Here is a 57,671-nt window from a genome sequence, read left to right as displayed (position 1 = left end):
CTTTCGGTCCACCTGTCCCGTAATCGATTTGCTCTTTTGCATAGACTTCCGTCACAAACAGTCCACCGGTTTTCACGGCTTGACGAATCCCTTTCAATGTCTGCTTTCGCAACTCTGGATTGAAATGACCAAACACACAAATGATTGCATCATACTCTTCTGTTGGCCAGTCCGCTTCCTGCAAATCTTGAATCTTTGTCTTCAGCTGAACCCCCTTTTCTTTCGCAAGTGCATGAGCTTTGTCTAATCCGGATTGGGCAAAATCCCAAATCGTGACGTCACACCCTTGCTCCGCTAAAAAGACCGCATTCCTTCCTTCCCCTTCAGCAACCGCTAGAACGTTCTTTCCAATAATAAACTGCTCCACCGCCTCTTGGATGAACACATTTGCCTCTTTCCCAAATACATAATCCATCTGATTAAAACGCTCTTGCCATTTATTCATCATGATTCTTCCTTTCTGTCATTCCGTTTTTCCCTTCAATAAATAAAAACAACTTATCATAATATAGTTGCTTCCAACGGTTTCATAACTGCATCGTATACTCTTGGAAACCAGGCTCACATTGACTGCCCCTCTTCTTTAACGAACAGGTTTCACAGGTATCTCAATCCAATTCTACACTCTTATGGTACCAAGAACTCCCTTCCATGCCCATTACCATCGTTTCTTCATCTCTAACTTGGCAACGTCAAATTGTAAATGATAGACTATTAAATAGAGCGATTGGAGGAGAAGACATGAATACAAGTCAAACGATGTCCATTCACCGGGCATTAGCTGAACTCAAAACATTGAACGATCGAATAGCTAAATCGATTCAGGAAGCAGACTTCATCGCAACGGATCGAAAATCCGCACAAAAAATTAATGGTCTTTCCATTGAAGATTATGAGAAAACCATTCAAGCAGGTTTTGATAAATCCGTATCTCTTATCGAACGACGCAATCTAATTAAAGAGGCTGTAGTTCAGTCCAATGCTGTCACACACGTAACCGTAGCTGGAGAAACGATGACAGTCGCTAAAGCAATCGAGCGTAAAACTTCTATACAGCATGAAGAAAGTTTACTTGCTGCCATGGTGTCTGCACGTAGAAAAGCCATTAATCGACTTTCTGTGGAAAATGACACATTGACGCAAAGACTAGAAGCGTACTTAACCGAAATCTTAGGTAAGAAAGAGAACGCTAAAAAAGAAGAGGTCGAACTCCATACGAAATCTTTCATGGAGCGAAATGAGTTTGTTCTAATCGACCCGCTGCATCTCAATAAACGAATTGACGATTTGGAAGAAAGCATCTCCAATTTCAAAACAGAAGTAGATGCAGTCCTTTCTGAATCGAATGCCGTGACACAAATTTCAATTTAAATTTTTAGATTGCATGGGTAATTGAAAACGACATCCACAAGACCCTTCTTTTCCGCGTTTTCTTTGGGACAATAAGTAAAACCGGACAACCTACTTTAATTACTTTTATCGCAAAATAGTAGACGTAACGGAAAAGCTTAACGCTCAGCGCTCAAAGCTTAAAACTTACACATTAAAGTTCTTACCGGTTAAATCTCAAAGGTTAACAGTTAAGGCTCTTTCAAATCTTGGGAGTTCAGTTACGGGATTCTTGTGTTGGCCCTTCGTTATCTGCCAAGCTGATTATGCTGTGCAATTCAGAAAAAACCGTTGAGGGGATTCAGTTTCCCTCAACGGTTTTCTTTTTATCTATAAGTTGAATGTGTTCTCCATAACTCTTAGCATAGTGCATGCCTTCAATCGAAAGTGTATCTGGCAAGTCATCGGTATTAAACAACAGGACTCGCTCGCTGTATGTTTCTCCATTTTCGCCATCTAAAAGATCCGCCCGTAGTGTAGTGTGAAGAGGTGTAGATTTCCCTTTTGTCTGGATGGAGACACCTTCTAGTAGGACATCTTGTTCAGTCGCAATCGTTACTTGAATACCTTCCATTGTTTTTTCGATTTTACGAATGATTAGCTCCTTACCATGGATTTCTTCAGATTGGTCATCGTCTCCGGATACCGCAATCGCTTCGTTTAGTGTTTGATAGCCCACAAATTTGTCCACAACGATCTCTAATGTGTCGATTTTCGCTGGTAAACGGTCAAAGTAAATTTCAATGTCTTGCCCGAAAATTGCTGATTTGGAGCTAGACCCGGTCAATTCAACCGGTTCTCCATTCGCAAGTAGTTGAACTCCTCCTCCCCCTAACTGTATACGGTCAAAGTTATTTACATTCACTTTTGCTTGAATGGTGGTGCGGCTAGGTGTCGCAGTGATCGAGTCAAAACGGATCGTTCCTTGGTCAACATGGACTTTTTTGCGAATCGACTGTTTCAGTTCAGTTTGCATGGCTAGCTTAGGGTTATAAGGGAAAGTAATTTCTTCCTGCTCAGTTCCTTCGTTGTATCTATACTCTAATGTTAGTTCTTTGGCAAACGGACTCACTGCTTCGAACGCTTGAATCCCTTTAATTTCTGTTCCCTCCTCATTCTTAGAAGATGTACCATAAGTCGCAAATGCCTTTGTCCATGAACCACGAAGCCTGTCAAAATAAGATTCTTCCACGACCCCTTTTGAATTTTTCACTGTGTAATAGAGAATGGATTGGTTTTCATCTGTCAGCAACGCGTCCAAGTACAGTTCAGTTCCATCAGAGAGAATTACTTTTTTCTCAATCGACTGCCCACCGCCTTCTTCATTCAATTGAGCGAGCGTTTCCGTCATTAATTCATCATAACCAAGCAATTTCTTGCCAAAATAAGCAAATGCATTGTAGTTGTAGCTTACAAAGGAAAGCAACATTATGGCTGCGGCGACAGCTATCCATTTTGGAGCTTTGTTTTTACGTCGCGGAGGCGTTTGTTCTAGTGCCACCCGTAAACGTTCGTTTAATTCTTCAGGAGCTTTATTATTCTTTAAACGCTCACTTTCTTTTTCTAAATACTTTTCCAACTCATTCATTCCATTCACCTCCGAATTGCTCACGCATTTTTTTCAGTCCTTGAAAAATACGGGATTTCACGGTTCCGATTGACACGTTCGTCATGTCGGCAATTGTTTGAAGGTCTAAATCATGTAAATACTTTAACTCAATCGCTTCTTGCTGGTTCGCATTAAGCGTACTCAACATATCTTTCAGATCCATACGTTGCTCGGTCTGTGTAAAAGAGTTAGTGGCATCGGTAGTTATGATTGGTTTTTCGAAACTTTCATTCGTGTTCTCCATTGGGACAATCTTATTTTTCTTCTGTAACAGCTTTTTACATCGATTCACTAGTATCGTTTTACTCCAACTATAAAATGCATCTTCTTTTTTCAGCTGAGGAATTGAATGATACAAACTCACAATCATATCTTCCATCGCATCCATCGCATCATGAGAATTCCCCATATACGTTAACGCCAATCGATAGTAAGCGTCTTGCTGCTCGCTAATTAGTTGCAGTAACGCTCCCTTATTCCCCTTTTTCGCCTTCTTGACCAACCTGACGACCCTCATTTCCTCACCTCTCCCTTATAAGAGTTTCCAGACAGGTAAAAAGTTCATTTCATACTTATGTATTTGCACGTTAGACTAAAATTACTTTGCTCACATGCTAATCGTTTACTTTTTTGGTTGTCAGACGTCTTACCCTTGCCACCGTCTAATTTTCATGATAAATTGATGAGAAGGAAAAATTTCATACTAAAAATCAATCTGTATAACCTCGATAATATGGTTCGAGGGTCTCTACCAGGATCCGTTAAGTCCTGACTACAAAAGAAATTTTGTAGTCGGGACTTTTTTATATTTTCAAATTCGATAAAGAATAATAGCAGGAGGAGATTAGTTGGACATTCGTGTATTTTTATTAGCCATATCGGCAATTACAGTAGGCTTGGTCGAACTGGTTGTAGGTGGGATTCTGCCTGTGATCGCTGAAGATTTACAAGTTTCAATTGCGACCGCTGGGCAACTCATTACCATATTTGCATTGGTCTATGCCCTCGCTGGACCTGTGTTGCTGTCACTAACAGCTAAAATCGAACGGAAAAAGTTATATTTACTAACATTATCGGTATTTTTCTTAGGAAACGTATTCACATATTTCAGCACAACCTTTGCAATGATGATGACTGCTAGGGTTTTAACTGCAGCAAGTGCAGCGTTAGTCATCGTCCTATCCTTAACCATCACCGCCCGCATTTCAAAACCAAATGTACGTGCGAAAGCATTAGGTTATATCTATATGGGAATCAGTTCTTCCCTTGTACTCGGAGTACCGATTGGAATCGTCATAACGAACGCATTCGGATGGCGAACAGTTTTCCTTGGAATCGCACTCCTAACAATCGGAAGTATCCTTTTGATCCGTAAGTTTTTCGATGAAATTCCAACTGGAGACGTGCAACCACTTCGTGAACAACTGAAAGCCTTATCCAACAAAAAGATCGTATTTGCACATTTAGCAACGATGTTTATGCTCGCAGGTCATTATACTGTGTATGCGTATTTCACACCGTTTCTTGAAACAACGATGAACCTCAGCGCTTCATCAATCAGTATCTTTTACTTTTTGTTCGGTATCGCAGCCGTTCTAGGTGGCGGTTTTGGCGGAGGGCTTGCTACACGCATTGGCTCTCAAAAGAGTATTTTAATCATTTTAGGGACATTCTCTATCAGTCTGTTCATCCTACCTTATTCAACATTTTCAATGCCTGTTTTCATCATTGTCATGATGATATGGGGTGCTCTTAGCTGGGCACTCGCTCCAGCTCAGCAAGAATATATCATTCAAACAGATCCTGTATCATCTGATATTCACCAGAGCTTTAACAATTCCGCACTTCAAGTCGGAATTGCCCTTGGTTCAGGTGTTGGTGGTATTGCCTTCAGTCATACAGGTAGCGTAACCAGTATGCCTGCCGTAGGTGGTTCTATCGTCATTATTGCGTTTGTTTGTGCAGCGATATCACTGTCGATGGCTGTCCAGAAGAAAAAATCGCACAGCAAAACGACTCCGCAAGTTTCTGAAAGAACACATTAAGCCATAGAAAAGTAACTGTCCTCAAGAAAATGGACAGTTACTTTTTTATATTCATAGGAACGTCTCAGTTTCCAATTCTGATCGAATAATCCTTATTTTTTAACGCGTCTAAAATACTCAGAGCAGCAAGGTGACTTGTCTTTGGATTATTTGGCATCGGATTGTTTTCGATTTGCAACTTCATATTCCCAAAATCACCATCTGCCTCTATTACATGGGTATTCCGCTTGACTGCAGGATCTACTACTACCTGTACTCTCGTCTTCTCAATACCAATTCCAGCGAGGGCTAGCACCAAAGCAACGTTCATATTTCTAGGAAACTTTGGAATTGCTTCCCTTGCAGAACCATCAAAAAGCAGTTCTTCTCCATGATTCGCTTGAAGTCCAAGGGAAGCAGGAGATTTCCTAGTGGTGATTTGCACATGTTTCAATCCGTTAACAGCATTCGCAGATTTTAACAAATCCAATCCACCAATCGCACCTGAAGGAAGTGAAACTTGTACCCCATTCGATTCCGCGAGTTCTTTCAGTTCATCGAGCAACTGGATATCGTTAAACACGCCAATACTACTCACAATCAAATCTTTCTTGCTAGTCACAACGGCTTTTATATAGTGATTCGCTGCTTCTATCGTTGCGGCTTCCACTACCATAGTAATAGGTGCGTCTAAAAAATCTTGAAACTCCGTATGGAAATCGATTCCATAGCGCGTCGCAAGGTTCTCCCCTACTTCGCGATTTCGACCGAATAGCGCTATGACCTCACCGTTTAACCACTTTTCGTCATTAATTTTCTCCAATAGATAGGTTGCGATATTGCCTGTCCCTATGATTCCTATTTTCATGCAATTCCTCCTGATTATATTGTTTTACTAGTAGAATTAGATACTCTCATCATACCTACTTTCACCAGCAATCCCAATACTTTTCATTTCTAAATTGAATTTTTACAAATAATCTATATAATAGAGGTCAAAAAGATATTGAGGTTTTAACTATGAAAAACTACTTGTCGTTAACAGATCATGTCTATAATTATATCGTCGAGCAAATCAATAACGGGACACTCACAGCTAACAAAAAAGTGAATGAGAACGCGATTTGCGATGCGTTGAAAGTAAGTCGGACGCCTGTACGAGAAGCACTTATTCAACTTTCGTCAGAAGGATTATTGGAAAATATCCCTCGAAAAGGATTCATCATCAAGAGCTTGACTACTGAAGAAGCAAAAGAAACGTATTTGATCATTGGCGCATTAGATGGTTTAGCCGCTTCCTTGACCACACATTTGCTGACAGACAAACACCTGAAGGAAATGGAGTTCTATATCGAAAGCATCGATTTGGCCATCAATACCGGAAATTTCTCCATGTATCACAAAATGCAAGAATCGTTTCATAATGTCTATTTATCCATCTGTCCGAATAAGAGTCTTGTCACTTTGTTATTACAGTTAGAAAAGAAGTTTTTAAAGACATTCGATTGGATGGAAGATCCGATATGGACAGCCAACAAGTTAAGAGAAACCAATCATGAACATCGCAAAATGCTTGAATTATTCAGAGAAGGCAAAACGACTGAATTAGAAAGTTACTTGAAGGAAGTCCATTGGAATGCTGAAAAAGCTGAGCTTATCCCCCTATAACTAAAAAGCAACTTGTTAAAAAATTCTGCATCTCTATGCGGAATTTTTTTATTGTAAAAAATAAAATATAATGTACAATATACAATATAATTAATTGACTAACAGTTCAGACTCATAAATCGATTGTTAGGAAGTTGAAAACTGCTAGGAGGTAGACACAGCATGAATAGTCATAATTTTAAGTTAGCAAAACAACTGCGTCATGATTTACACCAACATCCTGAGCTCTCAAACGAAGAAGTATGGACCAAACAATATTTAATGGACTTTTTGAAAACGCATACAACTCATTTTGAGATTGTAGATAAAGGAACTTGGTTCTATGCGATTTATCGAGCTGGAGAGGGAAAACCATCCATTGCCTTCCGAGCCGATTTTGATGCCCTTCCTATGGACGAATTCATCGACCTCCCCTGGGCCTCTCGATATCCTGGAAAAGCACATAAGTGCGGACATGATGGGCATTCAGCAACACTTGCAGCTTTTGCGCTGGAAGTTGATCAAAACGGGGCGGACCAAAATATTTTCTGCCTCTTCCAGCCTGCTGAGGAAACGGGAGACGGTGCGATTCAATGTGTTGAGTTCATCGAAGAACATCAAATCGATGAGATTTACGCCTATCATAATATGAGTGGTCTTCCCTTTAAAACGGTTGCTGTTAAAGATGGCACGATGTTGTGTGCATCTAAGGGGATGACTATTCAATTAACGGGTTCTCCCGCTCACGCAAGTCAACCTGAAAATGGTAAGAACCCCTCTCTAGCAATCGCATATATCGTACAAGAGATTCCGAAATTCATTTCACCAGAACTTAATGAGGGACTAGTTCTTTGCACGGTTGTCCAAATCGATTTAGGCGAGAAAGCATTTGGATTGTCTGCATCAAAAGGAACGATTCGCTTGACCATTCGTGCCCTACATGAAAAAGAGATGGACCGACTCCAAGAAAAGCTAGAAAACTTTTCAACAGCACAAGCAAAAGAACATGGTTTGCAAGTTGCATTCGAGTACCAAGATGAGTTCCCTGAAACAGCGAACGATAAAGAGTGTTCCGATAAAATCCGTCGTAGCGCAAAAGATAACAAGATGGAAATTATCGAATTAGAAGATGCATTCCGCGGTTCTGAAGACTTCGGATACTTTACAAAGTTAACCAAAGGAGCCTATTGCTTCGTTGGAAATGGCGAAAATTATCCGAACGTTCATACGAGCGAGTATGACTTTATAGATGAATTGATCGAAACTGGAGTTGCACTTTTTAAAGGAATCGCAAAAATCTAAAGTTAATCGATATGGGGAATTGGGGGAAATTGTATGTCAAAGAAGGATAAGCGTAAAGGGTTTAACTTTCCACACGTATACATCATGTTTTTACTCGTTATGCTACTAGTAGTGGTTTTGTCATGGATTGTGCCTAGTGGGCAATATGAACGTGTGGTCGACCCTAAAACAGGAATTGAAAAACTAAACACGGATGTTTTCAATTATGTCGATCAAGAAAATGCAATTGGATTTATGGATTTCTTCTCGGCTCTCCACAATGGGGTTGTGCAATCTGCTGACATCATTGTCATGTTGCTTTTTGCCAGTGGTGCGCTTTATCTTCTTGAAAAGTCTGGTGCGATTGCTGCAGGGATTCACAAACTCCTGCGTGTTGCTGCTGGAAAAGAAAAACTTATTATCTTTGTTTTACTCACTGTATTCGCGATTATGGGAACAATCGGATTCGGTGAAGGTGGAATTCCGTTCATCCCACTGGCAATGGCAGTTGTGATGGGTATGGGGTATGACCGAATGACCGCATTTGCGACATCTACAATGGGTTTAGCGATTGGATTCACAGCAGGTGCCGTGAACTTCTATACAACAGGTGTCAGTCAATCGATCGTGGGCTTGCCCATCTATTCTGGCCTTATGTTCCGGATTATCTCCCTAGTCATCTTCATTGCGATAACCATAGTGTACATTCTTCGTTATGCCAACAAAACAAAAGCAGATCCAACGAAAAGTATTGTAGCAGACGAATATTTAGCACACTTGGAAAATGCAAAATCAGCTACATATGAAGAAGAACCCTTCACATGGCCACGAAAATTTGCACTACTTGGATTAGTTGCAGTGTTAGTTGGTAGTGCGTATGGTGCGATTCAACTCGGTTGGGGAATGCCTCAATTGTCTGCAGTCTATGCAATCTATGCCGTATTCTTAGTCATCATCTTACGTTTGTCACCGAGTGAAGCAGCCGCTGATTTTGGGATTGGTGCTTCAAGACTTTTGCCAACAGCTCTGGCTATCGGGTTTGCTCGTTCTGTTATGATTTTGATGACGCAAGCTGAAATTATAGATTCAGCCGTACACGCATTGGCTGGCCTTTTAAACGACACTGGATCTGTTGTAACGTTATTCGTATTGTTTTTAGTTGTGATATTCTTCAACTTCTTTGTTGTTTCTGGAAGTGGAAAGGCATTGATTTTGATGCCAATCATGGGACCATTAGGAAAAATACTTGGCATTAACCAGCAAGTAATGGTTGTTGTGTATCAATTCGGCGATGGTTTCACGAATTACTTGTGGCCCACTTCCGGTGGATTAATGGCCGCACTCGGGATGTCGAATGTGAATTATGCGGACTGGGTAAAGTTCTCGTGGAAGTTATTCATGATTCTCCATTTCGTAGCATTCATTTTAATCGTTATTGCTCAATATATCGGACTTGGACCAAGCTAACATTGGAATCATTAGTACATAAACAAGGGAGATGTTTTCATGACGAGTACGGTAGAAAATATGAAGAGGTATGAAGAACAGATAATCCATGATAGACGATATTTGCATCAAAATCCGGAACTTGGATTTGACTTACCTAATACGCAACGCTTCATTCAACAACGGTTGGACGAAATCGGGATTGACCACAAGCCATGTGGAAAAGTTCCCGATGAAGTCCGAAAGAAGTATGCACGTGCTGGTTTTGCAGAGCAAGCGAATTGTACAGGAGTGATTGCAACAATTGGTTCAGGATCTCCTTGTATTCTACTACGTGCAGATATGGATGCATTACCTATTGAGGAAGAGGTCGAATCAGAGTTCAAGTCAACAAAACCAGGCCTTATGCATGCTTGTGGACACGATTCCCACGTTGCGATGCTGCTTGGTGCTGCTCAGATTTTGAAAGACCAGGAAGCTGAACTTCAAGGGACAGTGAAATTATTTTTCCAGCCTGGTGAAGAATGGGGATACGGTTCAAAGCTAATGATTGACGACGGCGCTCTTGAAAATCCGAAAGTGGATGCAGCGTTCGGAATTCACATCATGCCCGATCAGGAAGCCGGCACCCTATCTGTTACGAAGGGTACAATCACTCAAGCAATGGATTCGTACATTGTTGATATTAAAGGCTATGGCGGTCATAGTTCTCAGCCGCATAAGACAATTGACGCCAATATGATTATGAACCAGCTGTATACAAGCTTGAATCTGCTCATGACTCGCGAATCGGATCCGAAACAGAATGTGACGTTTTCCGTTGGTTCGATGAGTGGCGGTACTGTAACCAATGTCATTCCTGAAAGAGCTGTATTAAGTGGAAACATGCGTAGTTTCGACCAAGCCACACGTGATCATTTGTGCGAAAGGATCCCAGAAATGATTGACCACGTCGTGAAAGCATGGCGTGGAGAGTATACAATTACTGAATTCCATACACCTACAACATATAACGATCCTACCTTTGTCGATCAAATCAGTGATTCATTGGAAACCGTAATGGGATCAGAAAACATGGTGGACTTAGGAGCCATCAATGGTTCTGAAGACTTTTCATATATTTCTCAAAATGTTCCGTCTGCATTTGTTATTTTAGGGACGGGTAAAGAAGGAGAAGCACCCGTTCACAATCCAAAAATGATTCAAGATGAAGATATCTTTAAATATGGTGCTGCATTACATGCACAGGTTGCAATGGATTGGTTGAAAGGTCAGAGTTAATTAAAAATGGAACGACAATTGCTCGTGCACGAGCAATTGTCGTTCCTTTTTATATGTTAGATGATGCAAGAAGCAAATGGTTACTTAACGACAAATTGAATCGATATGATAGATGATTGTTTTTCGAATACGCTCCGAATCTAGTCGTTCCGGATTTAAGACGGCGTGGATGGCGATTCCGTCAATTAGCCCATATAACCGCTCGATTTCCATCTCCATCTGACACGTAGATTTCAGCAACTGCTGGTCCTGCAGAAATCCGAGCAATCGTTCCGTCATTTCTAAAATTTGATCATCCGGAACGTCAATCGTATCACTTCGATGTTTGACATAGGCGATGAATGCAAACCATACTTCCATCTCAATACGAGTATCCGTATTAACAGGTACAATCTCCAAAATCATTGCAATAACCAACTCTTTGGGAGAAAGTGATTGCAGTAAAATCTTTTCAATTCGTTTTTTTGCTCGTTCTCGAACTAAATCCATCGCATATACTAGCAAGTCATCCTGGGTTTTAAAGTAATAACGAAGCGCTCCTAATGATAGTCCCGCTTCTTCCGCTATATTTCTTACTGTCGCTCCTTCCATCCCTTTATCCAAAATCACTCGCCACATAGCTTCTGCAATTGTATTTTTTCGTTCATCATGATTCACAATTTTAGGCATATCTTAGTTTAGCATAGTTAAATAAAACAGTTGTACTACAAAGAATTCTCCTGTATACTTCGTTTTAATACAGCTGTGCTAATTAGGAGGTTCTTCATGAATTTTGTTGCATATCTAATCATAGCTTGTGAAATTAGCTTTTGGGCCGTCATCGCCCTCGGCCTCACTATCCGATATGTGTTCAAACAAAAACAGCTTGGTCTTTTTATTCTTGCTCTAGTTCCTTTGATCGATGTGATTTTGTTATTGGTCACAGCAATCGACCTTTACCAGGGAGCGACAGCCACAGTTGCACACTCCATCGCACCGCTTTACATCGGTATTTCCCTGGCATTCGGAAAAAGTATGATCCAATGGGCAGACGAACGATTTCAATATTACGTAACAAAAAAAGGGCCCAAACCAATTCGAAGAACAGGATATCCACATGCCATCCATTCTATGAAAGGTTCGCTTCGCCACGTCTTCGCTTTCGCCATTGGGGCTCCCATGATCTTGTTTGTAAAATGGTATATCGATGCACCTGAGCGAACACATGAGTTCGATAACACGCTACGTCTTTGGACGATTATTTTAGTTATTGACCTTCTCATATCAGTCAGCTATTTCATCTGGCCACGCCCTAACCGTACAACTAGTAAATCTTAAAAGAATAAGCTCGTGCTTCCTTTCAAACCAGAAAGACTGTTCCTTTCACCCCATTCAATCGTCACTCTAAATATCCCTATAATCATGACCTTGTTCTATAGAAGCCATTATATTTCTATTAAAGCAAAACTCCACAGAAAATATTTTCCAACTTTTCACACAATTAAAAGGAAATAAGATATACTAGCTATAGGAGGTGCATTTACTATGAAGAAATTCATCCTTTCGTTAGTTAGTGGGAGTGCAATAGGAATCATCCTTTCTTTTCTATTCATGGATTATCAAAAAACAGGTTATGAAATTCTTGATCAGGCAGGCGTTGCCAAAAGAACGGTAAAAGATATGGATTTTGAGTTCGTTTTTAATGCCTCCCTGCTCATACTCGGATGCACACTAATTATCTACCTTATTTGGACGTATATAGAAAAGAAAAAAGACGATACATTTTACAATGAATTCAATAAAAAATAAGGAGTGGTCCTAAAAGTCAAAAATGACTTGTAGGATCACTCCTTTTCTAGTAACAGACTTCGTTATACATAGGTTGCAATTGCATCCAACACAACTGATTGATTGATTTGGTAACGGGTTGCCTGCCAGATGGCTTTTTTGCCTTTGATAATGAGCAGTTGTGGTGTTTCGTGTTTAACACTTGTATCTAATTCCACCGCATTCGATACTTTCTTATCAAGCTGTGAAATGACCACATATCTCGGAATATCCGTCACGAGAGACTCCATTTCCTTTTTGGCGGTCACACTGCTTAAACTCGTCATGCTCAATTTAAATAGAAGAAACGGTTGTTCATCAGATTTCTCTAGTAGCATCCGCCACTCTTCTATTGTTTTTAGTCGCTTCATTTTGAGGACTCCTCACTTTCAATTTAACTACTCAAATTTCGGTAGTTTGAGTTGGCTAAACAGACTTTTGATGGCAGAACTAGCTTGTAGTAAAAATAGAAATTATTTCAGGCATCATTCTACGCCAACTCCCCTATTTCCATTGGTCATGAATCCACCCCGCATTATATCTATAAAGCTTCGAAGGTCGGTAAGCACCTGTTTTGATTTCTTTTCCTGTATCTAACACCATATCTTCCACATGGCGGCGGAACTGCACTTTGTTTAAAGGTCTTCCCAAAATCACTTCATAAACCTGCTGTAAGTCGGGCAAAGTAAACTCTTCGCTCACTAGATTGAATGCGATATTGGTGTAATTTACTTTCCCCCGTAAACGATCGAGCGAATATAAAATAATTTCCGCATGGTCAAAAGCAATTCCATCCTGCTTCTTAATTTTCACTGTCGTTTTAGTATTTGTCCCTTCTGTCACTGTAATTTTTTCAATCGTTGCCGAAACGGAAATTTCTCCAGATGTTAGCTCTAGCTCAATTTCTTCGGTCCGCTGGATTGTACTACCAATCTCTTCATCACGTGATTCTACTACGTTATCTTTTACGGTGAACCATCTTACATCGTCCGCATCGTCCCCTGCCCGTAGCGCCGGTAGCTTTCCTTGGTCGACCAATGCCAAGTAACTGACACTCACAATCCTCATTCGAGGATCCCGGTCCACTGCACTCCACGTATACAATTGTTCCGCGTAAATTCCATTGACTCCAGTTTCTTCTTTCAATTCTCTCTGGACAGCGGTATCGACGTCTTCGTCAATCCCCATGAAACCACCCGCTAACGCCCAGTCTCCTTTATACGGATGTCCTCCACGCTGGATCAGTAATAACTGAAGTTCTTTCCCTGCTTTTTTTCTCTTGTCCAAAACCTGTTCTGTATCTACTGTAAAAATAACCATATCTGTCGTGATGGATGGTTTTTCATATTTATCCTTTTCCGTCTTTTGATACTGCTCGATAAATTCCTTTTCACTGAGGTTCTGCAAGTACTGCTCTTCCATTGCCTTCTTCCCCTTTCAAATACATGACTTAGTCGCATTTTAATACTATCCGTTTCATATGACAAGTCCAGGCGCTCAGTATTCGAGTCTTCTTCATACACACAAAAAAGAAGGGTCACACAGCACCCTTCTTTTGTTAGTTCGTCATGAGTTTGGTGATCTGTTCGATGGATTTGTCAAGCCGCTCCTCATAGTTACCGCTAATCGATGCGTATTGGATTTCCCGCTCATCAAACATTTCCTTCAAAACTCTATTTGTCTTTTCCCGTACTTCGGGATCATTGAACGTTCGGAATCCGTCAGCCACCCACTTTACATCGGGTTCAAGGAATAGGTACAAATCATAATCCTGAGACTGGATGACCCCTTCTATAAAGTCCAGCTCCTGACCAAGATACATTTTAGCGTAATACTGGGACACTACCGCCTCGCTATCTATGAACAATAACTTGTTTGCTTTCTTGATCTTTTGAAACTCCATATGCTTATGACCAAACACGATTTCCTTGTAGTGCTCTTCAGTCAGCAACGAACTTCCGTCCCCGATTTCCTCGCTGACCGTACGCCCGTATTCTTCTACATATTCAGTGCCAAATAGTTGAGCTAAGTTACGTGTTAATGTGGATTTTCCGCATGATTCAACTCCGACTATCGCAATTTTTTTAGTGTAGTATGGCTTCGCTACATCGGGAATCATATCCCAATTTGCAAATACTCCTTCGTTTCGTATTTTCGTTGCACTGATTGGGAATATTCTGCGTGCTTCATCAATGACGACATGTTGAATATCTTCTCCATAGATAAGTCTAAACCAATGATCGTATGCGCTTTCTGAACTGAAGATATGAGTGATTTGCTCCGGGATTGCTTCAATCATTCTCCGTCCACCTTCCAGCCACATATGCTCTTCGCTCTCCCATGGTGGGTCTTCCACCGCCAATACTTTCACGTTCGGCATTCCTTTAGTTGAAGTCATAATCCACTGTTGCCGCTGTTTGAAGTCAATGTAATCCAATCTCGCATCCTTACACAATTTCCTGTCCCGATCCTCGTCATAACTAACCACTACAAACAGCTGATCCACTTGAGCCGCCGCTTTCGTAATCGCATACAAATGACCTTTATGAAAAGGAATGAATTTCCCACCGTAGTGTCCAACTGTCAACTCTTCCATTCTAGGTTCTCCCATTTTAATCTGCTCCCTTCATAAACAAAACGCTCAGTCTTCTGCTTTTTGTACCTTCGATAATTTGACCCAGTTCACATAACCGTATATAGAATTCACTAGGAACGCCGTCCACATGATGACCATGTTCCAATCGTTCCCTCCTGTCTGTACTAACGTGATAACCCATAGCGTGATGGTCAAGATATTCACTAAAATCCAGATCACCCATTGTTCTGCATATCTCTGCACCATTAAAATTTGTGCGATTACTGAAAGAACGACCGCCATACTATCGATTCGAACTTGCTGTGCAGATAACACCGTCAATAGTTCTGCATATACCAATGCCCCTACCACGAAGGACCCGGCAACGAGTATCCAACCTTTTCGTGTCAGTCGCTTCACATATACGTTTTCCCCTTGCTCAGAATCTTCTTTTTTCTTGAAGTGATTCATCCACATCCAAATCCCGATAAATTGCGTTGGGAGGTAAAATAACCAGTTCAACATGGCTTCACCATATAAGCCATATCCGAAAGCGATATAACCATAAGTGACTGTCTGCACGATACCGAATAGATAATTTGAAACCTTTCCTTTCGCAACCAATACTACGCACAACATACCAGCTATCGAACTGATCAACCCTAGAAGCGTGTCTTGAAATGCAAAATAGAGGTACACCGTAATTGCTGTGAATAACGAAATCCACACCTTTTCAAAAACCGACCACTCTGCCAAATATCCTTTTAACTTTTCAATCATCTTCTTCACTCCTCTTCACTTAGTTTGTTTTTGTTACTAACTATTACACTTAGTATAACTATGTATCTATGTGTTGTCAACAACTCTTTTCCACACAAAAATGCCCCCACCGTTACGGTTTATCACCGCACTGTGAGGGCAACAGTAGATAAGGTTTCATTCTACTCAAGTAACTTTGAATAAATTACAAATATTTTTGCTGTTTGAACACAAGTTGTTCCATCTTAAGGACAGCTTAGACCATTTAGTACATCAAATACTTCTTCCGTACTTTCTCGAATTCTTTCAAATCTTTTTTCCAACGCGATTCCATTTCTTTTACCGTCATTCCATCTTCAATGGCCGGTCGTATCCATCCGTTTCCGATTAGATTGTCAAAGAAAGGCGTGAGTTGAACTTGTTCAGGATAAAGATCTTTTAACGTTTTCACAATATGAAGACCCGTTTCAACCGGCTCATACTCATTTCGATCTGTAATATGAATTTGAACCCCATGAGAAAGCTTACCGCTATGCTTTGAAAACGTAGGGGTAAACGAAGCAGCTCGGAATGTCACTCCTGGAAGATCCAGTTGGTTTAACCGAGTGACCAGTTCTGGACTGCTGATGAACGGAGCACCAATTAGCTCAAATGGCTTTGTCGTTCCGCGTCCTTCTGAAACATTCGTCCCTTCGATAAGCGCTGCACCTGGATAAGCGAGTGCAGTTTCCAGTGTTGGCATGTTAGGAGAAGGCATGACAAACTGAAGTCCTGTTTCATCGAAATAATCGTTTCGCTTCCAGCCTTTCATTTTCACTACTGTTAAATCGGCTCCTATGTCAAACTCCTTGTTAAACAGCCTCGCTAGTTCTCCTACGGTCATTCCGTGGCGTAGTGGAATCGCATACTGTCCAACAAATGACGCAAACTTTGGATCTAGGACTGGTCCTTCCACTTTTTTACCGCCTAAAGGATTCGGACGATCCAATACAATGAACGGAATTCCTTTTTCTTGCGCTGCTTCCATTGCTAGAGCCATCGTGTAGATATACGTATAGAAGCGAGTTCCGACATCTTGAATATCAAACACGAGAACATCGATATTTTCAAGCATTTCAGGAGTCGGTTTTCTAGTTTTTCCATACAAACTATAAACCGGCAAACCAGTGACTTCATCGATATAATAATCCACATATTGCCCAGCTTGTGCATCCCCGCGTACACCATGCTCTGGACCGTAGAGTGCTTCTAACTGAATATCCGGATCATTGTTCAAGAGATCGACCACACTGTTCAGATTTTGATCAACCCCCGTTGGATTGGTGATCAACCCAACCCGCTTACCTTTCAGCAATTTCTTCTCATCTTTCATAAGCATCTCTGCACCTAGTGCAAATTTTTGGTTTCCTTTATCATATCCCTTGGATTTCTTATTTCCGTTGGTATAGGTGTTATCGGCAAATGCCGCAGTAAATGTCGTCATGACTAGCAAAGCTGTGACTACTACCATTAACCACTTTTTCATCATCTACCCGCTCCCTTATTTGTTGTAAGTTAAACCGTGTCCAAATGGATACAACGTTCCTCCCGTAGGATTTGGAATTGTCACAGGAAGTTTACCTGTAGGTTGGATGTCTCCAAACAGTAAGGAAGCAGTTGCTTTAAAGCTTGCTGTTCTAAATCCATACTGCGCCAAATAACCATCCACATTCGGATAGGCCATGATGTCATATGGATTTCTGACTCCTACTGCGATAACAGGGACATCAGTTTGATCCATTAAATCATTTACCATCGCCATTTGAGGATTAGACGGAGATCTACCAGCCACAGTGGAGGTAGTCGTACCGACAATGATGGCTGATACATCAGACACTTGAGATAGCTGATCAGTAGTGAGTGGCTCTCCTGTTTTGACCAAGACTGTGTTTTCGTGTTTACTTTTCACAGCTTGGTACAGTTCATCGATATATGAACTCCCAATGACTGCGATTTTCTCTGTAGTATTTACCTTCAACGGTAATACATCATTGTTTTTCACTACAGTCACCGACTTCTCGGCAACCTCACGCTCAATTTGTTTATGTGTCTCAGAGCCTACAGTTTCCTTTGCAGTTGCAATCACTTCATCGATTGACTTTGGATTCTCTTCTTTCAAAACACCTCTTTTAAGCTTTAAGGACAATATTCTTTCAACTGAACTTTCGATACGTGATTCCGAAATTTCTCCAGTACGTACCGCATCCACAAGACCCGTAGCGACACTTTCCAATCCAACTGGCATGAGGACAAGATCAGTCCCTGCCTGCACAGCTCGGATTACAGAATCTACTGGTCCGAAATGATCCGCAATGGCTTTCATGTTCAATGCATCTGTTGTGATTAATCCGTCGTATCCCATTTCTTCACGCATTAGCTCTGTAAGCACTTTATAGGACAACGTAGCAGGTACATTGATTTCAGTGCCATCTTTTTTAGAAATCACAGTTGTTCCATCGATTTTCGGGAATGTAACGTGGGCTGTCATGACCGCATCTACTCCCGCTTCCATCGCTTTCTGGAACGGATACAACTCCACTTGCTTTAACCGTTCCTTATCATAAGGAACTTCTGGGAGACCCAAATGCGAATCCACTGCTGTGTCGCCGTGACCAGGGAAGTGTTTTGCTGCTCCTGACGTTCCTGTTCCTTGAAGACCATTCATATAAGCGACACCTAATTGAGCTGTTAGTTCCGGATCTTCACTAAATGACCGCACACCGATTACAGGATTATCCGGATTATTGTTAATGTCAAAGGAAGGTGCGAAGTTCATATTGATTCCCAAAGAATGCAGTTCCTCGCCAATCGCTTTCCCAACTTTGCCCGCAAGTTCTTCTGATCGTGTAGCACCTAATGCCATATTTCCTGGCATATCTGTTCCAGATTGAAGTCTTGTTACGATTCCACCCTCTTGGTCAATTGACATGAGAAGACCATATTTTTCAGACGCTTTTTGATAATCTGATACTAAACGTGCCGTTTGTTCTGTAGTGACTACGTTTTCTCTAAACAGAATCACTCCACCTAAATGATACTTTTGTACAAGTTGCTCAATTTCAGGAGTTAGTTCCGTGACATTTTTGCCATTCATATTCCTGAAATCCGGCATGAGCATTTGTCCCACTTTTTCTTCCAGCGTCATGTGACTGATTGCGTTCTCAATGAGGTTGTATCGTTTCCCTTTCATCTTCTTCACCTCATAAGTAACTGGAGGTTTCCCATGCCATTTCCCTGATGATCGATTGGGTTTGCCTAATAGTGCAACACGGTCGACTAGTTTCCCTTCGCTCACTTGAATGATTGCCATTCCGGGTTTACCAGTTGTAGTAACCAAACCGTTATTATCGACCGTAGCCACTCTTTTATTGGTCGATTTCCATTTCAAATTATTAGATGTCTTCATAAAATGTCCCTCTTTAAATACGTGAAGGGGGGTAAGTTTGATAGTTCCATTTTCAAATTGACTATCCGATTCAGGTACATTTTGTAATAGGATTAAATCTTGAATCGGTGATTTGTGTGATGTAGCCATGGCTGTCTGACTAGACATTCCAGTTGTTAGCACTAACAAGCTAATCAGTAGTGGGACAAGAAAATAGGTACGAAGTTTCTTCATCGACAGATCTCTCCTTTAATAATTTCGATTTTCCCAATCCGTTGAATCTGAAATCGGATTGACAAGTTTCCCGTTCAGTTTAATATCTCCTACGTACCATCCCCGTCCGTTGACAGACGTATCAGTCTCATAACGGAAACGGATATGCTTTGTTCCATCTGGTAGGGCTACCGTTAAATTACTCCATTTGCCGTTCGTTCCTGTTAGTCGAACTCCTACTTCATTCCATTCAATCCCATCATGAGATACTTCAATCACTCCAAAGTCAGAGTCCTTTTCTAGTTCATACCAAGTGTTAAATGATAATTCGTTGACTTCTTTTTTGGCATCCACAAGTAAGTTCCGATTCAGCTTGTCCCCGTATCCAGAAAACCAAGCGTCTGTTCGATTAGGAATAGGTGCTGGGATTGCATCTGCCACACGTCGAACGAAATCTCTTCGAACAGAGTTTAACGAGATAGTATTTCTTGTAGGATGTACGCGGTTGGTTAGTAGAATTGCAATTGTTTTATTTTTTGGATTGATAACAATACTGGTTCCTGTAAACCCGGTATGCCCTGATGATGAAGGATCCGAGAGAGCATCCATATACCACCCTTGGTTCAATTCCCAGCCAAGCCCGTGATCATTACCGGCAAACTCCGGTATCTGATTTTCACTTAACAGTTGCACCGTTTTAGGCTTAAGAATTCGTTTCCCTCCATATCGTCCTTCATTTAAAATCATATGTGCAAAAATCCCCAAGTCGTTGGCTGTGGAAAATACACCAGCGTGACCTGCAATACCGTCAAGTGACCAGGCGTTTTCGTCATGAACTTCTCCCCAAACAAGTCCTCTGCCTATTTCAGGTTGGAATTCTGTCGCAGCAATTCGTTTCTTAAGCGAAGCAGGTGGATTATACATCGTATCTTTCATACCAAGTGGTCCTGTAATTTCATCTTTTACAAACTGATCCAATCGTTTCCCGGACAGCTTTTCAACGACCGCTCCTAACGTGATCATATTCAAGTCGCTATAGGTATAGCTGCTTCCTGGTTGAGCTTTCAATGGTTGGGCATATACAAGCTGTAACCGGTCTTCCCGAGTTTCCCCCTGGGAATGGAGTGGAATCCATGCGGTAAATCCTGATGTATGTGTCATTAACTGGCGTATCGTTACACTTTCTTTTCCGTTTGCAGCGAATTCAGGAATGTATGTTGCTACAGGAGCATCCAATTGAATGGCTCCTTTTTCATACAATTTCATAGCGGCTACTGTCGTAAAGATTTTACTAATTGAAGCGACGTCAAAAATTGTATTCTTTTGCATAGCAACAGGATTTTCCATTTCAGTATAAGAGTCGTCCACATAGCGAGCAGCATCACCGTAAGCTTGCTGTTTCACAATATGTCCACTACGAGCGACAAAAACAACAGCACCTGGAGTCGTGTTCTCTTCAATCGCATCGTTAAGGACTTTGTCGATTTCCTGTAAAGGCTCCTGTCTCATTCCCGCTCCTCTCACTGAACCTGGATGTAGAATTGGCGATCCATGACCTGGATGATTCCATGACTTATTAGGAATCGAATGTGCTTGAGCCCCAGCTGTTTCAGCAAAAACTAGTCCACTTGCTAACGTACAAACGAGAAACGCAGTTAAGAACTTCTTTTTCGTTTTCACCATCTACTTCATCCTCTCCTTATTCTTGTAAGCCCTTTCACTTTATCGAAATTATTAATAAATTGCTATACTTCCTAAGGGCTTTCCTTTATAGCAAAACTGGTAATATAGTGCATAAATGAGCTGGTATTATTGACTGACTAATAAGAAATGTTGGACGTGTTTATTTGCTATATGTTGCTATAAAACGACAAAAACACACTTTCCTTAAAGTTAGAAAGTGCGTTTCTGATGCTTGTGTACTATAAATAATCTTCTTACAGATGGCCTAGCCCATTCCTGCTATACAGGAATATAAAGGAAGGGTTTTACGAGCCTATTGTTACTGTCAGTAGGTGTCTTTTAAAAAGACTTCCTGAATCCATAGAACGAGCGATATCCTTCTTTTTCGTAAAATGAACTAGATGCTTCAGTTGCTAACATTTCAATCCGTGTACTTGGATACAGAGCGTGTACATAATTCAGTAATCCTTTACCTATTCCGTGTCCTCGAAATTTCTTCTCAACTAGCATTTCACAAATAAAAGTGGTCACAAGAGTATCCGTAAAACCTCTCATACACGCAACCACTTCCTCATCATTCGTAATTGCTAGGAATGCAATGGATGAATTTTTCCACGCTACCTGAGTTTGCGTATAATTTTCAGCAAGATTCATCCAGCCTTCTTCAAGGTACATCTCATGGATCGCGGTGTAATAAGTATCGTTATAGGGGATTATTCTGATTTCACTAGTTGCTTCGTTCCTAATTGCCATGCAGCACACCGCCATTCGCTTCTATTTTTAGTGCCTCTGCGAGTTATAACATAATTCTATACGATTAAAATTGACCCACCATCATCTATCTTGTAAACAGACCTTCAAAAAAGCAATTTCATTCCTTCATGACTTGCGGTAAATCCAAGCCTTTCATAAAAACGATGAGCATCTGCGCGCTGCTTGTCTGTCGTTAATTGGACAAGGCCAGCCCCCTCATCCTTTGCAATGGAAATCGCGTGTTCAAATAAGGCTTGACCGACTCCTTGACTGCGATAACGGCGATCGACTCGCACCCCTTCGATTTGTGCACGTTTCATCCCTCTTCTAGCTAGACCGGGAATGAGCGTTAACTGGAGACAGCCAACCACTGATTGATCGTCAATCGCTAATATGAGCTGGTTTCCAGATTGCGCTTCCATTTCTGCGAATGCTTCAACATAATCGTTCACCACGCAATCTTCTATACTTTCACGTGTAGATCCTAATTCATCATCCGCTAGCAAGGTGACAATACTTGGAATATCATTTTCTGTCGCTTTTCTGAAATGCATTTACCTCAACTCCTATTATTAAAACATATAGCTAAGATGCTTCATGCAACACAATTAATCATAAAATCTATTGTCATGACTTCATCCCCTCTGCTAAGTAGTATACGTGGCGATTCTCAGGAAGTATAATCTGAAATGTCTATCATTTAAGATAAGTAAATGATATATGGAGTTTGTTGCTGCAGGAAGTGGATGATGGTGAGTAAGACCATTCAGAAACAAATTTGAACGATTCGGTTTTCCAAATCTTATGCGGAAAACAAAAAAGTCCCTTTGGGTTTGCAAATAATACACTCCCAAGGGACATTTATGCTCTTATGCTCTTTTCGTATATCTTAAAATTGGCAAGCCTTCATTAACGGAGTATTCCTCTAGTTGTAATGGAATCATACGGTCATTTTCTTCAAACAGACGAATCCCGGTTCCAAGGATCATGGGAACGATTCCGATGATGAATTCATCTACAATTCCGGCTTTCAAAAAGGCGTTTGTCAACTGGCTTCCACCGAAGAGCCATATGTCTTTTCCTTCTTCCTGCTGAAGAGCTTGAACATGTGATACAATGTCTCCTTGGACAAATTGCACATTTCCTTCGTCTTCTTTATCTAAAGAAGTCACCACGAGAATCTTGTGCTGTGCCACCATATCAAGCGTAGAATCCTCGAACGATTTCCGTCCCATGACAACCGTATCGACCTGTTCTAAAAAATCTGAGAAACTGAACTGATCCGATGTATCCAGCTCACTATGGCCGTCCCCACCAATCCAGTCGAATCCCCCGTTATCATCCGCAATATATCCATCTAGGCTCATCGCCAAATTCATAATAATTTTTCTCGTCATCCTTGCCCACTCCGTTCCGAAGACATATTTAACGTTCAGCAGTATACCACGAAATCGGTCTTATACTACTGATTGTAGACTTCAAAAAAGAAGGAAAGTAGTTCAAGAGTATTCACCGATAAAACAGCCATTACCTTGAATATATAACATTCAGAAGTTCTACCTGTAATCGCTTCATACGAAAACTCTAGTTTCAAATAAGTTTTCATTGCGTATTTTAATATTTCGATGAAAAAACCAATTACTATAAAGTAATTGGCCAGAATGTAGACAAAAGGGATAGAAATGAAAGATAACAGGCCGTTGATCTCCGTTCCGGACGGGCGCTTTCCGGGGGCTTGCCCTCAGCCTCCTCGTCGCTTCGCTCCTGTGGGGTCTTCGTGCTGCGCTGATCCCCAGGAGTCGCCGTCCTGCACTTCAATCAACTGAATTTCTCATGAATCATTCACATCATTCAAGCAAAGAATGCAATCGGGGTGCTCCATGTTCAGCTAGCAAGAATAACTAGATGTAATGGTATGCAGTGGACAACCTTATGAGGGCTTGGTGTATTGAATGAATGACATTTTATTGAGTACAACTGGATCTATGCAAGGTCTCCAAATTGGGATTATAAATTTCCAACCTCTGGAGAAATGCAGGGGAAATAAATTGCTGCCTCTGATTTACGGACCAGATGGTCTTGTGGAACTAACAAGTAGATTGTAAGCAGCTCCATCTGTTTCCGTTCTTTGATTTGATTCTTCATCATCATTTCCTTTATCTCATTTGATAGTTGGTAGATCCTGTTGATTGTAGCGGAGAGCGGCGACTCCTGAGGGATCAGCGAAAGCTGTGACGAAGAACAGCTTTTGCGAGTAAAAGCGAAGCGTTAGGAGCACGTTTTTTCGAAGACCCTGGACTGAGCAAAGCGAAGGAGATGAGTGCTGCCTTAATTTCAGCCAAGTTCGCTAAAATACTGCAAATCGAACTCTCCGTCGTTCGATTCGCTGAGAGCAAGCCCCTCGGAAAGCGTCCGCTCACAGCGAAAATCAACTTTTCATAGATAATCCTATTGTAAAAGAATAAAGACTGTAGGCACCCCCCATGATTTCTGGAGTTTATCTACAGTCTGAACCAATTACTATAAAGTAATTGGCTAAATGTTCATTTTCACTTTTAACGTTAACTTTCCGGATCTGAAAACACAGCGTCTATCTGATCACGATCCTCTTCTCTAATCCAATCATTGTAACTCTCATACAAAAATTGAATCTCTTCTTTCTTTAACGCTAAAACGTCACAGCCTGGACCATCATATAAATGATAAATAATCCCGCGCGTTAAATTTATAAAATAAAACTCTATACCACTTTGAGGCTTCTGATCTAACTGTCTCATGACTTCCCCAAAGTCTTTATAACAGATCTCGCGCAAAATGAGTTCATATCGAATATCCATTTTTCTGCAACCTAGTGTAAAGCGATGGACCACCATCTGTTCGCCTTCTTCATTGCAACCGTCCGGAATCAGTTCATGCCTCAATTTGGTTAAAACATCCTCTTGTTTAATATAACTTCGGTATACTCTTAGCGGTTCTTCAAGAAACAAATGATCCTCAGTTGTACGAACATCCGCTATAACCAATAGTTCATCCTCATCCCGAAATACCTCATCATACAATGTAATCGAACGTTGAAAAGCATGTTCCAGAGCATCGTTATGATTGATAGGAGATGAAGGAGTTAAGAGGTCGAATCGAATGGCACTATCCCATGAATTGAATAACGGGGGTTGCAACGTTACCCCGTTAAACTTCTGGTCAAAAAAAGATTCTAGATTTTGCATTGTCCTTTCCTCCCTAGACAATTAGCAACTGATTTTTTCATTTTGTCTGTACAACAAACTATACCGATTGGTTCAGCTAAAAAGAGAGTTTCCCAAACAGGCACAATTCAGAGGCTATATTTCGATTTAATTACCCGGTAGTATTCCAGGAGCAAGGACCTTACAATTTGGATCTGCACGAAGAACCATTTCGGGACCATGCGGGCTATATATCGCCATTAGTTTTAGGGGTTCCCAACCTGTATTAATTGTCGAATGGAACGCTCCCGTTGGAATGTGTACGCACATTCCTGCAGTTATTTTTGTCGGCGCACCGTCGTTTACAGTTTGCTCACCTTCACCAGAGATTACATAAAGAACTTCTTCCTCATCTGGGTGATTATGACGATCATGCCCTTTCCCCGGATGCAAAATAACAATCCCCATACTAAATTTCTCTGCATTCGTCACACGCGGTTCACTCATCCATTTAAGTGTTCCCCACTCAAATTCTTGAGTTTCCACATCCTCTGGATTTATGTACCTTAGTCCTGCATGTTCTTTTACTTCAGTCATTTTTATTCCCCCATATATTTATTTTAAAGTTATAAAACAAATTGAAATAACTTGCTGAAGGAGCACACTCAAAAACCAATTAAATTCTTTTAAATCGATAAATCCTTAAACTTACGGGCTTGTTTTTCAATGGCAACTTCAGTTGGCAGTCTCTCAATACTACTTGCTCCGAAGAACCCTGCAATGCCTTCTGTATGCTCAAAAATGTACTGTGCGTCTTCTGGTTCTGCAATTGGTCCGCCATGACACAACACGATAATATCCGGGTTAATGGCAACAGCAGCATCGCGCATTTCTTGAACTTTTTTCGCTGACTCCTCAAGAGTCAGATTACTTTGCGCACCGATACTTCCCTTAGTTGTAAGACCCATGTGCGGAACTAGAACATCTGCACCAGCTTTCGTCATCGCAACAGCTTGTTCAGGTGTAAATACATAAGGGCACGTTAGCATTCCTAATTCATGAGCTTCACGAATCATTTCAACTTCTAAATCATAGCCCATTCCAGTTTCTTCGAGATTCGTCCGGAACGTCCCATCTATCAAACCAACAGTTGGGAAGTTTTGGACTCCATGGAATCCCATATCTTTTAACTGGCGGAGGAAATTAGGCATAATTCTAAATGGATCTGTTCCACAAACACCCGCAAGTACTGGCGTATCTTTTACGATTGGAAGTACTTCAGAGCCCATGTCCATCACAATCGCATTGGCATCTCCATAAGGCATTAGACCCGCTAAACTACCACGGCCAGCCATACGGTATCTACCTGAGTTGTAGATGATGATTAAATCCGTACCACCTTTTTCTGCGAACTTTGCAGTGATTCCTGTACCCGCTCCTGAACCGATAATTGGATTCCCTTGTGCAATTTGTTTGTGAAGTTTTTCTAATGCTATTTCCCGTATTGTTTGTGTCATTTGCAAGCCCTCATTTCTCAATGTTATTTATTCAATTTGCTTAATAAATGTGAAGCCATAGCTGCTGCAAATTCTGGATCATTAATGTGTCGATCCAGCTCAATGAGTTCTACAACATTTTGATTTAGATGTTTTCTAATCGATGCGAACAAGGCCTCCGTGGCTTCAGGAGAATCGAATAATTGACCTTCTCCATCTATCGCACTGACACCTTTTAATGGTAAGAACAATGTAGTCGGTCCAGTCGTTTCGTTTAACTTTTCACTTAGAATTCTTCCTAGTTCAGCACACTCTTCAGGGGTGGTTCTCATAAGTGTAACGTTCGCGTTATGCTCATATAAAGTACGGTCAGCAAATTGGGAAGGTACGGTATTCATTGCTCCAAAGTTCACCATATCTAGCGCGCCACAAGAAACCACTTGAGGAATTCCTTCACGAGCAGCTGCTTCAAGCCGATGAGGACCTGCCGATAGTACACCACCTACTAACTCATCACATAGTTCAGTGGTTGTCACATCCGCTACAGCTTTAATGAACCCATCACTAATCAGAGACTCCATTGCTTGTCCACCACTACCAGTAGCGTGGAATACCAATAGCTCATATCCGTTTTCTTCAATATGTTTCTTGAGATGTTCTACACATGTTGTCGTAACTCCAAACATACTCGCAGCAATGATTGGCTTGTCTTCAACCTCTGGAATCTCTTGTTCAATCATACCAATGAGTGCTCCAGCAGCATTTCCTAAAATTCGTCGCGAAATTTTGTTCAAGCCAGCAACGTCTACAACGGAATACATCATTGTAATGTCTTTCGTTCCAACGTAAGGATGAACGTCACCTGAAGCAACTGTTGAAACCACTAATTTCGGCATCCCAATCGGTAGTTCTCTCATAGTATGTGTTATCAAGGCTGTACCACCAGAACCACCCATTCCCATGACACCAACCACATCACGCTCCATACATAACCGATCCACTAATATGGAAATGCCTTTTGACATTACTTTCATAGCCAAACCACGATCATGTTGATCCCGTAAAGCCGTTAAACTACTCCCACCTAACTCTGCAATCTCTTCTGCACTAAATGTAGGCGTAACCGTAGGTGAACCTACTACACCTCCATCAATTAACACTACTTCAAATCCTTTTAAAGCTATCAAATCGCGTACATACTCATATTCATCCCCTTTAGTGTCAAGGGTTCCTATCAACAAAACAGTTTTCTTCAAAACAATCTCCCCCGTAAAAAAAGTAATTGTTCAATCTGAAAAACCAAATACGAGTCGCAGTGAAAAATCCATTATTCAGAATTCAAAGAGTACACGCTCTCCAATATGCTTAAAAAACAACTTGTAATCAGCACATATACTTATGAATAAGGGTTTGAAGGACAAATTTGTCCTCGACAATAAAATAATCTGAATATTATACATCCTACTGTTAGAATACACCCGATTTTAACAACCGTATATGTTAAATGGTACTCATTTCATGTGTTATTGTAATCCTTCTACATATTCTCGGGGAGATTGTCCTGCGTACTTCTTAAAAGCCTTACTATAATGTGCGTAATCATTAAACCCTGTCATATTTGCAATTTCAGCAAGCTGAAAACAGTTTTGGCTCATAAATTCAATGGATTTATGCATTCTATACTCAGTCAAATAATTACTATATGAACAACCTACTTCTTGTTTAAATACTTTACTTAAATAGGGCCTTGAAATATGTAAGAGCTGTGCCAAATCCTCTAATGAGATTTTCGACATATAGTTTACTGCGATATATTCCTTTACAAATTCTGCATACTCATAGTGTTTTTCAGCTCCCTCTAACATCTTCACTAAAAATTCATCCGCTTCTTTTTGTCCTATGTTCTTAAACTTTCTAATAGTCGAGGACAGAGCTTGTTCTGTTGGAATTCTTTCAAAAGAAGATCCCCCGATATATCCCATTGTTTCCGTGTTGTCTTGCATATATTTCACATCTGTCGGGGTAGAAACTGGACCTCCATAAATCATTTTAATGACCTGATGTTCATTGTGATCGCAAACGCTGAAGATTTCATTGACCACTTTTGCTCCTTCTACTAAGCTAAGTGCTTTCTTTGCGCCTAGCATACCGCCTTTTGTAAAGCCTAGATGAGCACAAATAACATCCGCCCCAGCATCCAACATCAGCCTCGCTTGCTCTTTATCAAATACAAATGCAATTGTAAAAAGCTCTTTCTCATGGGCGATTTTTATCGCTTTCACTTCCGTTTCATACGAAACCCCTTGCTCCTCCAATGCCTCTCTAAAAACCCCATCTATCATTCCTACAGAAGGATAGTTATTAATACCTGTAAACCCCTTTGTTTTAATTTCTTGAATGTATTGATCTAAATTGATCAACGGGTCAGTTGCACACAGTCCAAAAACAACAGGAAACCCATTTGCGATAGGGAGTATTTCCCTTGAACCAAATTCCATAACGAGTTTGTTGCAATTTAAGTAAGGGAGATAGCCTGCTAGTGAACTAACTCCCATTTGTCTAAAGCGTCCGGAGTTTAACGCTAAAATCATATCTCCTCCACCAGCCACAGTAGATTTTGCTGATTTACCTGAACCTGAAGCCAATCCAATGATAAATTCTTTCTGATTAACCTTATTCAATAATCTTTGCTTAAGCTGTATAGTCATAAACCTGTTTCCACCTCAGCTTTTTTTCTATTTCCCGCTCTTGCAAAAAACGGGACTTTTCACCTCATGCTATTACAGTCTAGTTAACCACATTGTAGCCAATGAAGGAATTGCTTTCTACAGTGAAAAATTCTAATCAGAAAATTATTCAAAACAAAAAGAACTCAGCATATGCCGAGCCCCCCTTGGCGTTTTTTCATTTATTGGTAACCAATACCTTTATATTTGGGTTACGAGCTAGAAGTTCTTGTATGAATGCATCTTTGTTTTGCGGTGAAACTTTCACACTTCCGAGTAACGCATGTGCGTAAAACAATTCAAGAGCATCCACTGACGAAAGCAATCGGTAACCTGTATAGATGTCCCGTGTAGTATTTACAGTCGTAATGGTTTTATAAGAAATTTTACTGCGGAATGGTCCACCTTTTATCAACAAATAATCGGGATGAAAAACATAACGAATAGCAAAACTGCACCATGCAATTACACCAACACTGACCAGAAACACAACAGTAAGTGTCAAAATAACTGTCCAATCGGTTCCGCCTTCTAGAAACAGTGGCCACCATGTAGCTATGCCGATTACCAACATACAACTACCAATGAACAAAAGAAACTGTTTATCGATTTTTGGTTTAAACTCCATTAGCTTTGTCCCCCTTTTTGAGTACTCATAATCCGAAGACTTCTTACTCTTTTCTACGTTTCGTATCCTTTAAAGTTTCAACTTTCATGTGATCAACCAGTTTCTTCAATTCATCTACATCTTTTATAGAAACCATAAACCTCTCAGATTATTTCTCTATCCTGAATCAGGATGGAACGGGACAAAGTTTGTGTATAGGTTATGAAAACAGTCTTGTGCGATGACTGTTTTCATAACCTGTTGATGGAGATTGACAAGTAGTACGAAAATCTCTGTTGAATGACTTTTATTTCCTATCACCAGCTTGAATGTGCTCGAGCAATTGATAGTTTAATTATATATTAGAAAAGTGTTGATTAACTTTTCAAAATACATTGACATCACAATAGATTCAGCATATATTCTATATAACAAATTTCCTTTCAGCGGAAATACTTTCCAATGAACGGAAAAAGGAGTTGAAGTTCATTCTAGTTTTCAATGTATGTGTCGTAAATTTGTACTTGTATCTAGCAACTGACTGAGAGCTTTAAAATCCAACGTCTTTCAACACAATAAGAGGACGTCCTAGACAATCCAAGTTCCAAAAGAAGAATAGGTTTTGCTTGTCTGTATTACGCGGTGGCATCTGTAGAGCCACAGATTTGTAGAATTTCACTTGGAAGCGCTTCCACTAAAACCAACAGGAGAACAAAGGAAATACGTTCTTGTTGGGGTTCATACCTACAACTAAATTGCTCGTTATCTTGGGGTGGGATAGTCGACAACAGGTTAGTTTCACTGCATTTACATATTCGTTATCCTGGGGGGATATTATGACAAAGCCAACGAAAGACTACTTGAACCATCAAGAACAGGAAACACCGGCGAAAGGGATTAATGCATTTGCACTCATGTTCATTGTCATTGTCATTATGACCGTGCTCACGTATATCGTGCCTGCTGGGCAGTATGATCGCATTGAACAAGATGGACGAACAATTGTGGATGCGAACTCATTTGAATTTGTCGATAGAACACCAGTTGGACTCCTTCAAATGTTTAATAGTGTGCATTTAGGTTTAATGGAAGGCGCGCATATTATTTTGTTTGTGTTCCTCTTTGGTGGTGCACTTGGAATTATGCAAGCAACAGGGGCGATTGATTCATTCATCAAGGTGGTTGCAGCACGATTTGGAAAACGTGAAATCGTCCTCATACCATTATTGGTTCTGATTTTCGCGTTACTTGGTACGTTAATCGGCTCGGCTGAAGATACACTCGTCTATATTGCCATTATCGTTCCGATGACGATGGCACTAAGGATGGATGCACTAACCGGCTTCGCCATTGTCATGCTCGGTACGATGGCTACCGGATTTGTGACAGGTATCACCAATCCATTTAACGTAGCTGTTGCACAAAGCATTGCTGAACTCCCGATTTATTCGGGAATGGGATTACGCATTGCGATTTTCATTGTGTTCTATCTACTAACAGTTGTCTTCATTTATAGACATGCCATGAAAGTTAAGAAGAATCCAGCAGCAGGCATCTATGGCAAGTTCGATCCGAAAGATCAAGTTGCTATCGATATGGAGTTCAAAATGAGTAAAAGACATTTACTTGCCTTACTTGTCCTACTTGCGAACTTCATCGCCTTAGTTGTCGGAGTCATTAAATTCGGATGGTACATTAGTGAAATCGGCGGTATCTTCCTTTTCAGTGCGATTATTATGGGGATTATCGGAAAGTTATCTATGAATAAGATGGCAGATGGTTTCGTATCAGGAGCACGAGAAATGGTCGCTGGGGCTTTAATTATTGGGATCGCCCAAACGATTCTCGTCGTTACGAAAGACGGTGGCTTACTGGATACGATTTTGTATTTTTCAGCTGGATTAGTTGGTCAATTGCCCGCATCTATCAATGCGATCGGAATGTTCTTTATGCAGTTAGTCATTAACTTCATCGTCCCTTCTGGAAGCGGTCAAGCTGCTCTAACGATGCCTCTGATGACACCACTCGCTGACTTGATTGGTGTTACAAGACAAACTGCGGTGTTTGCTTTCCAGATGGGAGATGGAATCTCAAATACCGTTATTCCAACGAGCGGAGTTTTGTTAGCAGGACTCGCTATTGCTGGAATTCCGTTCACTCAATGGGTTAAATGGGTATTCCCTTATGTACTGATACAAGTCGGAATTACAATTATTTTCCTTATCATTGCACAAGCCATTAACTACGGACCATTTTAAATTAATTAGGGGGTTTTACAATTGGTTTTGAATCTAGACTCATTGCAAAAAGAAGTCATTTCATGGAGACGTCATCTACATGAAAATGCGGAACTATCCCATCACGAATATAAAACATCGGACTATATTTATAAAACTGTTTCTGAGTTTCCAGGACTCACTGTTACGAGACCGACAAAAACGAGTGTCTATGCCGTATTGAAAGGCGGAAAACCTTCTGCTGCAACATCTCGCACAATTGCTTTTCGTGCAGACATCGACGCGTTACCTATCCATGAAGAGGCAGATATCGACTTCCAATCCAAAACACCAGGAGTGATGCACGCTTGTGGTCATGATGCACATGCTTCAATGCTAATGGGTGCTGCGAAAGCGTTGTCCGAAAGACGGGATGAATTCAGCGGAGAGATCCGTTTCATCTTCCAGCATGCAGAAGAAGTGACACCAGGCGGAGCGCAAGAACTTGTTGAACACGGCGTCATGGAAGGCGTCGATTACGTCTTTGCATTGCATGTCTATCCCTATGAGAACGCAGGTAAGTTCTCGATGCGTGCTGGTAAGATGAATGCAGCAGGAGATGACTTTGAAGTGAAAATTATCGGACGAGGTGGCCATGCCTCTACTCCTGAACTCGCAATCGACCCACTCATTATCGGAGCAGAGATTGTCACGAATATTCAGCTGATCGTCTCTCGTAAATTGCCGATTTTGCAGGCTCCGGTCATCACTGTGACAAAGTTCAATTGTGGAAACTCGTTGAATGTCATTGAAGAAAGTGCATCATTCGGTGGAACCATCCGCTCGCATGATCCGGTCGTTCGCATACAAGCTAGAGAGTACTTGGACCAGGTTGTAAACGGCATCGCAAACACGCATGGTGCAAAAGCGGAAATCAAATGGGATCTCGGATGTGCCGCAGTTCATAACGACACGGAAGCAACGGAAATCACTCGCCGCGCAGCAGCTAAATTAGTCGGAGAAGAGAACGTTATCGACTTGCCAGAGCCGATGTTTGGCGCTGAGGACTTTGCGGCGTATTCAGAAGTAGTTCCTGCGTCCATGCAATTCATTGGTGTTCATAATGAAGATTTTGGCAAAGCCTATCCCCTGCATCATCCAAAATTCAAGATTGAGGAAACGGCGTTGCAGTATGGTGTGAATTATTTTGTCAATATCGCAGAAGAACTTTGTGGTGAATAAGAAAAGATAAAAAAAGGCGGACTGAACAGGTCACGAATTATGACCTGTTCAGTCCGCCTTTTTATTTGATAACAACTCTGAATATTGGTTGAGTTGTGCATCACACAGACAAAGGCCATGAAATAAAAAGGCCAGATAACCTAACACCCAAACTAAAAAGCGAACCTGAAGACAAGCTCACCACAAAATCCTTCTACGTTTCAGAGTTGTGTTTAATATATGTCTCATAAGCTCGTGGATCTAGCTCTGCAGACACTAAAAAGCCTTCTTTTCGTCTACTCTTCTTCTGCAAACTTTAATCTGCGCCACGATTTGTGGTTATGCTAATTTCAAAAATTTCGGCCGTTCATAAATAAAGACAAATTAGCCTGTATCTATCAGCGTTATACAATGCCAGGACAGCGAACCCTCTAATTCCTGTAAGGTAACTTAGAGAAAAGGAAAATAGAACAGAGAAAACATTGTTGCTGTAATTGTGGCCAGGGTGACTGCAAAGACCGACTTGTTTGCTGCGTTTCGGAAGAATAACCCACCTAAAACCACTAGGCCTGTGAGATTAAAAACAAACTGGAACAAATACATCTGATGCTCACTAAGATAAATGCCTACACCAATTGTTTCAGCGGCTAGACCACTGACAGGCAAGGCATACAAAAAACTGCTCCACTTGTTTTCTTTGTTCCAATTGTATAGCACGAAACTGATAACACTGCATACGACGGCGAGCACATTGTAGAACATGAAAAGGTTCCATTGAAATCCATCATTAAAGAATCGTGGCATATAGAAACCCAAAATGTACTGCAACAAATAAAAACTAAGATTCATGTTTAACAAGTACAATAGGACGTTGATTGCAGCGTTGCAATTTGAATCACTGAAGTAAATAACCAGCGTCACTGTAACTATCCAAAAGCCGAATAAGGTTGCAATCGAACTAAAACTCCATAAGCTATCATACGGAAAAAAGTCTGATAGTCTAGTTATGATACCCGCAGCCAATCCTAATATGGTGTAGAGCAAGTACCTATTTGCTTGCCTCGTATATTTTTCAGAAGTTGCTGCTACCGTCATCCACGATCTTCCTCTCTGTTGTTTTTTGTATGGCATACCTGCGCAGCATACAACTTCTATAAATTCCTGAAATATGTCCGAAGTGTATGTTTCCTCACTGATTAGTAATACATCTAAAGCATAGTTAGAGTCAATGGTACACAGCTATCCATTAGGTTCTAGCCACATCCCAAAATAATTCTATTCTTATCTTCACGATGGACCAACACGTCTAACTTGTAGTTGACTCGTTTGCCACATGAACGACCGAAAGCAGTGTTATTTGAAAACCTTTTTTATGAGTGTCAATACGAGAAAGTGAAGTACGCCACCGATAGCCCCTAATAAAATCATAGATATTAATGAAAAAAGATCATATAGAATAACGCTTCCCAAAAGGCCCGCCAAGCTACCAACCCCCGCATAAAGCAATGTCTTTAGGCTATTCGAATAGTTGTTAAACCTGGCTGAGAAATCGATATACAATGAAACAGGGAATGCTAATAATGCAAAGAACGGAAACGAGTAAAGAGCTACTACAAAGACCGTTGGGGCAAATCCCCAAGCATCTTGAACAGCAATCATAGAGTAACTTGCTAAGAGAATTCCAAATAATATGGGAGATAGTAGAATCGCTAAAAAGTAGAGAGCAAAACGTTCAAATGTCTCTTTGTAGCTTGTTGTCATAACGTAGCCCCACCTTCCTTCACGAGGATTCAAACATCTTTTTCGCCGCCCAAAACTGCCCTGAATAGCGTATTATCGAATCAGTCCCTGGAGAACCATCAAGATAGGGGTGTATAGGAGCAACGGAATCAGTAAAATGACTGCTCCCATTTTTCGGATTCCCTTTTTCAACATTAAAAGGACGAGCAGATAAAATAAAGGATATACGATGAAAACAATGATAAAAACACCATCTATTGCTGAATAGAGCTTATCTGGAACTATCAATAACACAGGAATCGCAACCAATTCCAGAACACTGAAAGTGATCACAGCTATCCCCAAACTTCGTAATGTCATACTACATCCCCATTCTCTGGTAGTTTCTCACAGCGTTTTCTTTCACTTGTTATGTTGCTGAACAATCAACCTAGATGTCGCGCATTTATAGTAAGAATTCATCTGAATAACAACTTTGCTTGAGAAATATTTCCTTCTCTATCTTATCATTCGATTTCGAAGAATCCAATTTCGTTTTTTCTTTCTGAGGAATCGTAGTTCATTTCAAAAGAGTTTGACTCGACTGTGTACCACATAACTTCGAATATACCTTCAACGTGTTTCTCCAAAGCAGATTTTATTAATGCAAAACACCATAAAAAAACACTTCCCACTAAATCGGAAAGTGTCTTAATCATATTCCTATGCTGCATGAGTGCGTGACCATTTGCCGTCCGACAGCACATCCTTTGCTTCCATTATACCACAACCGAAAAACCACTTATAGACTGTTATTTTAATACCTCCTGCCCTATACTGATACATACAAATCTGCAATAAAAGGAGTGTAGTTGGATGGACAACCAAACAACGTTACATGAGGAGGGCCCTTTCTTTCATGGCACAAAAGCGGAACTGCAAATCGGGGACTTCTTGAAGCCTCAGCACCCCTCGAACTACCAGGACAAAAAATCCAACCATATCTACTTCACCGCAACCTTGGATGCCGCCAAATGGGGTGCTGAATTAGCCACATCCGGACTCCAGGAACGAATTTACGTTATCGAACCTACAGGTGAATTCGAAAACGACCCAAACGTGACAGACAAACGATTCCCCGGCAACCCAACACGTTCATACCGCTCTAAATCTCCGTTGAAAATAGTAGCAGCGCTGGGCAAATGGGAACGCCATTCTGATGACGAGATCAACAGGATGCTGACAGCCTTAAACACGTTGCGCGAACAAGGGAAAGATGTCATTTATGATTAATCGTAACTAGTCCTACTCTATGTAAATGCGCATTAAGTGAGCCCAATTTTCATAGCAAATCAATACTAACGATCATCTTCAAAGGAGAATACGCCATGCAAAATTTAAATAGACAACGAAAAGTCATTTTAGACTTAGCCGTCACACTAGATGGATTTATTGAAGGAACATATGGTGAAACTGATTGGTGCATCATGAATGTTGAAATGGAGTTCAATCATTTTTTGAATTAGATCGACACGATTCTTTACGGCAGGAAAAGCTATGATTTGTGGGGACACTATCAACCGGAAAATCAGGAAGAAAGCGAACTATGGGACTTGATACATGAAAAGAAAAAGTATGTGTTTTTCACAACAAGAAACGGCATCGATCAGGGAGCTATCTTTATAAAAGAGAACATCTCTGAAGTAATCAGCCATTAAAAACACAGCCGGGTAAAGACATCTGGCTGTATGGCGGAGCTGGTCTAATTTCAACATTCATAGACCAGGGGCTCGTTGACGAATTCAGATTATCTATACACCCACTTGCGCTGGGAGAAGGAAAACCATTGTTCGAAGATCTTACGCAACGATTACCTTTGCAACTAATGGAAACAAACGTTTTTTCCTCGGGCGTTGTGCAACTAATATATCGTCCTAAGTAGTCATTATTTTTTAGACCAGACATTACCTGTGCACAAATTCGACCATTCAAGAAGAGTTAAAGTAAATGGCGGACTCAACAGGTCAAGAAACAGGACTTGTTGGAGCCGCCCTTTTTGGTCTGCTTATATACGGAACAGCTTGTACACGATATGCGATTGTTTATGAAGTAGTGCCAAAACGAGCTTCCGATCAACGAAATGATTGGAACCTCGTTTTTTGTATTCTTCGGAACTATAAGCTGTCATTTCCTCCTTAAATCGCAACTTTTTATGAGATCCCCCTCATATTTCGTTTTATTCTGCAATAAACCTTTGACTTTCAAAATAAAATGGTTTAGTTTAGTTAATATCCGAACAATTAGTTGTTAACAACCAACTAAGTTCGCATTTCAATTTCATCGTATAAACTTGGAAATAGGGTCCAAAAGTCTCTACCAAACTACCGTAAATAGTTTGACTACGAAGAATGACGAAAAAACGATCAGGTAGCCGCACTTTGTAAATGAGGTGCATGGTTTACCTTCTTTTCGTTTTCTCAGTCTGTTCACCTGTCAAACTCTAGTTGAAAAAACTAGAGTTTTTTCCATTTTCATATGCAGAATTCGAAAAAATTCACTAGAGAGGAAGAGTAAATTGGAAAGCACAGCACATCCGCAACAATCGTTATGGGGAAATTTGAAAGATAATTATCGTTTATATTTAGCAGCTATTATCATTGTCATCATCGCCGAATACATCGGCATGAAAACGTTCCATTTAGGGTCTGCTCTAATTGTTATCTACCCTATGCTCTTTGCAATCGTAATCGGCGTTTTACTTGGAAAAGATATTTTACGTTTCTTCACAAAAAAGGAAGCAAAAAAGGCCTCCTCACTAGTGCTCGTCGTGATTACCCCCTTTATGGCGAAAGTCGGTGTACTAGCCGGTGCTAACCTTCCTGAATTAGTCAATGTAGGACCGGCACTAGCATTTCAGGAAATTGGACATATCGGAACCATTTTGTTCGCCTTGCCAGTTGCATTGCTACTTGGTATTAAGAGAGAAGCGATTGGCGCAACGAGTTCAACGTGCCGGGATAAGGATTATGGTTTGATTTGTCACCTTTACGGCTCCGATTCCCCTGAAGCAAGAGGCGCCCTTTCCATCTACATCATCGGTTTTTTAATAGGGACTGTATATATCGGATTTTTAGCAAGCTTTGTCGCATCGTTTAACTTTTTCCACCCGTTGGCACTCGCGATGGCTTGCGGGATCGGCAGCGGTGTGATGATGGCGGCCGCTTCCGGTACACTTGCAACTATTTATCCTGAGTACGCTGATCAGATTGTCATGCTGGCAGGAGCAAGTGATATGTTGTCTGCCATTGTAGGAATTTATTTCACTTTGTTCATTTCTCTTCCACTTACAAAGAAATTGTATTACTTTCTGGAGCCAAAGCTTTCCGGTGGATTTCCTAGTTTCCTTAAAAGACATAAAGTAAAGGGAGGAGCTTAACATGGCTATGAATATGCGTAACTGGACTCTCTCCCTAATCCTTACCTCAGTCGTTACAACGCTCATGGCGAACCTGATCGGCAACAAAGTGTCCATTACAGAATCTATTCCAGGTGTGCTCTCATTATCTGCCATTGCGTTTGTCGGTATCTCATTAGGTAGGTTGATCCCTTTAAAAATCCCACCTATCGTCTATGTCGTGATGACAGGAATGATTGTGGCAAGCCCTATTTCACCTATCGCCCAGCCAATCATTGATGCTACAGCTAAAATTTCCTTCATGGCTCCGATTACAATTGTTGGGACTCTTGCTGGAATCGGACTCGACTTCAAGTCATTCATTAGCCAAAGTTGGAAAATGGTAATCGTCGCTATTTTGGTCTTTACAGGTACTTTCCTTATACAGGCTACGTTTGCCGAAGTTTTTTTGAATGTGACAAATACTTTTGAATGATGCACCAATAAAAAGATCATGGAGGACTACTATGAAGAAAAGAGAAGAGTATGCGGATCTGATTGTTAAAAACTGTTCCCTACTAACCCCTGACTTTCAAGTCATACATAACCAAGCAATTGTGATAAAAGATCAAACTATTGTCGATATCGGAGACACGTCAACACTTTCGAAATCCTTCACAGCGACTGAAACCGTGGATGCGAAAGGTAAATTCGCGATGCCCGGTCTCATCGATGCCCACACCCACACTTGCCAGCAACTTTTAAGAGGACGGATAGCAGATGAATTGCCAATGATATGGACACGAATCATGGTTCCTTTTGAAAGTCGTCTTCAGGAAAAGGACGTACATATCAGCTCCCAGCTAAGTTGCCTGGAGATGATCAAATCCGGAACCACCTCTTTCATCGATGCAGGTGGACGGCATATGCATAAGGTGGCTGAATCGGTCTTGGAATCCGGTTTGCGCGGCGTCATTACGTCTTCAACGATGGATAGTGGCAAAGAGATTCCCACAGATATGAAGTTATCTATCGCAGAAAACATTAATCTCAATCGCCAATTATTCAACGAGTTCAACGGATCTGGTGATGGGAGATTAGATGTATGGTTTTCCTTGCGCTCTATCATTTCTTGCTCGCCTGAACTCATCCAACAAGTATTTACCACGGCAAAGGAATGCTCTACTGGCGTGCAATCCCATATGAATGAATATACAAATGAAATCGGTTATTGTCTTGAAAACTTTAAAATGAGACCTTACGAGTATTTGGATTCTTTAGGTGTGTTGGATAATAATTTCTTAGGCGCTCACAGCATTCTTCTTTCTGCAAACGAAATGGAAATCATCAGAAACCGTCAATGTAAAGTCGCACACAGTCCTGTCAGTAATTCTGGAAAAGGGATCCCGAATACCCCGCAATTATTACAAAAAGGAATAACCGTCAGTCTAGGAACGGATGGTGCTGGGCATTCCGGCTTGAACTTGTTCGACCAGATGCGCGTGTTCAAATCACTGATGCGAGCGTCTTTCGGGGCTCCTATTTTCGACCCGGTCGTCATGCCTTCAACGTCTCTCTTGGAAATGGCAACTTTAGGAGGAGCAAAGGCGATGCTTCGTGAAGACCAATTAGGGACGCTAGAAATCGGCAAAAAAGGCGATCTCATCCTCATAGATGTCGATCAACCCCATATCCAGCCAACCCACAACTTATTAAATACGCTCATTGAAGTTGTAACGAGCAGGGATGTAACTGATGCAATCGTGGACGGAAAACTATTGATGAAAGACAGACAAGTCCTTACAATGGATGAAGAGAAAATACTGTATGAAAGCAAACTTTCAATGAAGGAACTTTCTATCCGAGCAAATATATAACCTTACTCCTATGGGTAAGAATAATCGAGGTTTAACAAATGTCTATTTTACTTTTTTGTATCGTCTTACTTGCCAACTTGGTAATTGGCATCTTTTTAGGAATATCCGGGATTGCCGGTTTCCTATTGCCACTCATTTACGTTGGTTTTTTACACATGCCTGTACATGACTCCCTTGCGCTAAGTTTTTTGGCCTTTGCCGTTTCGGGTATACTCGGAGCCTACTCTTATTGGAAGATGAAACAAATGGATTTGAAACTTGCGCTATTTTTAAGTATCGGTAGCCTCCCTGGAGCTTTTTTAGGGGTTCAAATCAATGTCTTAACTTCCGATTTCCTAGTAAAACTCTTCCTTTATCTGTTCGTTTTACTGGCGGGATTATCTATTCTGTTTAAGAAAAACAAAGGTGAGGGTGAACAAGAACGTTCATCCCTGTTGGATCATCGCCTTTTCGTTATGCTGCTTGGCTTTTTGACAGCAGTCATTTGTGCTCTAACTGGAGCTGGCGGACCGATATTATTAGTCCCGTTGTTAGCAAGTCTTGGAGTCAATATTAGAGTGGCGGTAGGCGTGGGTCTCCTGAACTCTGTCATTATCGCTATCCCTTCCATGGCGGGATACTTCTCCCGCGCCAACTTGGACTCAACTGCCATACTGATTGTCGCCAGCTTGCTTGGCACTGTTATCGGAATCATGACGGGCACACGGATTGCGAACAAAGTTCCAATACCACAGTTAAAAATATTGATCGCAATTATCACCATCGTATCGTCCGTCTATATGTTAGCCACTTTAGTGTTGGGAGCCTAACTCCTAAGTATCAACGGACAGCCTCAACTCCTGGTTAATTTACTAGGTTTGAAGGACGTAACGCTAGCTCTATCATGAAATTAGCTGAGTGTAGAGGGTTCCAGTAACTTCTGCATACTGAAGTAATTTGAGAACTGCTTCTGGCCGTAAAATGACCTTTGGCTCCACTCTCTGCAACGTTTTGAGAAAAAAAGCAACCTTCCTGCGCCTCTTTACATCGCGGGAAGGTTGCTTTTAAATGGATTTACCTATGGGATTTAGATGGCGCCTAACTGGATCTAATCCTGAATTTTTGTACATACACGTGGTTAATTGGCATGTAACTCATCATTCTAAGCCCCCAATGAACACATTCGATCCCTTTCCGTTGGAGTACTTATTGTAAATGGGCTCCTCAGACTCATCGAATCGATCTGCCGTAATACGAACATATAGAGGTCCTCCCCACAGATCTTCAAGATTACCAAAACGCTCCAAAATCGTTTCGAATTGAGTATTTGTCATTTCACCAGCGTAGTTAAAGGGTAACCACATCTCTGGTTGGTCATTATCTGAATGTCCCTTGTACTGTTCCATCCATTCTTTCGCTTCCTCTTCAGATGGATTTCCCAGTCGATTCTCTGCATACAAACGCAATAGTTCAGGAAACATTTCCTGATTATACTCCACTTGTTTAATGATAATCTTTTCACTTTCTTCCCAGCTCAATCCGGAGATTGACTTCCTTAGTTCTTCTACTTTAGGCACTGCAGATTGATGGGCTGCGGTTGAGATTTTCTCCATTAACACATCCCCGAGTGTAATAAGCCCTTCGGTACGCTCTAACCCTAGATGATCCAAACCGGCAAATCTTCTAGGCTTGGCTTCCTCATCCACATTTAAAAAAGCTCGCCCTTTGTATACGGGATCGTGTTCCGTTTCATAATCGACCACAACTCGGCTCGTGTCTGCAGACTTTCCAATATTGTCATACTGCACTTTTCCTGCTGATACAGTCAGCCCCTTATCTCGCATCGCTTCCTCGACTAGTTGCTGCGCTTCTTCCACTGTGCTTTCCTGCTTGATAAATTGCTCCGCTTCTTTTGATTGGCAGGCAGCTAATACTGACAACAAGCCTATGATTACGAGTAGATAGATGGATCTCATAGCTTCCCTTCTTTCTTCGTTCAAATAACGAATCTGTAAGAACTTCTATCTAAGCTCTCATTTCTATCCCTTCCGCATAATCTCTTCCCCAGCAGTATCATATTCACCGATGAATACAAAACCGAGTGTTTCATACAAGTGGACGGCACCTAGATTCTCTTTATAAACACTTAGGTAAATCGGTTGCTCTCCATATTCCTGAAGCACCCGTTCAATTAGAAGCTCCATAAACTTTCGGCCGTATCCCCTACTTTGAAACTGCTCATCGATCAGCATTCGATCTATCCAAAGATTGTTGCCCCCCTGGCTATCTTTTAAAGAACCATACATCGCAAAGCCAACAGGCACGTAATCGACATACAAACCGACTGGCCGAAATTCCTTCCATTGTTTGGCTTCCGCTAAGCATTCTTCTATTGTTTCGATAAACCCCCGTTGTTTTTCTGAGACACGTAAGGCTAACATCTCTCTTCTGTTTGTTTCACTTACATGTTGGATGTCGTAGTTCATAAGTGCTTCTCCTTTCCGTGTGACGGGACTGCAACTTATCTTGAACTCTCCAATAGTCATCCTCATATTCCCACGTACTGAGGACAAGTTAGTCAAACTAGTAGATATAACTCGGCTATCTAATAATAGTAACCTTACCGTTATGAATGAATGGTAGAAACTAAATTTCCATATCCACTTCCGCAAAAGTTGCCATATGTTTCATCATGCTAACAGCCGCCTCAATAATCGGGAAGGCTAAAGCTGCTCCAGAACCTTCCCCCAGACACATATCCATCGTTAACATGGGTTCAATTCCTAACAGCTCGCTTGCCAGTCGACCGCCTGGTTCTGCGGATGCATGGGAGGCGATGAAATATTGCTTGGCGTTCGGTTCAATCAACACGGCAATCAAGGCCGCCACTGTGGAGATATAACCATCTATCACAACAGGGATTCGATTCGCCGCTGCCCCCAGCATCACTCCTGCCATGCCCCCGATTTCCAACCCGCCAACCTTTTCCAGAACATCGATTCCATCATTCGGATTCGGCTTATTTTTCGTAATGGCTTTCCTAATGACCGCTACTTTGTGCTCAATTCCTCCTGGTCCCACACCTGCCCCTTTTCCGGTAATTTCTAACGGATCGCAATTTTTTAAAACAGACAAAATAGCCGTACTTGAGGTGGTGTTGCCGATCCCCATCTCGCCTGTTCCAATCAAACGGGTTCCATTTCTCGCTTCCTGATTGGCCATCTCTATGCCAACCTCGATCGATTGGATCGCTTCCTCTCTTGTCATTGCAGGACCTTTCACCATATTATCTGTTCCATGTTTAATTTTCCTTTTGATCACACCTGCATCTTTAGGGAGTTCCCCTTTTATTCCAATATCCACTGCTATAATTTTCGCTCCTGAAACTCTTCCTATTGCGCACACGCCTGTCAAACCTTTTTGAAAGAGTAACGTTTGGGCTAATGTAATCTCTTGAGGATTACTGGAAATGCCCTCATCGTATACACCATGATCAGCAGCCATCGTAATAATCGCTTTCTGATCGAGTGAAGGGGTAAGTTCTTTAGTAATGCCAGCTAATTGCACGGCAATCTCCTCGAGTCTCCCTAAGCTTGTGGGAGGCTTGATCAAACTGTCTACTCGTTTCCTCGCCCTCTCCATAATTTCCTCATCTAATTTTTCGATCTTATGTATGGTCTGTTCTAGCACTCTCATTTTCAATTCTCCTCCTTGACATTGTGAATAGTATCTGATTGATTCAAAATTAACGTTTACGGGACCATAGTAGAGCATCACATTCAATTCGTCGGATTATATCTGATTTCCCATCTATATACTTCTCGATATCATACGGATATTGCGTGGCTAGTCGTGTTTTCAACGCTCCATATTCCATCGCACGAGCAGGATGCACCCTTAAAAAATCTCGAAACACAAGATGACGAGCAATGGCAGGACTTCCTTCTTCAAAGACGTGAACGTGATGACTCCTCGCATTGCCCCCCTTTTGAAAGTAACGTCTTCCTTCAATACCGTTTTCACCTTTAGCTTCATACCCAATTCCACACATCGAATCATTCCATTCATCAATACGTGAAATCGAGCGAACAACAAGCAGAAGGTCAATCACCGGCTTTGCAGACATTCCAACTACTGATGTACTACCGATATGATGGACTTCTAATAACTCCTCACCAAAAATCGTTCGAAGTGTAGTCTCTTCTTTTTGAAATGCAGGTAGCCATGTTGATGAGTATGGAACTACTTCCACTTTCCTTCTAGTCTCCATAACATTCTTCCCTTCTATTTCAGATTGACTCGTACTCATCCCTTCTAAACTGATCCATGAACATAGAACTCTATTAACAAGTATAACTGCCCTTCTCATTATTCTGATAGTTTAGCATAGTTGGCTCCATTCTTGTCCGTACATAGAAAAAAATCCCGCAGCATAGCTCGCAACGGGATTAGACTCTGTTCAATTAAACTTGCAGGCAGAAAAAAATGATAATGGACGCCTCTCCACTTTTTTCCTTATCCACTCTATATAGAGAGTCGATGTCGATTTCATCAGGATACACTGGAACACTGTGAATAAAACGAATCGCGCGTTAATTGAAACACAAACCAATTTCAAGAGGGTAGTCATTGAGCTCTTTTACATGTTAATACCTATGTTATTACTTGAGGATGTAAATGTGCATAAGCAAAAACCCAAGAATGAACTCCTCGGGTTGTTTGCTATTGAATATAGAAATTATGCTTTTACAGGTTCTCCATTGAATACTTTAAGGTCCATTGGTGCAGCCAAGTAAGTTGGCGCTTTTTGAACAAAAGCAGTGAAATGCTCACTTGTATTATGGGTTGCAGTAGCTTCTAAATCATTCCAAATTTCAACCATTGTATAATGGCAATCTTGTTCAGTAGATTTCAACAAATCGTAGCTAATGTTCCCTTCTTCAGCTCTTGATGCTGGAAGAAGTGTTTTGACTTCTTCCAAGAATGCTTGTTCTTGATCCGGTTTTACTTGAAGGTGTGCGTGAATAATAATCATAGTTATCCATCCTTTAAATTAGATTTATTGAACTAGAAGCTTATGCATAATAATATCCAGTTCTTTTCAAAACTTTTAGTAGTTAACGATATTGTTTTGCATGCGATTAAGCATATCTGATAGGGATTCTAATTCTTCCGGTTTAAAATCATGAAGCATTTGATTTACAAAACCAACCTTTTCTTTCTTGTAACTCACAATTTGTTTACGGCCTTCCTCGGTAAGGCGAACAAATATCACTCGATTATCGCTAGGGTTTCTTCGTCTTGTCACCATGCCGTTTGCCTCAAGTTGCTTTAGATGACGAGTAATGGCACCACTATCGATATTAACAGCTTTTTGTAGGGTGGATTGATTAATTTCTTCAGTTTCATAAAGCTGGTGTAACAATTCATAGCGTGATGCACTAATGCCTGTACACCGTTCAAATTTAGGGCTGATTTGATTGTTAAGTCCATTAAGCAGACGTAAGATTTGTTCCTGATTTGATAGTGAACATCTCATAATTGACCTCCCAAATAAGTTATGAGGTCAACATATAAGAGCATCTCCAATCAATTGACTCGTCAATAATTGACCTATCAATAAATATAATACAAAATTATCGAACATACAACCAAAATGATCACTAACCCCAATTTAATTGTTTTAAAACTAAATAAAACATACCGAGTTAAATTCAATAGATTCTATCTTATCTCCATTGTGTAGTTGTTTCGACTGGCAGACGATACGATTGAAAACCTTCATTGATGGCTTTACCGATGGTGATTAGCATAACTGGCATATAACGTTCTTTCTCCAAATCAAAGGCCTCTGCAATCTGGTCTTTTTCATAACCACCAATAGGATTCGTATCATATCCGTAAGCACGGGCTACTAGCATAAGTTGCATGGAAACAAGCCCAGCATCCAGCATAATAGTATCTTTCATTTCTTCATCGGACATCTTTTCATAAATCGGTTTAAAAGCATTCAATTGAAATTCTTTTACTTCCTGAGGCATATATCCAAGTTCAACAGCTTTGCCGTAAATTTCTTCGGCATAGTCAAAATTATTTAAGTCTGCGAATACAGCGATTACTGCGGATGAGCTCAAGACCTTATCCTTGTTGAATCTGGAAAGAGGGGCTAGTTTTGCTTTTCCTTCCTCACTGTCAATCACAACAAATCTCCAAGGTTGCATATTTATTGACGATGGCGCTTTTGAAGCTTGAGTGATGATTTCACTCATTTCTTCATGGCTGATTTTAACTGTTGGATCATATTCTTTGATGGAACGACGCCCATTTAATATTTCATTGAAATCATTCGTTTTTTGATGTTTTTGCATGATGAAAAAGCTCCTCTTCTTATTTTAAATTAATTGATGAAACAATGTTTGATGCGTCAACTATTGCTTCGTCAATTAATATAATATAATTTCGAGGAATATGCAACTCCTAAGATCGATTCAGCAAATTTATTTATGAAAGTATCCAAGGTAGGCTGTGCACCAAACAATTCGGACACTATTTCGAATCGAGTTTGAGTTGTGCGTTATACAGACAACCTACATGGTTCTTGTCAGCACATACAAAAAACCCCGCAGCATAGATTGCAACGGGATTAGACTCTGTTCAATTAAAATCTGAATGTCACTTGAGTAAGTGACGCGTCAATACTTCTTATATCGAGATTTGTTTTCTGCTGCAATTTCTTCCTTCAAATCTCCAATGCTTTCTGCACGCCGTTCATTTTTCGCTTTGATTTGAGCACGCTCTTTGCCTTCTGCAAAATACATCGCTTCCTCGGCCGCTTCCATATTACCAATCGTTTTTTTCAACCGCTCTACATTATCCGAAGGATCATTCGGTTTCGGAAAGTTTTTAGCCATCAGACATCCTCCTTCATTCATAGATCATGATACAGAGGATAGTCTTCCCTAATTGTGTTGAATTATTACTACGGGGTGTCGATAGAAAACATGTGAAAGGAACGATTGAAATCGAGTCACACAAGCAACTTTAACTCCTTTAACAAACGTGAACGACATTTGCACCAGTGAGTCGCGTTAACTCCTCAGGTGTCAGTTCAAATACAGCTTTCGGATGACCGGCGGCTGCCCAAATCGTATCATACTGCAAAAGGTCTTCGTCGATCAGTGTACGAATGGGTTCGGCATGTCCCATAGGCGGAACGCCACCGATGACGTAGCCTGTGTGTGTACGAACAAATTTTGCATCCGCCTTACCTGGCGCATCTCCTGCAAGCTGCTCAATTTTCTGCTCGTCAATCCGATTGACACCACTTGCAATCACCAATAACGGATCTCCAGACTGTTGTAATTTAAAAATGATTGATTTTGCAATCTGTGCGATTTCACATCCAATCGCATCAGCCGCTTCTTGTGCTGTCCGGGCACTGTCCGGTAGCTCTTTCACTTCTCGAACGCTTCCCATTTCCTTCAGCTTTTCCTGAAATGCCTCGGCTTGTTTACTTACATCCGCCATCTCATTTCCCCCTCTATCGGTTTAGTTCCCAGTAGTACAAGCTTACAATAAAAACTGAAAACAGTCGACAGAATAGACAGATAAAACTGTTAACTCTATCTGTTAGAAACAGCTTCGGGTTTGTGCGTTCATGCACACTACAGCGATGAAAAACAAAAGCTTATTCAGGGCTTCCTCAAAATCTTTTCCATTGCTTTGCCTTTTGCTAATTCGTCGATAAGCTTATCCAAATAACGGATTTCTTGCATCAGCGGTTCTTCAATTTCCTCCACTCGAATGCCGCAGACCACACCTTTAATCAGTGTACGTGCAGTATTCATCTGTGGCGCTTCCGAAAAGAATGTCTCAAAATCGGTCTTTTTTTCTATTTGGGCTTCCAGCTCTTTCTGTTGATAGCCTGTTAGCCAGCGAATAATCTCATCGACTTCTTCTTTCGTACGTCCTTTTCTTTCCGCCTTCGTAACATAATGGGGATAGACACTTGCGAAACTCGTCGTATAAATTCTATGCTTAGTCATTCTGCACCTTCCTGTCTTGTCAGTTAGTTGTTAAAACGAGCGAATAAATGCCAGTTTCATCTTTCACTCTAATTCTTCCACTAAACGGAATCCCTTGGTCTTCAAATGGTTCATGTGGTGCTCAAAGGTTTCTATGGTTCTTGAGGAGTCCTGCAATTCAAAGAGCACCCCAGACAACTCTTCCCTTCTGATACGAACGGACACAATACACCCTTTCACCGGCGGTTCGTCCGCCTGGCTCCGGTCATAGACATGAATAAGCACCTGCTCAGCTGGCAATATTGCCAACACGTTGCGTCCTGCGCCAAGGATGCAACTGCAAACGTAATCCTGATAGAGGGAATAGTAGTTGGTTTTTCCCATCTTCTTTCGGGATAGATTGCCTTTCGCCGTAAGCGACAGCACTTCTGCAGGCACGACTTCCTCATCGCCAAGCTCCACATACACCGCCAACTCACTGTTTCGGAATTGGGCATGGACCGTATTCCCGAACTGTTCGATGGTATCGAACGCGTGATGTGCGAGTAGCGCTTCCAGCCATGCGGATTCATCCCCTGCGAGCACCAGTGACGCCTGTTCGGACATCGCCCGTTTTTCAGACAGCACTATCCGATCCTGCTCAGCCGCCTTGTTCAGTTCCTCACTCAGTGCCCGCCGCTTCGCTTCCTCTCTACGACACAAACGATCAAACCAAGTCGGTTGGAACTTCTCCAACTTACGACGCGCCACCTCAGCATTTGATCCATATTCTGCGAGCTCGTCCAAGTATTCTTGGAAGATTGATTCCCAATCCACAGGCTGCACCGTCTCAACATGAATGGAGAGTAACATATCGATATAACTAGTGTACGCCTCGACTTCTTTAGCCTTCGCAGAAAAAGCGGGTTTAGTCACTGGCGCAGTTCGTGTAGCCGAACGCCGAGGACGCTTGGAAGTTAATTGTTCTGAGTACGAGATTCCCGTCCCTGGAATCCCGACATTTGCACGAACCACCCGTTTTCCAACCGTTACGGACGCGCCACGCCGACCAAGAGATGTACTGACTCCACTTTTGTTAATGTTCAACCGAACCCCAGGAGCAATTTTAATACGCTTTTGAAATCGGAATCCCATGGATTGGCCCCTTTCTATATTACTTAAGTATGGCTCCGTGCAACACTGGCTTTCAGATTTAATGAGTTAGCCTATTATAGCAATAATGAAACAGACAAGAAACACAAATAGACCTGTCTATCCGTCATATTGGACACAACAAAAGACCGCTCCTTATACAAGGTGCGATCCCAGTTATCTATCCTTATCATGAAAGGTTTCATCAATTACGTTCCGATCATAATCTAGAATCCAATCGTTATAGGTCTCATACAAAAATCGTAAATCATGTTTATCCGCAGCTAAAATATCACAGCCCCGATCGTCGTATAGATGATAGATTAGGTTCCCAGTAACATTGATGAAATACACTTCAACACCACTCGAGGGATTATTTTTCAATATCGTCGACGGATGCGCAAAGTCTTCATAACAAATTGCCTGCAACAGCTGCTGATAACGAATGTCCCCCTTTTTGCAGAGCAGTGAAAATCGATGAATGACACGTTGATTCTCTTCCTCTTCAAGGGGATCCGGGATTACTTCATGCCGCAACCCAGTTAACACATCACGCTGTTTGACATACTTCAAGTAGACATTTAACGGTTTCTTTCGAAGATAGGAGTTTGACAAAGACGTATGGACATCTGTGATCAGCATCATCTCATCCGTGCCACGAAACACTTCGTCAAACAATGTAATGGATCGATGAAATGCTTGTTTCAGCTGTATTTCTACCGGATCATTCAGGGAAATCGTGGGGTTCGTGATTTCGTAACGGATTGCAGGGTACGATGAATAGAACAATGCAGGTGCCAATGTAAGTCCTTTGAAATGGTGGTCCATGTAGGATTGTAAGGATGTCATGAAATTCTTGCTCCTTTCCTTGGACAGGTCTTGGATGGAGATAGTTGAGTTTGGTACTGGCATCCCCCTCTTGAGGTCCCCATGTGAGAACATCAATTCTTTGGCTGCTTTCATTGGCCTGGATTTGCGCAGCAGTAGTATTTTTATCAGATTGCTAGATATGTTACCGCTGAATTGACAGTGGGTTACGGACGTCACATATATGGGGCTTTCGATGTTCATGTGAATCCCGAAACGTTTCCCGACACATCTTTTCAGACCTTGGTATTGAGAAGTGCACACGATATCGTATGTCAGAAAAGGGAACACTTTTGTCCCTGATTTTGATTCGCTACCTGCGCATCATACACCTCAGAAGCAATTCATGATTACATCCAACTTTTGCAATCCATATGTACTCTAATTATTGGATACATTTTTATTTTCTACCATTCCAAGCATTTTCATCGCATGTTTTTTTAAATTCGTTTTTCCTATAGACATTCACTCATCAAATCTAGTATCTCTTGCTTTTCATTCAATGTAAATTCAACACCAATTTTAGTACCCTCGACTGCCTTTATCATAATTTCTTCTTTCAACTTGAGTTTTTCATAGATTTTTTGATCAATAGTATTTCTTCTATCGTCTTGGCCTTGCAAAAGATAGTAATAGTAGTTTGTCTCGTCAGTATCCTTCAACCCTAGGCGATGGATACGATCACGTGATTGCAACATATGTGTAAGATTGAAAGAGTACTCAAGGTAAATTGCATCATGACAAGCTTTGTGAAGTGAAACAGATTCTGCAAGTGTATGCGGGTTCGTAACCAGTACATCATACTTGCCATTTTGGAAATCTGTGATTATTTCTTCACGATCAGATGCTGGAACCTTGCCATATATCAAAGCAACTCGGTGCCCCTTATCCACAAGACTTTTAACTACTCTGTGCATAGTATCAACAAAGATACACCAGATTAATACCGTTTTACCTTCCTGTACCATACTATCCGTTTTTGAAATAGCACTCTCAAACTTGGAGGAAATAGTTAGATTATCAATTAAAGACAGCTCATCGGGTGTATAGCTCGGAATATCTTTCATCAAATCATTATATTCAAATGTTAGAGAATACCTCTTAGATTCATCATCACTTTCATCTTCAATGAAATATGACTTTTCAATGTTCTTTTTCAGCAATGAGGGATTGGATGATAATTGTATTAGTCTAGCATATAAAACAAAAGGATTATGACTGTACTTTCTCCAAAGCAAATCGATAACTGATTGTTCTGAATCCGTCGCTATAGAGAAATGCAATTTATCAGCATTGACTTTCGGCACTTTCAACTCCTCTTTATTTACACGCCAGTAGAACGGAAATAATTTGACATTAAAATCATCCACAGATTTTGTATTGATATTGGTAAGTTCGCTTTCGGAAAAACCAAAGTAAGACTTATACTCGTTGTTAAACATAATATGTAGGAAGTTCCATGTGTCTTGATATCCATTAGGAATTGGAGTACCTGTAAGCACATATCGATACTTTGCCTGTTGCGATAATCCGATAGCAATTGGTGCCCTCATTGAATGGATTCCTTTTATCTTATGAACTTCATCAAAAATCAACATCGTACGTGGTGTTACAATCTTTTTCAACTCATCCTCATACTTTTTCAACGACTCGTAGTTGAAGAGCAGTAAATTATAATTGTATATATTTTTCGTTAACATCTCCGGACGGAAGTTATCTGCATGAATATCCAAGACTCGAAGTTTTCTTTTATTTCCAAAAACAAAGGAAAATTCATCTTTCCATGCTTTAAATGAATTTTTAGGTCCAATGACAACAAGCCTATCAACCTCATCTACGGATTGAGAAGAAAGATAAGCGAAAGCTCCATATGTCATCGCAGTTTTCCCCGCTCCAGGAACAGAAAAGTTTCCTACACGCCGCATTACAGCCATATAAAAACTAACCCATACTTGAATTGTTCTTAGGTTAAGTGAAACTTCACGAGAGAGAACTTCATAGAACTGGTTGAAAGCACCTTGCATCGAAGGATCTTGATTCTTTATCATTAATCCCCTTTTAGAAATATCTTCAATCATAAAACGCTCTGCCTCAATAAAGTTAGTTACTGATTCAGAAACCAGTATCTTCACATCATTTTTGTCACCATACTTTTCAAGTAATCGGATAATCTCCAAGACATCGATATATGTTAATCCATCACGGAAGTTCCAAAGTGCTTCATCAGTCAGGTACTTGGACTTCAATTGCTTAATTTGCCTTTTAGACTCATCAATCCTTGTGCTTTTCAGATTATCTTGAATTAAAAATTGTTTGTTTTCATAGTAGAGAATTAATGCGTCCTCATTCATCAGATAAGTATCCATAATTATCTTTCCTTTGCTATATCCCATTATCGAGGACTTTATGATTTCATTAAACTCTTTAATAAAAATCATCCCATCCTCATTTTTTCCAGACCACAAATTACCAAATTTCTTATCTTCCAAATCGATTGTTTTCAATTCTTCTGTTCCTGTCCAACTCTTAATCACGGTTATCGCCTCGTAATTCTTTGTAAAAGCTGCTTTGGTCTCATTCAAAGAACCCGAAAAATAAACTTTATTGCCTTCTTTGTCAGAAACGATACCATACTTTGAATGAAAAAAACCTTCTTTAGTAAAACCAACTTTGATATCAACTACATTAATTTCAATCAAATAAGCTAGGTTCGAGAAATCTCTTCTTTGTATATTGGATAAGGAATCATAATCACTTAAACTTTTAGTTGCTGTTACTTTAGTTTTTTCTCTATTGAAGTATCCTTCTTTTATCATCATATAATCATTTTCAGAGATTTCTTGTGATATCAGCAACTTATACCTTCCGCCATTATGAACCAACTTCTCTATCCCCTTGGAAAATAGGGATAGAGCAGCAGAGCTGAAGTAACCAGAAACCCGTTTATAATCTACAGACTCAGATAGTACCGGTACATAAAAAGCATTTGCTATATCATCTCTTTCAGTTGAGTAGACCGGTTTCAGTGCAAGTTCATTCAGCATTCACTAGCTCCTTTAAGCCTTCCAATTCTTTATTGATTTTCGTCAAATAAGATGTGAACTCCATTTTCAGTTCCTCATCAAAACGTTCAACCGCCTCCTTGTCAACTTTCTCAACACGTTCGAGCGATTTCTTCAAAATTTCAATAGGTTGGTTTTTTGCAGTGGATAATTTATTAGCGTCCACATACTGTTCTGTAAGGTTGTTGAACTTATCAAGTACATCAACATTTATATTTATCATCCCTGTTTTCGATACTTCATCTACCACCGATTCATCTGTTAAATTATCATTGATATCATCAAGAAAATCCTCAGTTTCTTCAATAATTCTGTCACGCATTTCCTTTTGTTCCATTACAGGCTTCAGCGCACGAATTTTACGTGTTATATCCCCATCAAGAGAAATTATATTAGCGAATAAAAATTCTCTAGTATCTATTACATCTTCTTTATCAATTTTTTTCGATTTCAAAATTTTGAAGACTTCTCTTAGAGGTCCATCAACGCGTTGTGATCTAGCTATATGAAATTTTTCTGGTTGATTGATATACTTCAGATATTCAACAAGAAGCTTTGCAATTCCCATCTCTTCCTTAATTGTTGACTGGCTAATAAGAGTCTCTGATGCATACTCTTCTACGGAGAACGGGTGGCCTTCTTGTATCAAATCACGATATATCCCTACCAGTCGTTCGATTGGGTTATAATCCACTTTACTTTCTCTGGCGTGCTGAAGATTTAACTCCAAACGCTTGATATCTTTATCGTTGTATTGACTACGTGGTAAGATGACTGCCCGGAGGTACCCAAATTCCACTTTCCCCGTTTCTCTATATATTTGACGTAAAGCTGTGAACCGACGGTTTCCGTCTATAATGATTCCATCTGACATAACCACCGCTATTTCAGTCTGTCCGATAGCATGGATGTTGTTTTTTGTCTTCTTTAAAGCATCTGGATCACTGTTTACGATGAATTTCTCCAATATAGCATTGACTTCTTCCAACTCACCTGGAAACTCGCCAGTTTCATCCATATATTGAGTGATGAAAGTTGCTATGCGATCGTTCTTCACGTTGTATTTCAAGCTTTCTAATGGGACACGATATGCTTGAAACTCAGATGTCACTCCTTTTAACCTTAAAGTTGTCGTGCTTGTTTCTTCATAACTTTCTATATAATCCAATAAATTCATTATGCATACACCTCATTTAAATATGTCTCTTTATCAAAGTAAAGTTTGTTAAGTTCTTCAGAATAAAATGATCCATATCGTCGCAAACACGCCTTTATATTATCTAAATCAAATACGATATGGAATTCTTCATACAAGTCATCTGCAAAGTCGTAGATGTCCATTCCTTTTTCAAAGGTAGAAAGTTTATCACTATAAAACAATTCAAGTGTAACTGGAGACGATTTACCTTTCGAAAATAGCAATGGAGACTTTCGTGTGACAGGATTAAAATTGTCGGAGGTCGTAATCAAGCGCTCGTAAAAAATAGATTCGAATCCCATGTCCAAGAGCGGATGAGTGAACCCTGATTGTTCAAGACTGTAAAGTGAAAAGTACGTTACATCTGGCAAAAAGTTATAGACTTCATTCACGAAATCTTCTAATACCGTTACCATTACCCCACGGTTTTCCAGAAACTCTATTGGAGCATATAACCCTGTCCCTATAGCAACAAGCTTCCGCTCCGCTTCCATTCTAAATAAATAACTCCCCATTTCTCTACTTCGTCCAACACTATCTTCACCTCTCTTAAAAAGAGCGTCCGGTGTTACAAAACTAGAAAATGCACTTGTAACGTTTTTAAATTCTTTTTTAAAAATAACATTGCCAGTCATATAATAACCTAGCTTATCAAGTAGCGGAGTAGATAAATTCTCGCCCACTTCCTGTAAGATGACAGTAGCATCATGTTTCATGTAAATAACTTTGGTAAATAACGTTTTTAATTCCTCAATTTGTGCATCTTTCAAATCAATCAATTGAGGAATTACCAATCCCTCATTAACATGGCTTCTGAAATTGGATGAAATATAAGCAGCCATAGTATGTCTCTTATGGCCAAATTCTACAAATAGATACCCAAGACAATCATCAATCGTCTTGCCCGAAAATTTCATTACCTCATCCATGATGAAATCTTTCTTTTGGATGTTTCCAACTGTAAATTCCGGTGATCGGGTTAATGAAATCTCCGCACTTAGTAGGCTCATATTTCTCTTGTAGAGATTATGAAGTTCATATTCATCTCTGATACCGAGTTGATTCATTAGGTGTTTATTATCTTGGAAGATTTTAAGCATTGAATAGCAACCGGTTTCCAGTAAACTCATTATTTCGCTCAGAAGACTCCAATCGTCATCTGACACGTTGTAATCATAATACCTGAATTTATGTCCTCGAGTGCTAATTACATACTCGCTTCTCGATATGTTCCCCTCTATAGCTCTAGGACTACTTATTTCCAAAAGATAGCCAGAATACTTACCGGCTTCAGATTTATATACTTCAAAAAAGGTGTTCGGATTAAAAACCTGGTCCTTGTTATTGAATAATATTTCTTCGACAAGATCTACTTTGTTCATCCTTTTTATCTCTCCAAAGCGTGTCACGAAAAATCTTTGGTTCATCAAAAATTCAAACTTCAGTTTACTTGGAATATCATTGGATTCTAATACATAGTAACTTGGATCTTTAGTACCTTTTTTTAAGATTAAGTCCAGCAATTCGAATAGTTGTGGCATTTCATTAAATAGTAGTGTGAACTCAGTTTTATTGAACGTGTATGTTTCGAACAAATCTCTGTATTTTTCCACCTCGGCAATCCTGCCTAATTTCCCCAATACTTTCGCTTGGCGTTGTCTGACACGCTCTCTAGTGATTCCAAAAAGATTCCCTGTCTCTTCAAGTGTCAAACCATCTAACCTATGCTTCAGCAATTCAACATCCTTAAACTCTGTAACTAGAAGTTCTCTTAAGGGAACTTCTGGTACCACCCTTTCAATCGAGTCAAAACTACTCTTGTAATATATATTTGTCGGAAAATAGTACCTGCCTTCATAGTAATTCAGATATCCTTCTTCACTCAATGACTTGATTGTACGATTGATTTCCTGCTCCGTAAAGCTTGTATTGCTAATTTTTCCGCCAATAAACTCTTGCACACGATAATTGTTATCGACATCATCAACTTCTCGAACCGAATAAAAATAAAATAAAATGAGGTCACGCGTTAGTTGTAATTGATTCCTTTCATCTTTTAGCCACTCTTCATAAAAACGAGCTAATCCCCTCAACTTAATCATTTTGTTTGTGAAGTTACGTTTTGTAGAATTATCGATCTCATTTTCACTAATATATCCCAGTTCCTTTATAGTGGATATTCTAAAGTATTCCATGGTAATGTTTAAATCCTGTTTAGAAGCACCAAAATCAATAAGAATATACAGGCTTTCAAGTATGGAAGGAGCAAACCATTCTTCATTCTCTTCCAATGCTTTAATAACTTTTAAAGTACTGGACTTTCGATTAGTAGAATCCAGAATTTTTTGTTTTTTCTCTATAATAATTAAATCGAAGATTGTATTTAGCTGTATTCCAATCGAATTAACGATAGAATTTGAAATCCCAAGCTCTTGTAAAAATGAAAGAGTTTTATGCATAATTTTTGTGCCTTCCTTACCTCTAGTCTATTCAAAAAAGGAATCCTCATTTTATTTTATAATATCATTATTGCTTCATTATAAACAAAAGCAGCATTTTAAAAAATGGTTTCAGTGAAATTATATACAATAATAAACCTGTATTTTGGATGACAGTAGCAACAAATACACGAATAGCAACACAAAAAGCCTTAAATTAAAACTGGATTTGCACCTATTCTCACGAATTATTTAAAGAGCGGAGGAATGTCGGTCGAACAAACCACTATACAGAAAAGTTAGTGGATTAAGTTGATAATACTGATATCAAATACTTGCATATAAGGATTAGAGAGCATTTCTATATTCATCGTTCCGCATGTTACTTGAAAAGTTCCATGGAGCCTGTCTCTTAATTACAATCTTTAATTCTCAATTAGAACGACGTTATAACAAATTCCTCTGAAATTCCCACAGGCAGTCATGCTGAATTTAGAGATTCATTGAACGGGAAATTTTTTACCAATTTGAACACACTTACTGCACTTTGATAAATAGGTAAAAAAGTCAATAATTTATCCTTATTAATATAGGAATCAGATGATTCAGTTTCTAGTGGTTATGGTTGTGGTTCTGTAACAGAA

General features: G+C 40.4%; 55 protein-coding genes, 2 pseudogenes and 2 riboswitches (1 of these 59 only partly in view). Of the genes and pseudogenes, 17 read left to right on the top strand and 40 right to left on the bottom strand.

The window, feature by feature from the left end:
- Window positions 1–445, bottom strand: partial view of a class I SAM-dependent methyltransferase gene (locus tag M3197_RS13950; protein WP_251662195.1) — the 5' portion only. It extends 149 nt beyond the left edge of the window; 445 of the gene's 594 nt are visible here — the first part of the coding sequence; it begins with the start codon at window positions 443–445; its stop codon lies beyond the left edge, outside the window.
- A 296-nt stretch (window positions 446–741) separates the two neighbouring features.
- Between M3197_RS13950 and M3197_RS13945 the strand changes: the two genes are divergently transcribed.
- Window positions 742–1,371, top strand: a complete 630-nt coding sequence (locus M3197_RS13945; RefSeq protein WP_251662194.1) for a hypothetical protein — start codon at window positions 742–744, stop codon at window positions 1,369–1,371.
- A gap of 319 nt (window positions 1,372–1,690) precedes the next feature.
- Here the strand turns inward: M3197_RS13945 and M3197_RS13940 are convergent, their stop codons facing one another.
- Window positions 1,691–2,977, bottom strand: coding sequence for a DUF4179 domain-containing protein (locus M3197_RS13940; RefSeq protein WP_251662193.1), 1,287 nt, complete (start codon window positions 2,975–2,977; stop codon window positions 1,691–1,693).
- Window positions 2,970–3,515 carry a sigma-70 family RNA polymerase sigma factor gene (locus M3197_RS13935; RefSeq protein ID WP_251662192.1) on the bottom strand — a complete coding sequence of 182 codons (546 nt, stop codon included), beginning with the start codon at window positions 3,513–3,515 and terminating at the stop codon, window positions 2,970–2,972. Before M3197_RS13935 ends, M3197_RS13940 begins: the two co-directional genes overlap by 8 nt.
- Before the next feature lie 178 nt (window positions 3,516–3,693).
- A riboswitch (purine riboswitch) is annotated at window positions 3,694–3,793 on the top strand.
- 53 nt (window positions 3,794–3,846) lie between these two features.
- On the opposite strand from M3197_RS13935, the gene M3197_RS13930 reads away from it, so the two are divergent.
- The gene (locus tag M3197_RS13930; RefSeq protein WP_251662191.1) at window positions 3,847–5,043 is read left to right on the top strand and encodes an MFS transporter; all 1,197 of its coding nucleotides are present in this window, start codon (window positions 3,847–3,849) and stop codon (window positions 5,041–5,043) included.
- Between the two features lie 64 nt (window positions 5,044–5,107).
- Here the strand turns inward: M3197_RS13930 and nadX are convergent, their stop codons facing one another.
- Window positions 5,108–5,890 (bottom strand): aspartate dehydrogenase, encoded by a 783-nt coding sequence (gene nadX, locus M3197_RS13925; protein WP_251662190.1) that lies wholly within the window; start codon window positions 5,888–5,890, stop codon window positions 5,108–5,110.
- Between the two features lie 152 nt (window positions 5,891–6,042).
- Between nadX and M3197_RS13920 the strand changes: the two genes are divergently transcribed.
- From M3197_RS13920 to M3197_RS13905, 4 genes are all read left to right on the top strand, one after another.
- Window positions 6,043–6,690 carry a GntR family transcriptional regulator gene (locus M3197_RS13920; RefSeq protein WP_251662189.1) on the top strand — a complete coding sequence of 216 codons (648 nt, stop codon included), beginning with the start codon at window positions 6,043–6,045 and terminating at the stop codon, window positions 6,688–6,690.
- A 162-nt stretch (window positions 6,691–6,852) separates the two neighbouring features.
- Window positions 6,853–7,971 carry a M20 metallopeptidase family protein gene (locus tag M3197_RS13915; protein ID WP_251662188.1) on the top strand — a complete coding sequence of 373 codons (1,119 nt, stop codon included), beginning with the start codon at window positions 6,853–6,855 and terminating at the stop codon, window positions 7,969–7,971.
- 33 nt (window positions 7,972–8,004) lie between these two features.
- Window positions 8,005–9,417: a YfcC family protein gene (locus M3197_RS13910; protein WP_251662187.1), complete on the top strand. Its 1,413-nt coding sequence runs from the start codon at window positions 8,005–8,007 to the stop codon at window positions 9,415–9,417.
- Between the two features lie 39 nt (window positions 9,418–9,456).
- A complete protein-coding gene (locus M3197_RS13905) occupies window positions 9,457–10,677 on the top strand; it encodes a M20 metallopeptidase family protein (RefSeq protein ID WP_251662186.1) in 1,221 nt (406 codons plus the stop codon).
- Between the two features lie 84 nt (window positions 10,678–10,761).
- On the opposite strand, the gene M3197_RS13900 is transcribed toward M3197_RS13905, so the two are convergent.
- Complete coding sequence (locus tag M3197_RS13900; protein WP_251662185.1) at window positions 10,762–11,346, bottom strand: TetR/AcrR family transcriptional regulator; 585 nt, start codon at window positions 11,344–11,346, stop codon at window positions 10,762–10,764.
- 96 nt (window positions 11,347–11,442) lie between these two features.
- Here M3197_RS13900 and M3197_RS13895 point away from each other — a divergent pair, with 96 nt between their 5' ends.
- Together M3197_RS13895 and M3197_RS13890 are read left to right on the top strand one after the other, a co-directional pair.
- Window positions 11,443–11,994: a hypothetical protein gene (locus tag M3197_RS13895; RefSeq protein WP_251662184.1), complete on the top strand. Its 552-nt coding sequence runs from the start codon at window positions 11,443–11,445 to the stop codon at window positions 11,992–11,994.
- A gap of 207 nt (window positions 11,995–12,201) precedes the next feature.
- Entirely contained in the window at window positions 12,202–12,465 is a 264-nt protein-coding gene (locus M3197_RS13890) for a hypothetical protein (protein ID WP_251662183.1), read from the top strand.
- A 62-nt stretch (window positions 12,466–12,527) separates the two neighbouring features.
- Here M3197_RS13890 and M3197_RS13885 read toward each other — a convergent pair whose 3' ends face one another.
- The 17 genes and pseudogenes from M3197_RS13885 to M3197_RS13805 all read right to left on the bottom strand — a co-directional run bounded on the left by M3197_RS13885 (window position 12,528) and on the right by M3197_RS13805 (window position 29,922).
- Complete coding sequence (locus tag M3197_RS13885) at window positions 12,528–12,854, bottom strand: monothiol bacilliredoxin BrxC family protein (RefSeq protein WP_251662182.1); 327 nt, start codon at window positions 12,852–12,854, stop codon at window positions 12,528–12,530.
- Between the two features lie 133 nt (window positions 12,855–12,987).
- Window positions 12,988–13,905, bottom strand: coding sequence for an NUDIX hydrolase (locus M3197_RS13880; protein WP_251662181.1), 918 nt, complete (start codon window positions 13,903–13,905; stop codon window positions 12,988–12,990).
- Window positions 13,906–14,041: 136 nt separating this feature from the next.
- Window positions 14,042–15,094, bottom strand: a complete 1,053-nt coding sequence (gene nadR / locus M3197_RS13875; RefSeq protein ID WP_251662180.1) for a multifunctional transcriptional regulator/nicotinamide-nucleotide adenylyltransferase/ribosylnicotinamide kinase NadR — start codon at window positions 15,092–15,094, stop codon at window positions 14,042–14,044.
- Window positions 15,095–15,124: 30 nt separating this feature from the next.
- Window positions 15,125–15,838 (bottom strand): nicotinamide riboside transporter PnuC, encoded by a 714-nt coding sequence (gene pnuC / locus M3197_RS13870; protein ID WP_251662179.1) that lies wholly within the window; start codon window positions 15,836–15,838, stop codon window positions 15,125–15,127.
- Window positions 15,839–16,082: 244 nt separating this feature from the next.
- Complete coding sequence (locus tag M3197_RS13865) at window positions 16,083–17,342, bottom strand: exo-beta-N-acetylmuramidase NamZ family protein (protein WP_251662178.1); 1,260 nt, start codon at window positions 17,340–17,342, stop codon at window positions 16,083–16,085.
- A gap of 15 nt (window positions 17,343–17,357) precedes the next feature.
- Entirely contained in the window at window positions 17,358–19,475 is a 2,118-nt protein-coding gene (locus M3197_RS13860; protein ID WP_251662177.1) for a glycoside hydrolase family 3 protein, read from the bottom strand.
- Window positions 19,476–19,490: 15 nt separating this feature from the next.
- Window positions 19,491–21,137, bottom strand: a complete 1,647-nt coding sequence (locus M3197_RS13855) for a serine hydrolase domain-containing protein (RefSeq protein ID WP_251662176.1) — start codon at window positions 21,135–21,137, stop codon at window positions 19,491–19,493.
- A gap of 339 nt (window positions 21,138–21,476) precedes the next feature.
- The gene (locus tag M3197_RS13850; RefSeq protein ID WP_251662175.1) at window positions 21,477–21,890 is read right to left on the bottom strand and encodes a GNAT family N-acetyltransferase; all 414 of its coding nucleotides are present in this window, start codon (window positions 21,888–21,890) and stop codon (window positions 21,477–21,479) included.
- 104 nt (window positions 21,891–21,994) lie between these two features.
- Complete coding sequence (locus M3197_RS13845) at window positions 21,995–22,444, bottom strand: GNAT family N-acetyltransferase (RefSeq protein WP_251662174.1); 450 nt, start codon at window positions 22,442–22,444, stop codon at window positions 21,995–21,997.
- A 315-nt stretch (window positions 22,445–22,759) separates the two neighbouring features.
- Window positions 22,760–23,287: a dihydrofolate reductase family protein gene (locus M3197_RS13840; protein WP_251662173.1), complete on the bottom strand. Its 528-nt coding sequence runs from the start codon at window positions 23,285–23,287 to the stop codon at window positions 22,760–22,762.
- Window positions 23,288–23,835: 548 nt separating this feature from the next.
- Window positions 23,836–24,041, bottom strand: a pseudogene (locus tag M3197_RS13835) (IS5/IS1182 family transposase); the annotation flags it as partial.
- A 410-nt stretch (window positions 24,042–24,451) separates the two neighbouring features.
- On the bottom strand, window positions 24,452–25,114 hold the full coding sequence (locus M3197_RS13830; protein ID WP_251662172.1) for a DUF3885 domain-containing protein: 663 nt from the start codon (window positions 25,112–25,114) through the stop codon (window positions 24,452–24,454).
- A gap of 126 nt (window positions 25,115–25,240) precedes the next feature.
- The gene (locus M3197_RS13825; RefSeq protein WP_251662171.1) at window positions 25,241–25,669 is read right to left on the bottom strand and encodes a cupin domain-containing protein; all 429 of its coding nucleotides are present in this window, start codon (window positions 25,667–25,669) and stop codon (window positions 25,241–25,243) included.
- 89 nt (window positions 25,670–25,758) lie between these two features.
- On the bottom strand, window positions 25,759–26,589 hold the full coding sequence (locus tag M3197_RS13820; RefSeq protein WP_251662170.1) for a phosphoenolpyruvate hydrolase family protein: 831 nt from the start codon (window positions 26,587–26,589) through the stop codon (window positions 25,759–25,761).
- Window positions 26,590–26,612: 23 nt separating this feature from the next.
- Window positions 26,613–27,824, bottom strand: a complete 1,212-nt coding sequence (locus tag M3197_RS13815) for a Tm-1-like ATP-binding domain-containing protein (RefSeq protein WP_251662169.1) — start codon at window positions 27,822–27,824, stop codon at window positions 26,613–26,615.
- 267 nt (window positions 27,825–28,091) lie between these two features.
- The gene (locus M3197_RS13810; RefSeq protein ID WP_251662168.1) at window positions 28,092–29,276 is read right to left on the bottom strand and encodes a phosphoenolpyruvate hydrolase family protein; all 1,185 of its coding nucleotides are present in this window, start codon (window positions 29,274–29,276) and stop codon (window positions 28,092–28,094) included.
- A 196-nt stretch (window positions 29,277–29,472) separates the two neighbouring features.
- Window positions 29,473–29,922 (bottom strand): PH domain-containing protein, encoded by a 450-nt coding sequence (locus M3197_RS13805; RefSeq protein ID WP_251662167.1) that lies wholly within the window; start codon window positions 29,920–29,922, stop codon window positions 29,473–29,475.
- 815 nt (window positions 29,923–30,737) lie between these two features.
- Between M3197_RS13805 and M3197_RS13800 the strand changes: the two genes are divergently transcribed.
- A complete protein-coding gene (locus tag M3197_RS13800) occupies window positions 30,738–32,159 on the top strand; it encodes a YfcC family protein (protein ID WP_251662166.1) in 1,422 nt (473 codons plus the stop codon).
- A 21-nt stretch (window positions 32,160–32,180) separates the two neighbouring features.
- Complete coding sequence (locus M3197_RS13795; RefSeq protein WP_251662165.1) at window positions 32,181–33,359, top strand: M20 metallopeptidase family protein; 1,179 nt, start codon at window positions 32,181–32,183, stop codon at window positions 33,357–33,359.
- A 429-nt stretch (window positions 33,360–33,788) separates the two neighbouring features.
- Here the strand turns inward: M3197_RS13795 and M3197_RS13790 are convergent, their stop codons facing one another.
- The 3 genes from M3197_RS13790 to M3197_RS13780 all read right to left on the bottom strand — a co-directional run bounded on the left by M3197_RS13790 (window position 33,789) and on the right by M3197_RS13780 (window position 35,438).
- Window positions 33,789–34,433, bottom strand: coding sequence for a hypothetical protein (locus M3197_RS13790; RefSeq protein ID WP_251662164.1), 645 nt, complete (start codon window positions 34,431–34,433; stop codon window positions 33,789–33,791).
- Between the two features lie 258 nt (window positions 34,434–34,691).
- Window positions 34,692–35,099, bottom strand: a complete 408-nt coding sequence (locus M3197_RS13785) for a hypothetical protein (protein ID WP_251662163.1) — start codon at window positions 35,097–35,099, stop codon at window positions 34,692–34,694.
- A gap of 72 nt (window positions 35,100–35,171) precedes the next feature.
- Complete coding sequence (locus tag M3197_RS13780) at window positions 35,172–35,438, bottom strand: hypothetical protein (protein WP_251662162.1); 267 nt, start codon at window positions 35,436–35,438, stop codon at window positions 35,172–35,174.
- Between the two features lie 495 nt (window positions 35,439–35,933).
- Between M3197_RS13780 and arr the strand changes: the two genes are divergently transcribed.
- From arr to M3197_RS13745, 7 genes and pseudogenes are all read left to right on the top strand, one after another.
- Window positions 35,934–36,350: an NAD(+)--rifampin ADP-ribosyltransferase gene (gene arr / locus M3197_RS13775; protein WP_251662161.1), complete on the top strand. Its 417-nt coding sequence runs from the start codon at window positions 35,934–35,936 to the stop codon at window positions 36,348–36,350.
- Between the two features lie 95 nt (window positions 36,351–36,445).
- Window positions 36,446–36,999: pseudogene (locus tag M3197_RS13770) on the top strand (dihydrofolate reductase family protein).
- Window positions 37,000–37,064: 65 nt separating this feature from the next.
- Window positions 37,065–37,256: a hypothetical protein gene (locus M3197_RS13765; RefSeq protein WP_251662160.1), complete on the top strand. Its 192-nt coding sequence runs from the start codon at window positions 37,065–37,067 to the stop codon at window positions 37,254–37,256.
- A 121-nt stretch (window positions 37,257–37,377) separates the two neighbouring features.
- Window positions 37,378–37,479: riboswitch (purine riboswitch) on the top strand.
- 153 nt (window positions 37,480–37,632) lie between these two features.
- A complete protein-coding gene (locus M3197_RS13760; RefSeq protein ID WP_251662159.1) occupies window positions 37,633–38,493 on the top strand; it encodes a DUF3100 domain-containing protein in 861 nt (286 codons plus the stop codon).
- 1 nt (window position 38,494) lies between these two features.
- Entirely contained in the window at window positions 38,495–38,947 is a 453-nt protein-coding gene (locus M3197_RS13755) for a hypothetical protein (RefSeq protein WP_251662158.1), read from the top strand.
- 31 nt (window positions 38,948–38,978) lie between these two features.
- Window positions 38,979–40,328, top strand: coding sequence for an amidohydrolase family protein (locus tag M3197_RS13750; RefSeq protein WP_251662157.1), 1,350 nt, complete (start codon window positions 38,979–38,981; stop codon window positions 40,326–40,328).
- A gap of 38 nt (window positions 40,329–40,366) precedes the next feature.
- On the top strand, window positions 40,367–41,137 hold the full coding sequence (locus M3197_RS13745; protein ID WP_251662156.1) for a sulfite exporter TauE/SafE family protein: 771 nt from the start codon (window positions 40,367–40,369) through the stop codon (window positions 41,135–41,137).
- Between the two features lie 327 nt (window positions 41,138–41,464).
- Here the strand turns inward: M3197_RS13745 and M3197_RS13740 are convergent, their stop codons facing one another.
- The 15 genes from M3197_RS13740 to M3197_RS13670 all read right to left on the bottom strand — a co-directional run bounded on the left by M3197_RS13740 (window position 41,465) and on the right by M3197_RS13670 (window position 57,048).
- Window positions 41,465–42,283: a hypothetical protein gene (locus tag M3197_RS13740; protein ID WP_251662155.1), complete on the bottom strand. Its 819-nt coding sequence runs from the start codon at window positions 42,281–42,283 to the stop codon at window positions 41,465–41,467.
- Window positions 42,284–42,346: 63 nt separating this feature from the next.
- Window positions 42,347–42,793: a GNAT family N-acetyltransferase gene (locus M3197_RS13735; protein WP_251662154.1), complete on the bottom strand. Its 447-nt coding sequence runs from the start codon at window positions 42,791–42,793 to the stop codon at window positions 42,347–42,349.
- Window positions 42,794–42,953: 160 nt separating this feature from the next.
- Window positions 42,954–44,003 (bottom strand): nicotinate-nucleotide--dimethylbenzimidazole phosphoribosyltransferase, encoded by a 1,050-nt coding sequence (gene cobT, locus M3197_RS13730; protein WP_251662153.1) that lies wholly within the window; start codon window positions 44,001–44,003, stop codon window positions 42,954–42,956.
- A gap of 49 nt (window positions 44,004–44,052) precedes the next feature.
- On the bottom strand, window positions 44,053–44,616 hold the full coding sequence (locus tag M3197_RS13725) for a GrpB family protein (protein WP_251662152.1): 564 nt from the start codon (window positions 44,614–44,616) through the stop codon (window positions 44,053–44,055).
- 429 nt (window positions 44,617–45,045) lie between these two features.
- Complete coding sequence (locus tag M3197_RS13720) at window positions 45,046–45,342, bottom strand: putative quinol monooxygenase (RefSeq protein ID WP_251662151.1); 297 nt, start codon at window positions 45,340–45,342, stop codon at window positions 45,046–45,048.
- A gap of 75 nt (window positions 45,343–45,417) precedes the next feature.
- Window positions 45,418–45,846 carry a MarR family winged helix-turn-helix transcriptional regulator gene (locus tag M3197_RS13715; protein ID WP_251662150.1) on the bottom strand — a complete coding sequence of 143 codons (429 nt, stop codon included), beginning with the start codon at window positions 45,844–45,846 and terminating at the stop codon, window positions 45,418–45,420.
- Window positions 45,847–46,036: 190 nt separating this feature from the next.
- Complete coding sequence (locus M3197_RS13710) at window positions 46,037–46,675, bottom strand: nitroreductase family protein (protein WP_251662149.1); 639 nt, start codon at window positions 46,673–46,675, stop codon at window positions 46,037–46,039.
- Window positions 46,676–46,999: 324 nt separating this feature from the next.
- The gene (locus M3197_RS13705; protein ID WP_251662148.1) at window positions 47,000–47,218 is read right to left on the bottom strand and encodes a small, acid-soluble spore protein tlp; all 219 of its coding nucleotides are present in this window, start codon (window positions 47,216–47,218) and stop codon (window positions 47,000–47,002) included.
- A 139-nt stretch (window positions 47,219–47,357) separates the two neighbouring features.
- Entirely contained in the window at window positions 47,358–47,834 is a 477-nt protein-coding gene (locus tag M3197_RS13700; RefSeq protein WP_251662147.1) for a YbaK/EbsC family protein, read from the bottom strand.
- A gap of 164 nt (window positions 47,835–47,998) precedes the next feature.
- Window positions 47,999–48,352, bottom strand: a complete 354-nt coding sequence (locus tag M3197_RS13695; RefSeq protein WP_251662146.1) for a DUF2200 domain-containing protein — start codon at window positions 48,350–48,352, stop codon at window positions 47,999–48,001.
- Between the two features lie 63 nt (window positions 48,353–48,415).
- Window positions 48,416–49,465: a DUF4236 domain-containing protein gene (locus tag M3197_RS13690; protein WP_251662145.1), complete on the bottom strand. Its 1,050-nt coding sequence runs from the start codon at window positions 49,463–49,465 to the stop codon at window positions 48,416–48,418.
- Window positions 49,466–49,639: 174 nt separating this feature from the next.
- A complete protein-coding gene (locus tag M3197_RS13685; protein ID WP_251662144.1) occupies window positions 49,640–50,311 on the bottom strand; it encodes a DUF3885 domain-containing protein in 672 nt (223 codons plus the stop codon).
- A gap of 473 nt (window positions 50,312–50,784) precedes the next feature.
- Window positions 50,785–53,373, bottom strand: coding sequence for an SNF2-related protein (locus tag M3197_RS13680; protein ID WP_251662143.1), 2,589 nt, complete (start codon window positions 53,371–53,373; stop codon window positions 50,785–50,787).
- Entirely contained in the window at window positions 53,363–54,568 is a 1,206-nt protein-coding gene (locus M3197_RS13675) for a hypothetical protein (protein ID WP_251662142.1), read from the bottom strand. The genes M3197_RS13680 and M3197_RS13675 overlap by 11 nt, the downstream gene beginning before the upstream one ends.
- Window positions 54,568–57,048 carry a sigma factor-like helix-turn-helix DNA-binding protein gene (locus M3197_RS13670; protein WP_251662141.1) on the bottom strand — a complete coding sequence of 827 codons (2,481 nt, stop codon included), beginning with the start codon at window positions 57,046–57,048 and terminating at the stop codon, window positions 54,568–54,570. The genes M3197_RS13675 and M3197_RS13670 overlap by 1 nt, the downstream gene beginning before the upstream one ends.
- Window positions 57,049–57,671: the final 623 nt, after the last annotated feature.

Origin of the sequence: Sporosarcina aquimarina, from assembly GCF_023715615.1 — a bacterium.
GTDB classification, from domain to species: Bacteria; Bacillota; Bacilli; order Bacillales_A; family Planococcaceae; genus Sporosarcina; species Sporosarcina aquimarina_A.
This window is presented reverse-complemented; position numbering and strand designations above follow the sequence as displayed.

Bases quoted from the DNA above. Each gene is read 5' to 3' on its own strand.
- M3197_RS13865 (WP_251662178.1), bottom strand. From the start codon at position 17,342: ATGAAAAAGTGGTTAATGGTAGTAGTCACAGCTTTGCTAGTCATGACG.
- pnuC (WP_251662179.1), bottom strand. From the start codon at position 15,838: ATGATTGAAAAGTTAAAAGGATATTTGGCAGAGTGGTCGGTTTTTGAA.
- M3197_RS13900 (WP_251662185.1), bottom strand. From the start codon at position 11,346: ATGCCTAAAATTGTGAATCATGATGAACGAAAAAATACAATTGCAGAA.
- M3197_RS13680 (WP_251662143.1), bottom strand. From the start codon at position 53,373: ATGCTGAATGAACTTGCACTGAAACCGGTCTACTCAACTGAAAGAGAT.
- M3197_RS13785 (WP_251662163.1), bottom strand. From the start codon at position 35,099: ATGACAACAAGCTACAAAGAGACATTTGAACGTTTTGCTCTCTACTTT.
- M3197_RS13805 (WP_251662167.1), bottom strand. From the start codon at position 29,922: ATGGAGTTTAAACCAAAAATCGATAAACAGTTTCTTTTGTTCATTGGT.
- M3197_RS13825 (WP_251662171.1), bottom strand. From the start codon at position 25,669: ATGACTGAAGTAAAAGAACATGCAGGACTAAGGTACATAAATCCAGAG.
- nadX (WP_251662190.1), bottom strand. From the start codon at position 5,890: ATGAAAATAGGAATCATAGGGACAGGCAATATCGCAACCTATCTATTG.
- M3197_RS13915 (WP_251662188.1), top strand. From the start codon at position 6,853: ATGAATAGTCATAATTTTAAGTTAGCAAAACAACTGCGTCATGATTTA.
- M3197_RS13820 (WP_251662170.1), bottom strand. From the start codon at position 26,589: ATGACACAAACAATACGGGAAATAGCATTAGAAAAACTTCACAAACAA.
- M3197_RS13690 (WP_251662145.1), bottom strand. From the start codon at position 49,465: ATGGGATTCCGATTTCAAAAGCGTATTAAAATTGCTCCTGGGGTTCGG.
- M3197_RS13830 (WP_251662172.1), bottom strand. From the start codon at position 25,114: ATGCAAAATCTAGAATCTTTTTTTGACCAGAAGTTTAACGGGGTAACG.
- M3197_RS13890 (WP_251662183.1), top strand. From the start codon at position 12,202: ATGAAGAAATTCATCCTTTCGTTAGTTAGTGGGAGTGCAATAGGAATC.
- M3197_RS13720 (WP_251662151.1), bottom strand. From the start codon at position 45,342: ATGATTATTATTCACGCACACCTTCAAGTAAAACCGGATCAAGAACAA.
- M3197_RS13855 (WP_251662176.1), bottom strand. From the start codon at position 21,137: ATGGTGAAAACGAAAAAGAAGTTCTTAACTGCGTTTCTCGTTTGTACG.
- M3197_RS13885 (WP_251662182.1), bottom strand. From the start codon at position 12,854: ATGAAGCGACTAAAAACAATAGAAGAGTGGCGGATGCTACTAGAGAAA.
- M3197_RS13810 (WP_251662168.1), bottom strand. From the start codon at position 29,276: ATGACTATACAGCTTAAGCAAAGATTATTGAATAAGGTTAATCAGAAA.
- M3197_RS13920 (WP_251662189.1), top strand. From the start codon at position 6,043: ATGAAAAACTACTTGTCGTTAACAGATCATGTCTATAATTATATCGTC.
- M3197_RS13670 (WP_251662141.1), bottom strand. From the start codon at position 57,048: ATGCATAAAACTCTTTCATTTTTACAAGAGCTTGGGATTTCAAATTCT.
- M3197_RS13940 (WP_251662193.1), bottom strand. From the start codon at position 2,977: ATGAATGAGTTGGAAAAGTATTTAGAAAAAGAAAGTGAGCGTTTAAAG.
- M3197_RS13780 (WP_251662162.1), bottom strand. From the start codon at position 35,438: ATGACATTACGAAGTTTGGGGATAGCTGTGATCACTTTCAGTGTTCTG.
- M3197_RS13725 (WP_251662152.1), bottom strand. From the start codon at position 44,616: ATGAGTACGAGTCAATCTGAAATAGAAGGGAAGAATGTTATGGAGACT.
- M3197_RS13850 (WP_251662175.1), bottom strand. From the start codon at position 21,890: ATGGCAATTAGGAACGAAGCAACTAGTGAAATCAGAATAATCCCCTAT.
- M3197_RS13745 (WP_251662156.1), top strand. From the start codon at position 40,367: ATGTCTATTTTACTTTTTTGTATCGTCTTACTTGCCAACTTGGTAATT.
- M3197_RS13715 (WP_251662150.1), bottom strand. From the start codon at position 45,846: ATGAGATGTTCACTATCAAATCAGGAACAAATCTTACGTCTGCTTAAT.
- M3197_RS13685 (WP_251662144.1), bottom strand. From the start codon at position 50,311: ATGACATCCTTACAATCCTACATGGACCACCATTTCAAAGGACTTACA.
- cobT (WP_251662153.1), bottom strand. From the start codon at position 44,003: ATGAGAGTGCTAGAACAGACCATACATAAGATCGAAAAATTAGATGAG.
- M3197_RS13675 (WP_251662142.1), bottom strand. From the start codon at position 54,568: ATGAATTTATTGGATTATATAGAAAGTTATGAAGAAACAAGCACGACA.
- M3197_RS13755 (WP_251662158.1), top strand. From the start codon at position 38,495: ATGGCTATGAATATGCGTAACTGGACTCTCTCCCTAATCCTTACCTCA.
- M3197_RS13880 (WP_251662181.1), bottom strand. From the start codon at position 13,905: ATGGAAGAGCAGTACTTGCAGAACCTCAGTGAAAAGGAATTTATCGAG.
- M3197_RS13705 (WP_251662148.1), bottom strand. From the start codon at position 47,218: ATGGCTAAAAACTTTCCGAAACCGAATGATCCTTCGGATAATGTAGAG.
- M3197_RS13710 (WP_251662149.1), bottom strand. From the start codon at position 46,675: ATGCAAAAACATCAAAAAACGAATGATTTCAATGAAATATTAAATGGG.
- M3197_RS13840 (WP_251662173.1), bottom strand. From the start codon at position 23,287: ATGACGAGAAAAATTATTATGAATTTGGCGATGAGCCTAGATGGATAT.
- M3197_RS13935 (WP_251662192.1), bottom strand. From the start codon at position 3,515: ATGAGGGTCGTCAGGTTGGTCAAGAAGGCGAAAAAGGGGAATAAGGGA.
- M3197_RS13800 (WP_251662166.1), top strand. From the start codon at position 30,738: ATGACAAAGCCAACGAAAGACTACTTGAACCATCAAGAACAGGAAACA.
- M3197_RS13740 (WP_251662155.1), bottom strand. From the start codon at position 42,283: ATGAGATCCATCTATCTACTCGTAATCATAGGCTTGTTGTCAGTATTA.
- nadR (WP_251662180.1), bottom strand. From the start codon at position 15,094: ATGGGAGAACCTAGAATGGAAGAGTTGACAGTTGGACACTACGGTGGG.
- M3197_RS13695 (WP_251662146.1), bottom strand. From the start codon at position 48,352: ATGACTAAGCATAGAATTTATACGACGAGTTTCGCAAGTGTCTATCCC.
- M3197_RS13860 (WP_251662177.1), bottom strand. From the start codon at position 19,475: ATGAAGAAACTTCGTACCTATTTTCTTGTCCCACTACTGATTAGCTTG.
- M3197_RS13790 (WP_251662164.1), bottom strand. From the start codon at position 34,433: ATGACGGTAGCAGCAACTTCTGAAAAATATACGAGGCAAGCAAATAGG.
- M3197_RS13845 (WP_251662174.1), bottom strand. From the start codon at position 22,444: ATGCATTTCAGAAAAGCGACAGAAAATGATATTCCAAGTATTGTCACC.
- M3197_RS13700 (WP_251662147.1), bottom strand. From the start codon at position 47,834: ATGGCGGATGTAAGTAAACAAGCCGAGGCATTTCAGGAAAAGCTGAAG.
- M3197_RS13735 (WP_251662154.1), bottom strand. From the start codon at position 42,793: ATGAACTACGACATCCAACATGTAAGTGAAACAAACAGAAGAGAGATG.
- M3197_RS13905 (WP_251662186.1), top strand. From the start codon at position 9,457: ATGACGAGTACGGTAGAAAATATGAAGAGGTATGAAGAACAGATAATC.
- M3197_RS13765 (WP_251662160.1), top strand. From the start codon at position 37,065: ATGGCGGACTCAACAGGTCAAGAAACAGGACTTGTTGGAGCCGCCCTT.
- M3197_RS13750 (WP_251662157.1), top strand. From the start codon at position 38,979: ATGAAGAAAAGAGAAGAGTATGCGGATCTGATTGTTAAAAACTGTTCC.
- M3197_RS13945 (WP_251662194.1), top strand. From the start codon at position 742: ATGAATACAAGTCAAACGATGTCCATTCACCGGGCATTAGCTGAACTC.
- M3197_RS13895 (WP_251662184.1), top strand. From the start codon at position 11,443: ATGAATTTTGTTGCATATCTAATCATAGCTTGTGAAATTAGCTTTTGG.
- arr (WP_251662161.1), top strand. From the start codon at position 35,934: ATGGACAACCAAACAACGTTACATGAGGAGGGCCCTTTCTTTCATGGC.
- M3197_RS13910 (WP_251662187.1), top strand. From the start codon at position 8,005: ATGTCAAAGAAGGATAAGCGTAAAGGGTTTAACTTTCCACACGTATAC.